Genomic DNA, 57353 nt, shown 5'->3' with positions numbered 1-57353 from the left:
CCCACGGCACGGTGTCCCTGGACGGCAGGCCGGCGGCGTCGATGACGGCCCGTGAGCTCAACGAGACGCGCAACACCGCGTTCGGCTTCGTGTTCCAGCAGTTCTACCTGACGCCGGACCAGACGGTCCTGGAGAACGTGGCCCTGCCGCTGCGGATCGCCGGGGTCCGTCCCGGGGTGCGCCGGCGCCGCGCCCTGGACGTGCTGGAGCGCCTGGACGTGGCGGAGAAGGCCTCCAGCCGCGCCGTCGACCTGTCGGGCGGGCAGAAGCAGCGGGTCGCGATCGCCCGCGCCCTGGTCAACGACCCCTCCGTCATCTTCGCCGACGAGCCCACGGGCAACCTCGACTCGGCCACCGGCGCGGTGGTCCAGGGCCTCTTGTTCGACCTCCACCGGGAGCGCGGCATCACCCTGGTCGTCGTCACCCACGACGAGGACCTCGCCCGGCGCTGCGGCCGCCAGGTGCACCTGCACGACGGTCTCGTCGTGGACGCCCCCGCGCCCGCCACCGTCCCCGCGCCCGCCGCCGGGGCGGGCGCCGACGGGGCGGCCGGCGAGGTCGTCGTCGGAGCGGTGGGGGGTGCCCGGTGAGGTGGCCCGATCTGCTCGGCTCCGCGGTCGCCAACACCCGGCGCGCCAGGATCCGCACTGCCCTGACCGTGCTCGCCGTCTTCATCGGGGCGTTCGCCCTGACCCTCACCTCCGGCATGGGCACCGGGGTGAACCGGTACATCGACGACACCGTGGCGGCGTTCGGCGACGCCGACGCGCTCTACGTCCAGAAGTCGCAGCCCCTCATCGAGCTGTCCTCGACCTCGGGCCCCCGGGAGTACGACCCGGACACCACCCGGATCCGGACGGGGTTCGGCGTGTCCTTCGAGGGGCTGACCACGGATGACATCGAGGTCATCGAGGGCATCGAGGGGGTGCGCTCCGTCAAGCCGATGTACTCCGTGGCCCCCACCTACCTGGAGGCCGCCGACGGCAGCCGGTTCCAGCTCTCCCCGGGGATCCCCGTCGACGCCGTGGGCCTGCAGATGGTGGCCGGCGGAGCCCCGGCCGCCGGGCGGGACGAGATCGCGGTCCCCGACAGCTGGGTCGCCGACCTGGGCTTCTCCTCCGCGCGGGAGGCCGTCGGAGGCCGCGTCGACGTGGTCATGACCAACATGGCGGAGCAGGACCGGGCGTTCCCGGCCACGATCTCCGGCGTGACGCAGGCCAGCCTCGTCGGGACCTCCCTGAACCCCATCCCGTCGGACTCCTTCAACGAGCGGCTCTACGACTACCAGGTCAGCGGCGCCCTGGAGGAGGTCCCGGAGAGCTTCGCGATGGCCACGGTCACGGTCGAGGACATGGACCGGGCCCCCGGGATCCAGGCGCGGCTGGAGGACCACGACATGCTCGGGCTCACCGTGGAGGACCAGCTCGGCATGTTCCGCGCCGTCATCAACGCCATCGTGTGGATCCTCAACGCCTGCGCCGTCATCGCGCTCGTGGCCGCCGGGCTCGGCATCGTCAACACCCTGCTGATGTCGGTCCAGGAGCGGACCCGCGAGATCGGCCTGATGAAGGCCATGGGCATGAGCGGGGGCAGGGTCTTCGGCCTGTTCTCCCTCGAGGCCGTCTTCATCGGGTTCCTCGGGGCGGTCGTCGGCGCGGTCACGGGCGTCGTCGGCGGTTCGACCCTGAGCGGCGTGCTGGCCGACGGGTTCCTGTCCGGGCTGCCCGGGCTGTCGCTGTTCGCGTTCGAGTCGTGGCGGGTGGCGCTGATCGTGCTCTCCGTGATGGGGATCGCGTTCCTGGCCGGGACGATCCCCGCCGTCCGGGCCGCGCGGAAGGATCCGATCGCCTCCCTGCGCCACGAGTGACCGGGCCGGCCCCGGCCGGGCGTGGGACCGGCGGGCGTCAGCCCTCGCACTCGATGCAGTAGCGGGCGCCGTCCTTCTCCCGGGCGAGCTGGCTGCGGTGGCGGACCAGGAAGCAGGACATGCAGGTGAACTCGTCGTCCTGCTCGGGCACCACCTGGATGAGCAGCTCCTCCTGGGACAGGTCGGCCCCGGGCAGGTCGATGCCCTCCGCCGTGTCCGAGTCGTCGATGTCGATCGCCGGGCTCTGCGCGGTGGCGCTGCGCTGCGCCTGGATCACCTCGAGGGACTCGTTGGCGGGCTCGTCCTCGGGCTTGACGCGGGGCTCGTCGTAATCGGTTGCCACGGATGTGCCTCCTTCTGGGCGTGCTTTCGGGGCGTGGTGCGGTCGCGTGCGTGTCCACGCCACAACCCGGCGGCGGATGGGCCTATTCCCGAGCTCCCGGGACGTCCCGGCGGCCCCCGTCCCGGCTCCGGGTCACAGACCCTCCACGGTGTCCTGGAGGTCCAGGCACTGGCGCTCGGCGGGGATCTGCTCCACCGCGGAGCCCAGCTCCACGAGCAGGGTGGAGGACGCCACGGCGGTGCTGTCGAAGACCACCTCGACCGCCGGGTCCCGGCCGTAGGTCGTGGCGGTCCACGTGCTCCCGTCCTCGTCCTGGCGGATCAGCCAGTCGACGTCGTTGACGGTGGAGCAGGCGTCCGTGGTGGGCCCGGGCGGTGCCACGCCGCACCGCACGACCGCCGCCGTGGGCTCGCCGTAGGCCGTGGTGGCCTGGCTCGTGGTCTCGCGCCGGGCGTGCTCGCCGACGGTCTCCGGCATGGCCAGCATCGCGGGGGCGCACCCCGGGTCGGCGGCGTTCTCGGCGGGGTCCACGGTGACGGCGGCGGAGCACCCCGCCAGGACCGCCACCAGGGCTCCCGCCCCCAGCACGGCACGGGCGGATCGGGACAGGGAGGGGGAGGGCATGCCCCCAGCGTAATCCTCGGGCCGCCCCGTTCCCCCGTCCGGGGCCGTCGTTAGGATGAGCGCCATGACCCGACCCCCAGCGGAGCTGTCCCCCGTGCCCGACGCCCCGCCCGGACCGGGACCCACCGTCGGGGAGCTCTCCGAGGCCGAGCTGCTCGAGCGCGTGCTCCCGCTGCTCCTGCGTCCCGCCGCCTCGCGTCCCGGAGCGGCGGACCACGTGCTGCTCGGCCCCGGTGACGACTGCGCCGTGGTCGCGGCCCCGGACGGGCGGTACGTGATCACCACGGACACCCAGGTGCAGGACCAGGACTTCCGGCTCGCCTGGGCCGGCGGCACGGTCACCACCGGCTACGACACCGGGGTGAAGTGCGCGGCGCAGAACCTCGCCGACGTCGCCGCGATGGGCGCCGTCCCGTCGGCCGTCGTCGTCTCGCTCACCCTGCCCCCGGGGACGCCCGTGTCCTGGCCCGAGGACTTCGCCCGCGGGCTCGTGGCCGGGTTCGGGGCCATGGGCGCGGACCGCTGCGCCGTGGTCGGCGGGGACCTGGGAGCCGGACGGGAGCTGTCGGTCACGGCCACGGTGACGGGCGACCTCGAGGGCCGGGACCCGGTGCGCCGGTCCGGGGCGGGGGCGGGCGGCACGGTGGCGCTCGCCGGGACGACCGGACGGGCGGCCGCGGGCGTGGCGCTGCTCGAGGACCGCCGCTACCGGGCCGGCCGGGACGAGCTCCTGGACGGGCTCGCCGCCGCGCAGCTGCGGCCGTGCGCTCCCGTGCCCGCCGGTCCCGCGGCCGCCCGCGCCGGGGCCACCGCCATGATCGACCTCTCCGACGGTCTGCTCCGCGACGCCGGGAGGGTCGCGGCCGCCAGCGGCGTCGTCGTCGACCTCGACGGCGCCGCCGTGGCCGACCTCGCCGAGCCCCTGTGCCCGGCCGCCCGGCTGCTCGGGGCGGACCCCCGCGACTGGGTGCTGACCGGCGGCGAGGACCACGGGCTGCTCGCCGTCTTCCCCCGGGGAGTGCCGCTGCCCGGCATGTTCCGTGCGATAGGCTCGTGTGCGCCCGCGCCCCCCGCGCACGACGACACCCTCCGCCGGGTGCTGCTCGACGGACGAGCGCCGCACCTCGCTCTCGGGCACCCGGTCGGCGAAGGATGGGATCACTTTGAACCATAGGATCGGATCGAACGCGGCCGTCATGCGGCGGTGGCTCGACCTGGCCCACCGTGATCTCGTGCGCCACAGCCCCGTCCTGAACGCCCTCAACGTCTTCCCCGTCGCGGACGCCGACACCGGGACCAACCTCTCGACCACCGTGCGCGCCGCGGCCGAGGCTGCGGCCGTGCTCGAGACCGGCGACGTCGGGGAGCTGCTCTCCCTCGCCGGCCAGGCCGCCCTCGAGGAGGCCCGCGGCAACTCGGGCACCCTGTTCTCCGTCTTCCTCACGGCCGTGGGCCGCTCCCTCGAGGGGAGCAGGAGGATGACCGCCGAGTCCGTGCGGCTGGCCCTCCACGCCGGTCACGTGCGCGCCTGGAGCGTCCTGACGGACCCCGTGGACGGGACCATGCTCTCCGTCCTGGAGGCGGCCGCCGCCGTCCCCGTGCCGCAGGGCGTGGAGGTCGGGTCCAACCAGCAGCTCAAGGAGTTCCTGGCCGGCGTCAGCACCGCCGCCCGCGCCGCGGTCCTCGTCACCCCGGACCAGCTCGAGATCCTGCGCGAGAGCGGCACGGTCGACGCCGGCGCCCTGGGCATGCTCGTGGTCTTCGACGCGCTGGCCCGCACCGTGGGCGGCGACGACGCCGGCGACGAGAACGCCCTCGACGCGCTGATCGACGCCGCCGCGGCCCGGGCAGCCGGCACCGGGGACGCCCCGCACGCCGTGCACGGCGGCGTCGAGGTGATGTGCACCCTGGAGCTGACCCCGCTCGACGCCGCGGAGCTGCGCCACGAGCTCAGCGAAGTGGGCACCAGCGTGATCATGAGCGCGGTGACCGAGACCGGGGACGGCTACCGGTGGCGCGTGCACGTGCACGTGCCGCGGCCCGAGGACGCCCTCACGGTGATCGGCGCCCGCGGCAAGGCCGTCAACGTCACGGTGACCTCCCTCTCGGAGGCGGACGGATGAGGCGTCCCTGAGATGACCCGATCCCACGGCGGCGGGGCGTTCCCCGACCCGGTCTCCGAGCTCGACCAGCCGCTGGCCCGGCTGCTGGGCCGCACCACGGCCGACCAGCTGGCCCGGCAGCTCTCGGTGTCCACGATCGGGCAGCTGCTCGACCACTTCCCCCGCCGGTACATGCCGCGGGGCGAGCTCACCCCGTTCTCGGAGCTGCGGATCGACCAGCAGGTGACCATCGTGGCCGAGGTCGTGCACGCCTCCACCCGGCAGATGCGCTCCCGCCGCGGGTCCATCACGGACGTGGTGATCACCGACCGTGCCTCCTCCGACCCGCAGCGGCTCTTCGCCGACGACGACCCCGGCCCGGGCCGGACGATGCGGCTGAGCTTCTTCAACGCCTGGACCGCCGCCCGGGACCTGCCCCCGGGCACGCACGCCCTGTTCTCCGGGAAGGTCGGGCTGTACAACGGCGCCGTGACCATGACGAACCCGCACTACGCGATCCTCGACCCGGACGCCCCGGAGGCGGGGGAGACCGCCGAGGAGCGCGCGGGCCGGCCCATCCCCATCTACCCGGCCACGGCCAAGCTGACCACGGACAAGATCGCCCGCGCCGTGCACTCGCTGCTGCCCGTCGTGGACTTCGGGGCGGTCCCTGACCCGCTGCCGGACGGGATCCGGGAGCGGGAGGGGCTCATGGGTCTCGAGGAGGCGTACTGGCAGGTCCACCGACCCCGGGACACCCGCGCCCACGGGCAGGCGCGCCGCCGGTTCCGCTACCAGGAGGCGTTCCTGCTCCAGTGCGCCCTGGCCCGCCGCCGCGCCGAGCTCGCCGCGCACCCCACCACGGCCCGCCCGGGCGTCCCCGACGGGATGCTCGCCCGGTTCGACGCCGGGCTGCCGTTCGAGCTCACCGCCGGGCAGCGCGCCGTGGGTGAGGAGCTCGCCGCCGAGCTCGCCGGCACCCGTCCCATGAACCGGCTGCTCCAGGGCGACGTCGGCTCGGGCAAGACGCTCGTGGCCCTGCGCGCGATGCTGCAGGTCGTGGACTCCGGCGCCCAGGCCGCGCTGCTGGCCCCCACCGAGGTGCTCGCCGCCCAGCACCACGGCTCCGTGGTCCGCTCCCTGGGCCCGCTCGCGCAGGCCGGCCTGCTCGGCGGGGACCCGGACGGCACGCAGGTGGTGCTGCTCACCGGGTCGATGGGCGCGGCTGCACGCAAGCGGGCCCTGCTGCGGATCGCGTCGGGGGAGGCCGGGATCGTCATCGGCACCCACGCCCTGCTCTCGGAGGTCGTCCAGTTCGCCGACCTCGGACTGGTGGTGGTGGACGAGCAGCACCGCTTCGGCGTCGAGCAGCGCGACCGGCTGCGCGACAAGGCCGGGCGGCCCCCGCACCTGCTGGTGATGACCGCCACCCCGATCCCGCGCACCGTGGCGATGACCGTCTTCGGGGACCTGGACGTCTCCGTCCTCGACGAGCTGCCGGCGGGCCGGCAGCCGATCGCCACCCACACCGTGGGGCTCGTCGAGCACCCGGGCTGGGAACGGCGCCTGTGGCGGCGTGCCCGGGAGGAGATCGACGCGGGCCGCCAGGTCTACGTCGTGGCCCCCAAGATCGGCGACGACGACGAGCCCCCGCCCCACGCCTCCCTCGCGGAGTCGGCCCTCGCCGAGGCCGCCGAGGACGAGGAGACCGAGGCGTCGATGGCGTCCGTCACCTGGCTCGCGGAGCTCGTCGCCGCCGAGCCCGTCCTGGCGGGCGTGCGCGCCGAGGTGCTGCACGGCCGGCTCGACACGGACCGCAAGTCCCGCCTCATGGAGGAGTTCGCGGCGGGGGACGTGCAGCTGCTCGTGTGCACCACCGTGGTCGAGGTCGGCGTGGACGTGCCCAACGCCACGCTGATGATCATCGTCGACGCCGACCGGTTCGGCATCTCCCAGCTGCACCAGCTGCGCGGCCGGATCGGGCGCGGTGGGCACGCCGGGACGTGCCTGCTCGTCACCCGGCGCCCCGCCGAGCACCCGTCGCGGCAGCGGATCGAGGTGGTGGCCGCCTCCACGGACGGCTTCGAGCTGGCCCGGGCGGACCTCGAACTGCGCCGCGAGGGCGACATCCTCGGCGCCGCCCAGTCCGGGGGCCGCTCCACCCTGCGCTTGCTGCGGGCCCTCGACGACGCCGAGCTCATCGAGCGCGCCCGCCGGGACGCCGTGACGATCCTGGGCGAGGACCCCCAGCTGCTTGAGCACCCCGAGCTGGCCGAGGCCATCGAGCGCTACCTCGACCCGGACGCCGAGGCGTTCCTGGACCGGGGCTGAGCCCCGTGCCGCCGCCGGCTGGGGCGCCGAGCACAGCAGAGGAGCACGCATGAGCAGGATCATCGCCGGGGCGGCCGGAGGGCTGCGCCTGCAGTCCGTCCCGGGCCGGGACACCCGGCCCACGACCGACCGGGTCAAGGAGTCGCTCTTCGCGCGGCTCGAGGCGTGGGGCATGCTCCGGGACGCCCGGGTCCTGGACCTGTTCGCGGGTTCCGGGGCCCTCGGCTGCGAGGCCGCGAGCCGCGGCGCGGCCGCCGTGACCCTCGTGGAGCGGCACGCGGGCGCGGCGCGGGTCTGCCGCGCCAACGCCGGGACGGTCCACCGGGCCCTCGGGCGCGACGACGTCGTCACGGTCCGGCACGGGGCGGTCGGCGCCTACCTCGCCGATCCCGCCGAGGGGCCGTGGGACCTGGTGCTGGCCGACCCGCCCTACCCCCTCCCGGAGGCGGAGCTCGCCGCGGTCCTCGCCCCGCTGGTGGGCCGGCTGCGGGAGGGCGGGGTGCTCGTGGTCGAGCGCTCCTCCCGGTCCCCGGAGCCCGACTGGCCGGCCGGCCTGCGCCGCTTCGAGCAGAAGCGGCACGGGGAGACCACCATGTGGTTCGCCGAGACGGACGTCACATCCCCCTCGTCGTCCGGCGCGCCGGACTGACACCTGCGCCGTTGCGCGCACCCGCTTTGACAAGATTCGACAGGCAGCATCGAGCCCGGGCCACCGCCCGGGAGGAACGGAGGACGTCCATGAGGATCACGGTTCTGGGAACGGGCTACCTGGGGGCCACGCACGCCGCGTCGATGGCGGAGATGGGCTTCGAGGTGCTGGGGCTGGACGTGGACCCGGAGAAGGTCGACGCCCTGTCCCGCGGTGAGCTGCCCTTCCACGAGCCGGGCCTGGGCGAGCTGCTGCGCAAGCACGTGGGCACCGGCCGGCTGCGCTTCACCACGAGCTACGAGGAGGCCGGCGCCTTCGGAGACGTCCACTTCGTCGGGGTCGGGACCCCGCAGCGGGCCGGGTCCTTCGCGGCCGACATGCGCTACGTCGACGCCGCCGTCGGCTCGATCGCCGCGGCCGCCACGAAGGACTGCGTGATCGCGGGCAAGTCCACGGTCCCCGTGGGCTCCGCCCGCCGTCTGGCCGATCTGGCGCGGGCCTCCGCCCGGCCCGGGGTGGACGTGTCCCTGGTGTGGAACCCCGAGTTCCTGCGCGAGGGCTACGCCGTGGAGGACACTCTGACCCCGGACCGGATGGTCCTGGGCTCCGAGGAGCCGGCCGCCGAAGCCGTGATGCGCCGGGTCTACGCCCGGCAGCTGGAGGCCGGCGTCCCGCTGATCGTCACCGACTACGAGACCGCCGAGCTCGTCAAGGTCGCGGCCAACGCCTTCCTGGCCACCAAGATCTCCTTCATCAACGCCCTGTCCGAGCTGACCGAGACGGTCGGCGGGGACATCCGCACCCTGGCCGACGCGATCGGCCTCGACGAGCGGATCGGGCGCAAGTTCCTCAACGCCGGCGTGGGCTTCGGCGGCGGCTGCCTGCCCAAGGACATCCGGGCGCTGCGGGCCCGGGCCGCCGAGCTCGGGGTGGAGCAGTCGGTGCGCTTCCTCGCCGAGGTCGACGACATCAACGTCCGCCGCCGGGGCCACACGGTCGAGACGGTCACCCAGATGCTGGGCGGCTCCGTGGTGGGCCGGCAGGTCGCCGTGCTCGGGGCGGCCTTCAAGCCGGACTCCGACGACGTGCGCGACTCCCCGGCCCTGGACATCGCCGCCCGGCTGCACTCGATCGGCGCGGAGGTGGCCGTCTACGACCCCAAGGCCAACGCCAACGCCGCCAAGCGCTATCCCCGCCTGGACTACGTGGACTCCCTCGAGGCCGCCGTCACCGGGGCCGAGGTCGTGGTGCTGCTGACCGAGTGGCCCGAGTTCAAGGCGATGACCCCGGAGCAGCTGGACCCGCTGGTGGCCGTCCCGCAGATCCTCGACGGCCGCAACGTGCTCGACCCCGACCGCTGGACCGCCGCCGGCTTCTGCTACCGGGCGCTGGGCCGCCGGGCGGCCTCGGTCTGAGCCCCGTCGGGTGGAACGCACCCGGAGCTCTGCGGGCCGGTGCCCGGCCGCCGCTGCCGTGGCAGCGGCGGCCGGGGGTCTGACGGACGGGAGACTCAGTCCCCGTACTTCTCGAAGATGAGGTCGTCCGTGTTCTTGTCCAGCTGCATCGAGCTGCTGTGCTGGATGAGCCGGGCCACCGTGCTCGCCTCGTCCTCCGGCACGACGAGCAGGTACTCCTCCACGCCGTCGTCGAGCGTCAGCTCGAACGTGTAGGACCCGGCGCTCCCCTCACCCTGCGTGCTGCGGATCACGTCGACGCTGGTGACGCGCCGGATGTTCTTGCCCTGTCCTGCTGGCATGGTTCCCCCTTCGGAAACATCCCTCCGGAAGGAAGCCGGCGACCGTGTGCGGGCGGATCCGGCGGGACGGACCGGCCTCCTGCTGACGGCGGTCGTCGTCCGACCGCCCGACCCGCGGTGCCCTCGCTGTCCGCGGGCGCCGCGCGTCAGCTCCACGCTAGCCATCCGCTCCCGCAGCGCCAAGGGTGCTGACCAGATGTGACGGGGCTGGGGCGGGGCGGGGGCGTCGCGGCTCAGCCCGCCAGACGCCGCCCGGCCTGCTCCAGCACGTCCAGGCGCTTGCCGAACGAGAAGCGCATCCAGGACGCGTAGAGCGCCCGGTGCTCCGCGGAGGCGAGGGCCGGCACGGGCACGCCCACCACGCCGGCCCGCTCCGCCAGCACCGGGGCGAGGTGCTCCGCGTCCTCGACCCCGTACCGGTCGCACAGCCCGCGGACGTCCGCCACGACGAAGAACGTGCCCCGGGGCTCGAACGGTTCCGCGCCCGCCGCGGCCAGCCCCCGGACGAGCACGTCCCGGCGGTGCCGGAAGTCCTCCGTGAGCCGCTCGTAGAAGGCGTCCGGCAGGCCCAGTGCGGTGGCCGCCCCGAGCTGCAGCGGCGTGGCGGCGCTGTGCGTGAGATAGGCCTTCGTGGCGCGCACGGGGCCCACGAGGTGCGCCGGCCCGCTGACCCACCCGACGCGCCAGCCGGTGGCCGAGAAGGACTTGCCCACGGAGGAGACGGTGAGGGTCCGGTCGAAGGCCTCCGGCAGCGCGGCGAGCGGCCGGTGCCGGCCGGTGTGGCGCAGGTGCTCGTAGACCTCGTCGGTCACCACGACGCAGTCGTGCTCGGCGGCGAGCGCTGCCACGCGGGCCAGGACGGCGGCGTCGAAGACGGTGCCGGTCGGGTTGTGCGGGTCGTTGAGGATCACCATGCGGGTGCGGGGCCCGAAGGCCGCGGCGAGACGGTCGAGGTCGGGGGAGAAGCACGGCGGCTCGAGCGGGACCGTGACCAGGCGTGCGCCCGCGAACTCCACGACGGCGCCGTAGAGGTCGTAGTGCGGCTCGAACGTGACGACCTCGTCCCCGGGCCGCAGGAACGCGAGCAGGCTCGCGGCCAGGCCCTCCGACGCGCCCACGGTCACGACCACGCCCGTGCCCGGGTCCAGGTCGATGCCGTAGAAGCGGTGCTGGTGCGCGGCGACGGCCTCCTGCAGCTGCGGCAGCCCCGCCACCGGGGAGTACTGGTTGCCGCCGCCGTGCAGCGCGGCCGCCGCGGCGTCGAGCATCTCCCGCGGCCCGTCGACGTCCGGGAAGCCCTGCCCCAGGTTGATGGCCCCCGTCCGGGCGGCCAGCCGCGACATCTCCTCGAAGACGGTCCCGGAGAGCTCCCCGGTGCCGGTCAGCAGACCGCCCCCGCGGGCCATGCGCTCCCACGGGGGGCCGGACGGGGACGTGGATGGGACGGCGGCGTCGGTGGCATCCATGGCCGCCAGTCTAGGGTCCCGCACCGGTGTCCGGGGGCGGCGGCCCGGCGCCGAGCCGCACGAGGACCGCGGCCAGGCCCTCGACGAACACCGGGAGGTCCGGCACCACGTCGGCGTCGGCCACCACGTCGATGCCCAGGGTCCCCGTGTAGGAGACCACTCCCACGGACAGGGCCAGGTTCCCCTGCACGGCTCCGAGCTGGAACAGCTCGTGCACCGGCGCCCCCGCGAAGAGCAGGGGCGCCGCGGGGCCGCGCACGTTGCTGAGCAGCAGGTTGACGAGCCGCTGTCGGTCCATGATCCGGACCATCCAGCGCTGGGCGAGACGCCCGCCCGGCCGGTACGGCGGGCGGGCCCGCTGGGCCGCGGTCGTCGCCGCGATCCTGCGCAGCCGCGCCACCGGGTCGGGGTCGTCCATGGGCACGGCCACCACCCGCACGCCGGTCCGGTTGCCCCCCCGCGGGGTCCCCCGGGCCGCGCACGGAGGCGGCCACCGACACCTTCAGCTCGGTCACGCCGGCCAGCTCGCCGCGCGTGGCCAGCAGCTGCCGGGCGCCGCCCGCCACGGCGGCGAGCACCACGTCATTGACCGTCCCGCCCTGCCGGTGGGCCAGCTCCCGGGCCGCCGCCAGGTCGGCGCGCACCAGCGCGGCGCGGCGCCGGGCTCCCACGGGGCGGTTGATCGACAGCGCCGGGGCGCGGCCCTCCGCGAGCGCGCCGCGGAGCTGGGCGGCCCGGCCGAGCAGGCGGGCTGCGGCGCGGGCCGGGGCGGGCCGCGGACCGCCGCCCGCCCCTGGACGTCCCGGTGCGCCGCCGGGCGCGGGATCGAACAGGGGCGCGAGCAGGGTCAGCGCCGCCAGGCCGTCGGCGAGCACGTGGTGCCACCGGATCAGCAGGCCGACCCGGCCGCCGGCGAGCCCGGGAAGCAGCCACAGCTCCCACAGGGGCCGGTCCCGGGGCAACGGGGCCGCGTCGATCCCGGCGCACACCCGGAGCAGGCTCTCCTCGTCCCCGGGCGGCGGCACCGGGTGGCAGCGCACGTGCCGGGAGACGTCGAAGACCGGGTCGTCGAGCCACACGGGACGCCCGCCCCCGGGCCGGGCGAGCACCTGGCGGAGCCGCCGGACGCCCCGGGTGCGCCGCTCGACGTGCTCCCGGACGTCCCCGAGCCGCACGTGCCCGCCGGCGTCGAGGAGGGGACCGGCCTCCAGGAGCGCCAGGGCCGCGACGTGCATGGGCACCCCGCGCCGCTCCACGCGCAGGTTGGCCTCGTCCAGGGCGCTGATCCGCTGCCCGGCCCGCGCCCGGCGGCACGGCATGCTCATGGCGGTGCTCCGCTCTCGCCGCAGGAGTCCCTCGCCCACCACGGTACGCCGCCGGGGGACGGGGCGCCCATAGGATGGCACCCATGCACCGAGCGATCTGCCCCGGCTCCTTCGACCCCCTGCACAACGGCCACGTGGAGGTCGTCGTGCGCGCCGCGGCGCTCTTCGAGGAGGTCGTCGTCGCGGTCTCCACCAACCCGCACAAGCGCTACCGCTTCGACGCGGACCGGCGGCTGGCCCTGGTGGAGGAGAGCCTCGCGGGCGTCGCCGGCGTCGTCGTCGAGCCCATGGGCGCAGGCCTGCTCGCGGAGTACGCGGCGCAGCGCGGGGCGGTGGCCCTCGTCAAGGGGCTGCGCTCGGGGGAGGACTACGCGTACGAGGTGCCGATGGCCACCATGAACCGCCACCTCACGGGCGTGGAGACGGTCTTCCTGCCTGGCGACCCCCGGTTCCTGCACCTGTCCTCGACCCTCGTGAAGGAGGTCCAGGGCCTCGGCGGCGACGTCTCCGGGTACGTGCCGGCGCCCGTGCTGCGGGCCCTGCAGGGCTGAGCGGGCCCGCCCCGTCCCGGCGCGCCCGGACCCCGCCCGTTTGAGAACGCGCGGCACAGCACGCTAACATGGTCTGTCGGTCAGAATTTCACCAGGAGTCAGTCATCAGTCGCGAGAACAGTTCGCCCCTCACCATCGGTGTCCGGGACCTCGAGCACCGCCCGGGGACGATGCGACGCCTGGAAGAAGTTGTGCCCGCGCCGGAGAACTTCGGCAACGCACTCATCGGCGCCCCGGAGGGCTCGGACATCGACCTGGACCTCCGGCTGGAATCCGTCCACGACGGGATCCTGGTGTCCGGCACGGCCGCCGTGGCCATCCACGGCGAGTGCAGCCGGTGCCTCGACCCGATCGACTACGATCTGGACGTCGACGTGCAGGAGCTCTACGTCTTCGACCCCGCCGCCGACGGCGGGGAGGAGTCCGAGGACGACCAGATGTATGAAGTTCAGGACGAGACCATCGACCTCGAGCCCATGCTTCGGGACGCAGTGATCACGCAGCTGCCGTTCCAACCGGTGTGCCGGGAGGACTGCCAGGGGTTGTGCGCCCAGTGCGGCGCGCGCCTGGAGGACGACCCGGGTCACCACCACGAGGTGCTCGATCCTCGCTGGAGCGCCCTGTCGGGGCTGCTCGAGCAGGACACCTCGACCCAGACGACCGAACCGAGAGAAGAGAGATAGCCGTGGCTGTTCCGAAGCGGAAAATGTCCCGTGCCAACACCCGTGCACGCCGTTCGCAGTGGAAGGCGACCGCGCCCAAGCTGGTCAAGACTGTCGAGAACGGCAAGGTCACCTACAGCCTGCCGCACCAGGCCAAGGTCGTGACCGACTCCGCCGGGACCGCGTTGTTCCTGGAGTACAAGGGCCGCAAGGTGGCCGACGCCTGACCACGGTGACCTCCACCGCGACACCTCAGGACCTGCTGGAGCGTCTCGGCGTCGACATCGACGCCGGGACGCTTCGTCTTGCCCTGACCCACCGGTCCTACGCGTACGAGCACGAAGGCCAGGGCCACAACGAGCGGCTCGAGTTCCTGGGGGACTCCGTGCTGGGCCTCGCGGTCACCGACGAGATCTTCCACCGCTACCCCGACGACTCCGAGGGCAACCTCGCGAAGATCCGCTCGGCCGTGGTGAGCACCCGCACGCTCGCCGACCTCGCCCGGGCCCTGGACGTGGGTCCCCACATCCGCCTGGGCAAGGGGGAGGTGCGCACCAACGGGCACGAGAAGGCCTCGATCCTCGCCGACACCATGGAAGCCCTGATCGGCGCCGTGTACGTGAGCTCCGGGCTCGAGGCGGCCCGAGCCTTCGTGCTGCGGCTCGTGGTGCCCCTCCTGGAGGACGGCTTCGTGATGAGCGAGGGCCGGGACTGGAAGACCGAGATCCAGGAGCTCGCGGCGGCCCGCGGCCTGGGCTCCGTCCGCTACGCCGTGGAGGGCACGGGCCCCGACCACGACCGCCGCTACGAGGCGCACCTGCTCGTCGGGGGCCAGGACCACGGCACGGGGACCGGCACCACCAAGAAGGAGGCCGAGCGCTCCGCCGCGGCGCAGGCCTACGCCACCCTGGTGGCCCGCCGCGGTGGCTGAGCGCGCGCCCCGGGGCGCCCGTGCCTGAGCTGCCCGAGGTCGAGGTCGTCCGCCGCGGCGTGGAGCGCTGGGTGGTCGGCCGCCGGGTCGAGTCGGTGCGGGTCCTGGACCCGCGCTCGGTGCGCCGCCACGACGCCGGCCCCGTCTCCTTCGGGCACGAGCTCGACGGCGCGGTGGTCGCGGACGCGGTGCGCCGCGGCAAGTTCCTGTGGCTGCCGCTGACCGGCACGGACGGCGCCCCGCCGCAGGAGGCGCTGCTGGTGCACCTCGGGATGAGCGGGCAGCTGCTGGTCAAGGACGCCTCCCTGCCCGACGAGAAGCACCTGAAGGTCCGGATCGGCCTGTCCGAGCGCCCCGGCACCCCCGGGCAGCTGCGTTTCGTGGACCAGCGGATCTTCGGCGGCATGCTCCTCGACCGGCTCGTGCCCACCGGCGACGGCGCCCCGGGCGGCCGCTCGGCCACGGGCGCCCCGCTGGTGCCCGCCCGGGCCGCCCACATCGGCCGGGACCCGCTGGACCCCGCGTTCGACGCGGAGCGCTTCCACGACCGGCTGCGCCGGCGTCGCACCGGGCTCAAGCGCGCGCTGCTGGACCAGTCGCTCGTCTCCGGGATCGGCAACATCTACGCGGACGAGGCCCTGTGGCAGGCGCGCCTGCACTGGGCCCGGCCCACCGACACGCTCCGGCGGCCCGAGACGATGCGCGTCCTCGCGGCCGTCCGCGAGGTCATGGACCGCGCCCTGGCGGCGGGCGGGACCAGCTTCGACTCCCTCTACGTCAACGTCAACGGCGAGTCCGGGTACTTCGCCCGCTCCCTCTCCGCCTACGGCCGGGCCGCGCTGCCCTGCCCGCGCTGCGCGGAGGAGGGGCGGAGCGCCCTGATCGTGCGGGAGCATTTCATGAACCGCTCCTCCTACCGCTGCCCGGTCTGCCAGCGCACGCCCCGCAACGCCCGGTTCTGACCGGGCGCCCGGGCGGCGCGGGTGCGGGGACCGGGCATCACCGTGCGGAGGCCCACGGCAGCGGCCCCTGACGGCCCGAGAACCATCAGCTTCCTTTTCAACTTCTCGCGCGTGTAGGCTCTTTCGGGGACGTGCGGCACGCCAGGACCCCGCCAGAGGAGACCCTGCGCCCGCCCGCGCCGCTCCCCGTGTCGGCCGCCTCCGCGGCCGCGTCCCCCGGCCGTCGTCGGTGTCAGGACCGGCACCCCGGTCCGGCGTCCGCCGCGCGCCCGGGCGACCACCCCGATTCTCCCCTTCAGCTGTCCCCATATCCTCCGAGGAGTACCTCTTGCTCACTGTCAACGCCTACGCCGCGCCCTCCGCCGGTGCACCGCTGGTCCCGACCACTCTCGAGCGCCGGGACCTCGGCGCCCACGACGTGCTCATCGACATCAAGTACGCCGGGATCTGCCACTCCGACCTGCACACCGTCCAGGGGGACTGGGGCCCCCAGCAGTACCCGCTGACCCCCGGGCACGAGATCGCCGGGATCGTCGCCGAGGTCGGCCCGGACGTCACCCGCCACGCGGTCGGCGACCGGGTCGGGGTGGGCTGCATGGTCAACTCCTGCGGCGAGTGCGCCAACTGCCGGGCCGGTGACGAGCAGTACTGCCTCGACGGCGCGGTCATGACCTACGGCGCCGAGGACCGCGACGGCACCGTCACCCAGGGCGGGTACTCCACGCACGTGGTGGTCACCGAGGACTTCGTGCTGCGCATCCCGGAGGGCATCGACCTCGACGTCGCCGCGCCGCTGCTGTGCGCGGGCATCACCACCTTCTCCCCGCTGAACCACTGGAAGGCGGGCCCCGGCAAGAAGGTGGCCGTCGTGGGCCTGGGCGGCCTCGGCCACCTCGGCGTCAAGATCGCCCACGCGATGGGGGCCGAGGTGACGGTGCTGTCCCAGTCGCTGCGCAAGAAGGAGGCCGGGCTGGCGCTGGGCGCCGACGCCTACTACGCCACGAGCGACCCGGCGACGTTCGAGGAGCTGACCGGCACCTTCGACCTGGTCCTCAACACGGTCAGCGCGAAGATCGACCTCGACGCCCACCTGTCGCTGCTGAACGTCAACGGGGCCATGGTCAACGTGGGCGCCCCGGCGGAGCCGCTGGACGTCAACGTGTTCTCGCTGCTGGCCAACCGCCGCACGTTCGCCGGCTCCATGATCGGCGGCATCGACGAGACCCAGGAGATGCTCGACTTCTGCGCCGAGCACGGGGTGGGCGCCGAGATCGAGGTCATTCCCGCCGAGCGGATCAACGAGGCCTACGAGCGGGTGCAGAACTCGGACGTGCGCTACCGGTTCGTGATCGACACCGCCACGCTGGCCTGATCCCGGGTCCCTCTCGACCCCCGGGGCGACCGCCCGCCCCGGGGGTCCACCGCCTCCGGGGGAGCACCGTGCGGGGACCGACCGTCAGGCGGCCGCCACGGGGGCTCAGCCGGCGGCCGTGGACCCGGTGGCGGGCATCGGGGCGTCGTCGGCGCCCAGCGGATGGGTCCGGTAGTACTCGGCCAGCCGCGCCATGCCCTCCTCGACCGTCACGGACGGCGTCCAGTCGAGCACCTCTCGGGTGGTCTGCTGCTCGAACCAGTGGGCCGTGGACATCTGCTCGGCCAGGAAGGCCGTCATCGGCGGCTCGTCCGCCCCCGGCCGCAGCGCCCACACCTTCTCGATGACCGTGCCGGCCAGCCGGGCCAGCGCGCCCGGGACCCGGCGCGCCGGCGGCTCCACCCCGGCGGCCCGGCAGAAGCCCGCGACGAGCTCGCCCACGGTGCGGGGTTGGCCGTTCGTGACCACCAGCGCCCGCCCGTGGGCCCACTCGATCCGCTCCAGCGCCCGCACGACCGCCTCGGCCGCGTTGTCGACGTAGGTGGTGTCGATCAGCGCCGCCCCGTGGTCGATCAGCGGCAGCCGCCCCCTCGCCGCACGACCGACGATCCGCTCGACGAGCTGGGTGTCCCCGGGGCCCCACACGATGTGCGGGCGCACGGCCGTGACGCGCAGCCCGTGGCCGTCCGCCTCGAGCGCGAGCAGCTCGGCCGCGGCCTTGGACCGGGCGTAGTTGCCGCGGGCGTGCACGGGGTCGGCCGCGCGGGCGGGCTCACCGACGATGGAGTCGCCCGTGTGGGCGACCGAGGGCGAGGAGACGAACACGACGTTGTCCACGCCGGCCCGCCGGGCGGTCTCCAGGACCACGCGGGTGCCGGTGACGTTGGTCAGCACGAACTCGTCCCAGTCCCCGGCGAAGGAGACCTTGGCGGCGAGGTGGACGACGTCGTCGACGCCCTCCATGGCCCGCGCGACGGCGTCCGGGTCCGCGACGGAGCCCAGGACCTCTTCGACGTTCGGCTGGTCGGCCAGCGGCGCGTGACCGCGCTGGAGCAGCCGGACCGTCCAGTGGCGGGCCGCGAGCAGCCGCGCCACGTGCTCCCCGAGCATCCCGGAGGCGCCGGTGACGAGCACCGTCCGCCCCTCACCCGTCAGCTCCTGCCGCCCGCGCTCCACCTCGTGGCTGCCGGTGCCGGCCGGCGGGGCGCCCTCCGTCACGGAGGCGTCGTAGGCGGGGACCTTGTCGTCGTGCGTGCCGTCCTGGCGGTGCTTGCCGTTCACGGGTTCCTGATCCTTCCTCCGGCCAGGGCGTTCTCCGCCCATCCGGCCAGCAGGGCTCGGTCGATCTTGGAGTTGTGCCGGATGTCGGTGGGGTGCTCGGGGACCGCGAGCACGGCCGCGAGGTCCAGGCCCGTGGCCTCGCGCACGGCGGCGCGCACGGCTCCGGAGAGCAGCGGGTCGGCAGGGCCCGGGCGCGGGGCCGGGGGAACGGTCTCCACGACGGCCACGGGCACCTGCGTGCCCGCCGGGCCGACCCCGACGACGGCGGCGCGGCCGACCCCGGGCACAGTCTGCGCCGCGTGCTCCGCGGCGACCGGCGTCAGCACACCGCCGGCGGAGACGATGACGTGGGCGAGGCGGCCCTCGACCCACAGCCGCCCGGCGGCGTCGACGTGCCCGACGTCCCCGGTGCGGTGCCAGCCGGGCAGCTGGGTGCTGAGGTGCTCCGTGTGCCACAGCCGGTCGTAGCGGTCCTTGACGTGCGGGGCGCGGGCGACGATCTCGCCGGTGACCCCGGGCTCCGTCGTGATCTCGTCCTCGGGGGCGCCGTCCGGGCGCAGGGCCGTGACCCCGAGCTCGGCGCCGTGCACGGCGGTGCCCACGCACACGCCGTTGCCGGCGCCGGCCACGGCGGATCCCGCGCTGTCCCGGCCGGCCTGCCGGATGGTCCCGAGGGTCACGTCCGTGAGGGGCAGCCCCTCGGTCATGCCGTAGGGGGTGTGCAGCGTCGCCGCGGGCACGAGCTCCTGCAGCTGCTCCAGCAGCGACTCCGGAAGAGGCGCCCCGGCCGAGAGCACGAGCTCCACGAGCTCGAGGGCCCGCCGCTGCCCCTCGTCCAGCTCGTGCCGGGTGGCCAGGACGTTCGCGATCGCCGCGGGGGAGAGGAACACCGCCGTGGCCTGGACGGCCGAGGCGGCGTCGGCCAGGGCACGGGCGGTGAGGGTCTTCGGGGCTGTCACGTCCATGTCCGGGGTCACCGAGGTGGTCCCCATGGCGGGCCCGAGCAGCGCGAACGGCGCGAAGCCCGCCACGAGCCCCGTGCCGGCGGTCAGACCGTACGTGTCGCGGACGGCGTCCCGCATGGCGGAGAGCTGGCGGTGGGTGTAGACGACGCCCTTGGCCGGGCCCGTGGACCCGGAGGTGAACAGCACCGCGGCGTCCGCGTCCGGGTCCGGCGCGGGCAGGTCCGGTCGCGGGGCGGACTTCAGCAGCCCCGGGACGTCGTGCGCGACGCCGAGGGCCCGGCGGGAGACGGGGTCGAGGGCCTCCAGGGAGACCCGGGCGCCCGGCCAGCCGAGGGCCCGGCCGGCGACGAGCGCCCTGCGGATGCCCACGAGCCAGGCCGGGGCGGCCCCTCGCAGCGCGCGGGTGAGGCCCTTGGGGCCGAGGCCGGAGTCCGCCACGACGACGACGGCGCCCAGGCGCAGGCACGCGTAGAGCAGCGCGGTGAGGTCGGAGCCCGGCGGCACCATGAGGCTCACCCTGTCCCCGGGGCGCACGCCGATGTCGGCGAGACCGGCCGCGAGGCGGTCCACGCGGTCGGCGAGCTCCGCCCAGCTCAGGCTCGCCCGCACCGGGGGCACACGGGCCCCGGCGTGCGGGTCGCCGGGGGCAGGCGCCATGTCCACGACGGCGAGGCCGAGGTCGGCGCGCCGCGCGTCGAGCTCGGCGGGGAACGGGACGTGCTCGCCGCGGGAGGTGGCACGGCGCTGCAGGTGCAGCTCGCGGCGCCCGGGGCCGGGGCCGAAGCGGTCGGCGAGCCAGGCCATCACCGGCGTCGCGACGTCCCGGTCCTCGGGCAGCAGGTGCAGGGCGCCCTCGTAGCGGTGGACGTCGGCGTGCGGCATCCGGCGCAGGAGGTCCTGCAGGTAGCGCTCCTGGAACACCGGGTCGCCGATGCCCCAGAGCAGCAGGGCGGGGACGTCGCGGGCGGCCACGCCGGCGGCGATCTGCTCGTAGCGGGCGTGGGAGGGGTGGTCCGGGGCGACCGGGATGTCGGCCACGAAGTTGCGGATCGCCTCGCGCCGGGCGCGGGTCGCGTACGGCGCCCGGTAGGCCGCCCGCACCTCGCGGGACAGGGACGGGTCCGCGAGGGCAAGAGCCACGTCGAGGAAGCTCGTGGTCCGCTCGGTGAGCAGTTCGTGCGCGGCCGGCGCCAGCGCCAGCCGCAGGGAGGCGGGAATCTGCTCGGCGTTGTCGTGGTGGACGGCGGTGTTGGTGAGGATCGTGGCGCGGTGGACGTCCGGGTGCTCCAGGGCCCACCCGGAGGACACGAGCCCGCCCCAGTCGTGGGCGAGGGTCACCACGGGGCCGGCGCCCGCGTCCAGGCCGAGCTCGGCCGTGAGGTCGCCCAGGTCGCGGACCCGGTCGTCGAGGCGGCGGAAGAGCCCGGTCCGCTCGGAGAAGCCCATGTCGAGCTGGTCCACGGCCACGACCCGCCACGGGTTCTCGGGGTCCGTCCCGGCGGCCAGCACGTCGCGCCACAGGTAGGACCACGTGGGGTTGCCGTGCACGGCGAGGACCGTGCCCCGCGGCGTGAGCCCGGCGGCCTCCAGGGAGGCCGCGTTGTCGAGGACGTGCCAGCGTCGCCGCCGGCCGGGAACGGGCTCCACGGGGGCGGTCGAGGCCACCGTGACCGTGCGGGACCACGCCGGGTCCACCCCGGGCAGTGGCACCTCCGTCATGGGCAGCCGCGCCGCCTCCGGCCCTCCGGGCTGCTGGGTCGTGGACGGTCGTGTGCGTGCCATGGTCGTGGGGCTCCTCGAGGGTGCGTCTCGTGCGGGGGCGTCTCGTGCGGGCGCGGCGTCAGCGCCGGCGGTTCACCAGTCGATCTCCATGTAGGTCGCGTTGAGCCCGGAGCCCACCCCGAGCAGCAGCACGCGCTCGTCGGGCTGGAGCCGCTCGGCCTCCAGGGCGAGGGTCATCGGCAGCGCGGCGGCCGCGACGTTGCCCCAGAACGGGAAGGTCAGCGGGAACTTCTCCGGGTCGATCCCGACGTCCTGGAACAGCTTGTTGGTGTGGGACATGGAGACCTGGTGGCCGATGTAGCGGTCCATGTGCACCCAGTCCCAGCCGTCCTCGTGCGCGTCGCGCCACGCGTCCGCGAGCAGCCCCACGCCGTGCTTGAGCAGCCCCGTGGCGTCGGTGTACATGCCGTCGAAGCCGCCGATGCACAGCCCGTGGTGCTCGGTCGCGGAGCGGGTCACGGACCCCGCGATGCGGTGGCCCTCCGGGTGCCGTTCGGCCGGGCCGACCACGGCGGCGGCCGCGCCGGAGCCGAGGGTCAGGGTGGCGAACTCGCGCACCACGTCCGCCCGGGTCACGTCCGGGCCCTGCAGCCGCTCGTACGTCTCGCGGTGCCAGGGGGTCGGGTCCTCGCCGGCGACGACGACGGCGTAGTCGATGGCGCCGGCGTCGATCATCGTGGAGGCGATCGTGAGCCCGTTGACGAAGCCCAGGCACGCGTTGGTGACGTCGAAGTTCAGGGCGGAGGGGGCCAGCCCGAGCCGGTGGTGCACGGACACCGAGACTGCGGGCTCGTAGCCGTCGCGGGTCACGGAGGCGTTGATCAGGAGCCCCACCTGGTCCGGGCGCACGCCCGCCCGGGCCAGGGCCGCCTCGCCCGCCTCCACGGCGCCGTCGGTGAAGTGGCGCCCCGGAGCCCAGACGCGCCGCTCGTTGACGCCCGCGAGCCGCTCGAGCAGGCCCTTCGGCATCTTCAGCCGGGCGAACGTGTCTGCCAGGACCTCGTCGGCGTGGGACGAGGGCACGGCCTCGTCGGCCTCGACCTTGGTGATGGCCAGGAGGGCGGCGTTGCGGTGACGGATCGAGGAATTACCGGTCAAGGTCTCTGGCTTTCGTTAGGGTCTCGCCGACGCCCCGGTCCGCCCACGGAGGGCACGGTCGCGGGGAGGGCAGGTCGTGCTGGTCGCGGTCAGTCTACCGGCCGGCTCCGCGGTGGCGGCCCGGGCCCGGCCGTTTCTCTGTAGGCTGATCATCTTCTCCGCCGCTCCGCTCCGCGGGCGGCTCACCGCGCCCCACCAGGAGCGCTGTCCGGGCGCGCGAGTACAGTGGGGGCGACCCCCGCCCGCCACGCCCACCCCAGGAGACCGGACCCCCGTGCACCTGAAGACCCTGACCGTGCGGGGGTTCAAGTCCTTCGCCTCGGCCACCACCTTCGAGTTCGAGCCCGGGGTCACCGCCGTCGTCGGCCCGAACGGCTCGGGCAAGTCCAACGTGGTGGACGCCCTGGCGTGGGTGATGGGGGAGCAGGGCGCGAAGTCGCTGCGCGGCGGGAAGATGGAGGACGTCATCTTCGCGGGCACCGCCGGCCGGCCCCCGCTCGGGCGGGCGCACGTGTCGCTGACCATCGACAACGCCGACGGCGCGCTGCCCATCGAGTACTCCGAGGTCACGATCTCGCGCACGCTCTTCCGCACCGGCGGCTCCGAGTACGCGATCAACGGCCGCCCGTGCCGGCTGCTCGACATCCAGGAGCTGCTCTCCGACTCCGGGCTCGGCCGGGAGATGCACGTCATCGTGGGCCAGGGCCAGCTCGACCGCATCCTGCACGCCACCCCGGAGGAGCGCCGCGGCTTCGTGGAGGAGGCGTCGGGGATCCTCAAGCACCGCCGCCGCAAGGAGCGGACGCTGCGCAAGCTCGAGGCCATGCAGGCCAACCTCGACCGGCTCGAGGACCTCACCGCCGAGATCCGGCGCCAGCTCACCCCGCTGGGCCGGCAGGCCAGGACGGCCCGCCGCGCCCAGCGGATCCAGCACGACGTCCGCGACGCCCGCGCCCGGCTGCTGGCCGACGACCTCGTGCAGGCCCGCACGAGCCTCGCCGTCGACGAGGACGTCGAGCGCCGGCTGCGCGCCGAGCGCGCCGAGGCCGAGCAGGCCCTCGACGCCCGCCGGGCCCGCCAGGCCGACGTCGAGGCCCGCGCCGCCCAGGCGACCCCCGCCCTGAACGCCGCGCGGGACACGTGGTACCAGCTCACCGCCGTGCAGGAGCGCTACCGGTCCCTCGCCTCGCTCGCCGCCGAACGGCGCCGGCTGCTCGGCTCCGCGGCCGAGCCCGCGGAGCCGGGACGGGACCCGGACCGGCTCGACGCCCAGGCGGCCCGCACCCGCGAGGGGCACCACCAGCTCCTCGAGCAGGTCGAGGACGCCGTCGACGCCCTCGCCGAGGCCATCCAGGAGCGCGAGGACGCGGAGGCCGCCGCCCGGGACCAGGACGGCGTGGTCACCGGTCTGCTCCGGGCGGCCGCCGACCGCCGGGAGGGCACGGCCCGGCTCACCGGCGCGGTCGCGGCGGCCCGCTCGCGGGTGGAGGCGGCCGAGAACGAGCTCTCCCGCCTGCACACCACCCACGCGGACGCCGGGCGGCGCCGGGCGCAGGCCGGCACCGAGGCCGACAGCCTGGCGCTCGCGGCCCGGGACGCGGCCGGCGCCGCCGAACGGGCCCGCGCCCGGCACGAGGAGGACACCGAGGCCGCTGCCGCGGCCCACGCCGCCGCGCGGGAGGCCGAGGCCGCGGCCCAGGAGCTGCTGCGCGCCCACGACGCCCAGCGCGCCCGCGCCGAGACCCTGCGCGCCGCCCTGCACCAGCCCGACGGCTCCGCGGCGGTGCTCGACCGGCACGCCGGCGCCGTGCTCGGCGCCGTCGTCGACCTCGTGGACGTCGAGCCCGGCTGGGAGCGTGCCCTGACCGCCGCCATGGGCCCCTTCGCGGAGGCCCTCGCCGTGCGCTCCCACGGCGCGGCCGTCTCCGTCTTCGAGTCCCTGCGCGCCGACGGCGTGGGCCGGGTGCACCTGCTGGTGGCGGCGGACGCCCCGGATCCGTCCGGCCCGCCCCCGACGGTCCCCGACCGGCCCTGGGTCCGGCCCGCCGCGGCCGTGCTGCGGGCCGGCGCCGACGAGGGCGACGACGCCCGGCGCGGAGCGGCCGCCGTCCGCGCCCTGCTCGCCGGGACCGTGCTCACGGAGGACGCCGCCACGGCGGCCCGGATCGTGGCCGACCGGCCCGAGCTGACGGCCGTCACCCGGGGCGGCGACGTGTTCACGGGCACCAGCGCCTGGGGCGGGGCCGGGGAGGCGGCCGGCACGCTCGAGACCCGCGCCGCTGCCGAGGCCGCCGAGGCGGAGCAGGCCGAGCTCGCCACGGCCCTCGACCGGGCGCGCGCCGCGTCCCGCGCGGCGGCCGGGACCCGGGACGACGCCCGCCGGGCGGCCGAGGAGACCGCGGCGGCCCGGCGCGCCGCCGAGCGCGCGGCGGACCGTGCCGCGTCCGAGCTGTCCCGGGTCCGGGCCGTGCTGGACTCCGCCGAGGCGGAGACCCGGCGCTTCGACGAGCAGGTGGCGGTCGCCCGGCAGCACCTGGCCCGGGAGCAGGAGCGGCTGCGCGAGACCGCCGAGCGGCTCGAGGCAGCCGAGGAGCACGGCGAGGAGGACACCGAGACCGTACAGCTCGAGGCCGCCGCCCGCCGCGACGAGCTGCACCGGGCCGCCACGACGGCCCGCACCGCGGAGACGGAGGCCCGGCTGGCCCTGCGCTCGCTGGAGGAGCAGGCCCGGGCCCTCGGCAACCGGGCCGCGTCGCAGGAGCGGGCCGCCGCGGCCGAGCGCCGGGCGCGGGAGGAGGCGGAGCGCCGGGCGCGGCGCCGCCGGCTCCAGGCCCGCAACGCCGAGGCGGTGCTCTCCGGCGCCGGACAGCTGCTCGAGCTCGTGACCGCGTCCGCGGCGGTCGCCGCCGCGGAGCGGGACCGGGCCGAGGCGGTCCGCGCCGGGCTGGACGCGGAGCTGACGGACCTGCGCGCCGCCAACGACCGGCTCGCCGCACGGCTCGCCGAGCTCACCGACTCCGTGCACCGTGACGAGCTGGCCCGCACCCAGGAGCGCGCCCGGATCCAGGCCCTGGAGGACCGCTCCCTCGAGGAGCTGGGGCTCACCCCCGACTCGCTCGTGGAGCACTACGGGCCGCACCTGCTGATCCCCGAACCCGGTCCCGAGCACGGGGCGCCGGAGGACGCCGAGCGCGCGGCCACCGCGCCGTCGGCCGCCGACGACGGCCAGGACGCCCTGTTCGGCGCCGCGACCGGCGCCCTGGCCGAGACCGCGGCGGGGGCCCCCTACGTGCGCGCCGAGCAGGAGGTGCGGCTGCGCCGGGCCGAGAAGGAGCTCGCCTCCCTGGGGCGGGTGAACCCGCTGGCGCTGGAGGAGTTCGCGGCCCTCGAGGAGCGCCACCGCTTCCTGGCCGAGCAGCTCGAGGACCTCAAGCGCTCCCGGCAGGACCTGCGCAGCATCATCCGCGACGTCGACGAGCACGTGGAGCGCGTCTTCGCGGAGGCCTACGCCGACACCGCCCGGCAGTTCGAGGGCGTCTTCGCCACCCTGTTCCCGGGCGGGGAGGGCCGGCTGCGCCTCACCGACCCCACGGACATGCTCACCACCGGGATCGACGTCGAGGCGCGCCCGGCCGGCAAGAAGATCAAGCGCCTGTCCCTGCTCTCCGGCGGGGAGCGCTCGCTGACGGCGATCGCGCTGCTCGTGGCGATCTTCAAGGCCCGTCCCTCGCCCTTCTACGTCATGGACGAGGTCGAGGCGGCCCTCGACGACCGCAACCTCGGGCGGCTGCTGAGCATCTTCCGGCAGCTGCAGGAGACCTCGCAGCTGATCATCATCACCCACCAGAAGCGGACCATGGAGATCGCCGACGCCCTCTACGGGGTGGCGATGCGCGGGGACGGCGTGACCACCGTCATCGGGCAGCGGCTCGCCGAGCTGCGCTGAACCCGCCGAGCCCGGCGACGGCGCTACTGTCCGGCGCCGCGCACGGGCGGCGTGTCGGGCCGCTCCATCGTGTCCCGCACCGGCAGCCAGGCCCCGGCCGCCAGCAGCATGATCGCCCCGGAGACCCCGAAGGCCCAGCCGAAGCCCGCGGCGTCGGCCAGCGCACCGGCCACCACAGGGCCGAGGATCTGACCGGCGTCGGCGCTCATCTGGAAACGGGCCAGCACCGGCCCGCCGGCCCGGTCCGGTCCGATGACGTCGGCCACGGTCGCCTGCTGACCCGGGTTCAGGGTCCCGGAGCCCATCCCGGCCACGAGCGAGAGGACCACGAACCACGGGACGTCCTGGACCAGGCCCAGCCCCATGGTCGCGACCCCGTTGAGCACCAGGCCGCTGAGCACGAGCGGCCTGCGCCCGAACCGGTCCGTGAGCCGGCCCGTGACCGGCAGGGTCATCGCGTTGCCCGCGGCGTAGACCGCCAGGGCCAGGCCGGCCACGGCCGGACCCGCCCCGAGCACGGCGACCGCGAACAGCGGCACGAGGGCCACCCGGATCCCGTGGGCGGTCCACCCGTTGGCGAAGCTGGAGACCAGGGCGGAGCGGTAGGCCCCCACCCGGCGCGCCTCGGCCACGGTCATGACCGGCTGGTTCCGGCGGTCCTTGCCGGCGCCGAGGACCTCGTCCTTGAGCCGGAAGTGCACCACGGCCACGGCCACCAGCAGCGACACCGCGTAGATCAGGAACGGCGCCTGCATGCCGAAGCCGGCCAGCAGCCCCCCGAGCACGGGGCCGAGCACCCCGCCCACCAGGAACGCGGAGGCGTAGTAGCCCGAGACCCGCCCCCGCATCCGCGGCGGGGCCAGCCGCACGATCAGCCCCATCGCCGAGATCGTGAACATCACCGAGCCGATCCCGCCGAGGCCCCGGAACAGCAGCAGCTGCCAGTAGGTCTGGGCGAACGCGGTGGCCGCCGAGGACAGCGCGACGATGAGCACGCCGGTCACGTAGGTCGGGCGCTCGCCGATCCGGTTCAGGATCCGCCCGCCCGCCGGGGCGAAGAGGAGGCGGGCCACGGCGAAGACGCTGACCACGGCCGAGGCGGCGGCCACGCCGACCCCGAAGGTCGTGGCGAACTGGGGGAGCACCGGGGCCACGATGCCGTAGCCGATCGCGATGACGAAGGCGGCGGCGATGAGCACCGTGATCTGCTGGGGAACGCGCTCGCGCTCGGGCGCGGCGGCGGGCTGAACAGGCACCCGTCGAGTCTAGGACTCCCGGGCGGGCGCCCGGGCCCGCCCCCGTCGGCCCCGGAACCGGGCGGTGTGAGAAGCTGGGCGACGTGGATTCGATACCCGTTCTCGCATACGTGCTCATCGCCGTCGTGGTCCTCGGTCTGCTCGGGCTGGTCCTGCTGCGGGGGCCCAAGGCGCCCCGCGGCGGCTACCCCTCCACCCGGGACCCCGACGACCTCGAGGGCGGTCCGGTCGCGGCCCCCGGGGACCTGGAGCCCGGCACCGCCCCGGCTCCGCCCGCCGACACCCGGCGGGCCCTCGACCGCCCCGAGTCCGCCGCGTCCCGGATGGCGCGGCTGCGCGGGCGGCTGGCCAAGTCCAACAACGTCTTCGGCAAGGGCCTGCTGGCCCTGCTCTCGCGCGACCGCATCGACCAGGACGTGTGGGACGAGATCGAGGAGACGCTGCTGCTCGCCGATCTCGGCACGGACTCGTCCATGGCCCTCGTCGAGGCCCTCCAGCGCCGGGTCAAGGTCGAGGGCACCGACGACCCCGCCCATGTGAAGGCCATGCTCCGGGAGGAGCTCCTCGCGCTGGTCGACCCGTCGATGGACCGGTCCCTGGCCGTGCAGCGCAAGGGGCCGATCCCCGCCGTCGTCCTCGTGGTGGGCGTCAACGGCGTGGGCAAGACCACCACCGTGGGCAAGCTCGCGCGCGTGCTCGTCGCCGAGGAGAAGGACGTGGTGCTCGGCGCCGCGGACACCTTCCGCGCCGCGGCCGCCGACCAGCTCTCCACCTGGGGCGCCCGCGTGGGCGTGCCCACCGTGCGCTCGCACGTCGAGGGCGCCGACCCCGCCTCGGTGGCCTACGACGCCGTGACCGCCGGCATCGAGCACGAGGTGGACGTCGTGATGATCGACACCGCCGGCCGGCTCCAGAACAAGGCGGGCTTGATGGACCAGCTCGGGAAGATCAAGCGGGTCGTCGAGAAGGCCGCCACCGTCGACGAGGTGCTGCTCGTCATCGACGCGACCACCGGGCAGAACGGCATGACCCAGGCGCGGGTCTTCGCGGAGGTCGTCGACGTCACCGGCATCGTCCTCACCAAGCTGGACGGCACCGCCAAGGGCGGCATCGTGGTCGCCATCCAGAAGAGCCTCGGAGTGCCGGTCAAGCTCATCGGTCTCGGCGAGGGGCCGGACGACCTCGCGCCCTTCGAGCCCGAGAGCTTCGTGGACGCCCTGCTCGACTGATCCGTCCCCCCAACGCCCCACACGCCCGCCGCAGTTTACGTACTCGTAACCCTTGCGGCGGGCGTGAAACATGTCGGCAACCCGGCACGCCGACGGACGAAACATCTCTCTCGGACACTCGATAAGGAACGGTGAGCACCGGACGGCCCCGCGGGGAACGGGCCAGTGGCACCGGTGACCGAACCAACCTTCAGAGAGAGGTGCACATCGTGGAAATCACTGCTGGACACGTGTGGACGATCGTCGCGGCAGCCCTGGTCTTCTTCATGACCCCGGGGCTGGCCCTGTTCTACGGCGGGATGACCCGGGCCAAGGGCGTCCTGAACATGATGATGATGAGCTTCATCTCCATCGCCTTCGTCTCCGTGGTGTGGGTCCTGTGGGGCTACTCCATGAGCGGCGGGGACCCGCTGCTGGGCGGGCTCACCGGCAGCCCGGTGCCCTCCTTCGCCCTGGCCGACATCATGGGCACCGAGGACCTCCTCGGCGCCGCCTACGGCGGGACCTTCGCCATCATCACCGTCGCCCTGATCTCCGGGGCGATCGCCGACCGGGCCCGCTTCGGCGCCTGGGCCGTGTTCGTGCCCGTCTGGGCCACGCTCGTCTACGCCCCCCTGGCCTACATGGTCTGGGGCGGCGGGCTGCTCACCGAGGACGGCGCCATCGGCTCCGTGCTCGGTGAGGCCATCGACTTCGCCGGCGGTCTCGTGGTGCACATCAACGCCGGCGTGGCCGCGCTGATCCTCATCATGATCGTCGGCGCCCGCCAGGGCTTCGGCAAGGACCCGAGCCAGCGCCCCCACAACCTGCCGCTGGTGATGCTCGGCGCCGCGATCCTGTGGTTCGGCTGGTTCGGCTTCAACGCCGGTGCCGCCGGCACCGCCGAGCAGGCCGGGCTCATCTGGATCAACACGCTCGTGGCCCCCTCCGCCGCGATGCTGGGCTGGCTGCTCACCGAGCGCATCCGCGACAAGCACGCCACCTCCCTGGGGGCCGCCTCCGGCGCCGTGGCCGGGCTCGTGGCCATCACCCCGGCCTGCGCCAACGTCTCCCCGGTCTGGGCGATCGGGATCGGCTTCGTGGCCGGCATCTGCTCGGCGCTCGCCGTGGGCCTCAAGTACCGGCTGCGCATGGACGACTCCCTGGACGTCATCGGCGTGCACCTGGTCTCCGGCATCGTCGGCACCGTGGCACTGGGCTTCGTGGCGCTGCCCTCCGAGGGCACGGCGGGCCTGTTCTACGGCGGCGGCTTCGGTCTGCTGCTCACCCAGGTCGTGGCGGTGCTCGTCTCGGTGGTCTACTGCGCGGTGCTGACCTTCGTCATCGCCTTCGTGATCGACAGGACCATCGGCTTCCGGATCACCGAGCGGGACGAGATCGACGGCATCGACATCACCCAGCACGCCGAGTCCGGCTACGCGCTGGCCGGCGACGCCACGGGCTCCTTCACCCCGGGCCGGCACAGTGCCGGGCAGGACGCCACGTCCTTCGAGCCCGGCCGCTCCGAGCCGGTGCACAGCTGAGCCGTGCGGCGACCACCGGCGCAACCCACCCTCACGAAAGGCACCCCTCCCATGAAACTCGTCACCGCGATCGTGCGCCCCGAGAAGTTCAAGGACATCAAGTCGGCCCTCGAGTCCTACGGCGTCCAGGGCATGACGGTCCAGAACGTGCACGGCTACGGGCAGCAGCGCGGGCACACCGAGGTCTACCGCGGCGCGGAGTACACGGTGGACCTGCTCGAGAAGGTCCGGGTCGAGATCCTCGTCGACAACCACCAGGCCACGGACATCGTCGACGTCATCGTCTCCTCCGCCAACACCGGCCGCGCCGGCGACGGGAAGGTGTGGGTCACCGACGTGCACCAGGCCGTGCGCGTGCGCACGGGCGAGCGCGACGAGACGGCGCTCTGACCCCCACCGGTCCCGACGGCCGGTCCCCTCCACCGGGAGGGGACCGGCCGTCGTCGTCCCGGTGCGTCGGCGGGGGAGGGCCCCGCACCGCCCGGAGTTGCTAACCTTGGACACTGACCCGCCACACCGGGCCGGGCCGCGGCCCGCGGTGCAGACCGCGGCGCACCGGCCGCCTCCCTCGACGAAAGCAGCTTTCGACCCGTGTTCAATTCACTGTCCGACCGGTTGACCGCCACCTTCAAGAACCTCAAAGGCAAGGGCCGCCTGACCGAGGCGGACGTCGACGCCACCGTGCGGGAGATCCGCCGCGCCCTGCTCGACGCCGACGTCGCCGTGCCGGTCGTGCGCGAGTTCACCGCCGCGGTCAAGGAGCGCGCCCTCGGGCTCGAGGTCTCCGAGGCGCTGAACCCCGGCCAGCAGGTCGTGAAGATCGTCAACGAGGAGCTGCAGAACATCCTCGGCGGCCAGACCCGCCGGATCAGGATGGCCAAGACCGGGCCCACGATCATCATGCTCGCCGGCCTCCAGGGCGCCGGCAAGACCACCCTGGCCGGCAAGCTCGGCAAGTGGCTCAAGGGCCAGGGGCACCGCCCCCTGCTCGTGGCCTCCGACCTCCAGCGGCCCAACGCGGTCACCCAGCTCCAGGTCGTGGGCGAGCGCGCCGGGGTGCCGGTCTTCGCCCCGCACCCGGGCACCACCTCGGAGTTCGACGACCCCACGGGCGATCCCGTGCAGGTCGCCCGGGACGGCGTGGCCCAGGCCCGCGCGCGGCTGCACGACGTGGTCATCGTGGACACCGCCGGCCGTCTCGGCATCGACGAGGCCCTCATGGAGCAGGCCCGCGACATCCGCGACGCCGTGCGGCCCGACGAGGTCCTCTTCGTCATCGACGCGATGATCGGCCAGGACGCCGTGAACACGGCCCAGGCCTTCAACGAGGGCGTCGACTTCACGGGCGTGGTCCTGTCCAAGCTCGACGGCGACGCCCGCGGCGGCGCCGCGCTGTCCGTGGCCTCCGTGACCGGCAAGCCCATCATGTTCGCCTCCACCGGGGAGAACGTCGACGACTTCGAGCAGTTCCACCCGGACCGCATGGCGTCCCGCATCCTCGACATGGGCGACGTCCTCACGCTGATCGAGCAGGCCGAGAAGCAGTGGGACCGCGACGAGGCCGAGAAGATGGCCCGGAAGTTCACCGACCAGGAGGACTTCACCTTCGAGGACTTCCTCGCCCAGATGCAGCAGCTGCGCAAGATGGGGTCGATGAAGAAGATGCTCATGATGATGCCGGGCGCCGCCGGCATGCGCGAGCAGCTCGAGAACTTCGACGAGCGCGAGATCGACCGCGTCGAGGCCATCGTCCGGTCCATGACCCCGCACGAGCGGGTGGCGCCCAAGATCATCAACGGCTCCCGCCGCGCCCGCATCGCCAAGGGCTCGGGCGTCACCGTCTCCGAGGTGAACCAGCTCATGGAGCGCTTCGCCCAGGCGCAGAAGATGATGAAGCGCCTGGCCCAGGGCAAGGGCGTGCCCGGCATGCCGGCCGGCATCCCCGGCATGCCCGGTGCCGGCGGCGGTCCGAAGAAGGGCAAGGGCAAGGGCTCCGCGAAGAAGGGGGGCTCCCGCTCGGGCAACCCCGCCAAGCGGGCGCAGGAGAACGCGGCCCTCGAGCAGCAGCGGAAGCAGAAGGCGCCCGCCGGATCGGCGTTCGGCGCCGCCCCGGGGCAGCCGGACCCCGCGGACCTGAACCTGCCCAAGGGCTTCGAGAAGTTCCTGGGACAGTGATCGCGCCGTGAGCTCCTACCTGTCCGAGACCGAGCTGAAGCAGTTCGTGGACTCCCTGCCGACCCGCCGCCTCGCCGCGGAGGCCCTCATCCGCGACCCCGAGGGCCGCGTGCTGCTCGTGGAGCCCAACTACAAGTCCGACTGGACGGTGCCCGGAGGCACCGTCGAGGCGGGGGAGGACCCCCGCACCGGGTGCTTCCGCGAGGTCGTCGAGGAGGTCGGCCTGCACCTGCCCGAGGGCCGGCTCCTCGTCGTCCACCACGGCGTGGCCATGGGCCTGTGGGGGGACTCGGTCTCCTTCGTCTACGACGGCGGCGTCATCGGTGCCGACACGCCCATCGCGATCCAGGAGGAGGAGCTGCTCAGCCACCGCTGGACGGCCCCCGCGGACCTGGACCGGTACCTGCGGCCCGCGCTGGCCCGCCGCCTGCGGGCGGGCCTGGCCGCCCTCCAGGACGGCACCACGGCCGAGCTCGTCGACGGGCCCCGCTGAGCGGACCGGCCCCGCCGGGAACGCTCCGCGAGCCCCCCGGGCGGCGGCGGCGACGGCGTAGCATGGACGGCATGACCTCACTCCCCGCCGACGACATCGCGTCCCCCACCTCCGCGTGGGACCTGGTCCCCGCCACGGTGCTGTGCGTGACGGAGGCCACCGCGTCCGACGGCTCCGGGCTGCGCCCCACCTGCGAGGGGATGCGCAAGGTCATCGCCCACCACCGCCTGATCAGCGCCTACGCCGAGGGCCCCCGCGCCACTCAGCTGATGTTCCTCGCCGACGCCGGGGGCCGTCTGGCGCAGGCCTCCGAGGACGGCTCCGTGCGGCCCGGGTGCACCCTCGACGAGCTCTCCGCGACCCTCGTGCGGATGACCGGCCAGCAGCTCCGGCCCGAGCACCCCGGGCTGCGCCGCGTGCTGCTCGTGCGCCTGGACGCCCCCGAGCTGCCCGTGCTGGCGGCCCTGTCCGGCACCGGGTTCACCGCCGTGTCCCGGCACGGCTGGTCCGTGGTGGTCTTCGACGCCGAGGTCGACTTCTGGGCCGTGCGCACCGGTCTCGCCGAGACCGCCGTGGCGCTGTCCTCGGACGGCGCCACCCGCTCCTTCGAGGTCCTGCTCGCCGGGGAGGACCCCGCGTCCGTCACCGACCTCGAGGCGGCCGACGCCGTGTGCGCCCTCGAGTGGGGCCCCGACTGGCTCCCCGCGGGCGGCGTGTCCGTCGAGGCCGAGGAGACGCCGGCCGCCCGGTTCGAGCGCGACCTCGTCCGGCTGTGCTCCGGCGGCACCTCGGACCTGCAGACCGAGTCCGTGGCCTCCGTCTTCGACCTCGACCCGGCCGAGACCAACCGGCTGCGCAACTACGTGCTGGGGGAGTCCACCGACCTGGTCCTGGAGTCCGTCCTGCAGCTGCTGGGGCTGCCCGTGCTCGCCGCCAAGGTCGTCGAGGGCCGCCGGGAGCTCACGGAGACGGAGGGCGCCGAGCACTACGAGCCGACGGGCGTGGCCTCGGCCGTGCTGCGGGGGATGACCATCGAGCCGACCGGCGACGGGCTGTTCGCGCGCTACCAGCGGGCCCTCGTCCGCCGGCCGGAGCTGCTGCTGGCCGTCGCCGGCACCGAGACCGCCCTCGGGGTCGGGCTCGCCGGGGCGGCCCGGCGCGGCGGGGCCGGGGCGCGCGTGCTCGGCACCCTGTCCGCGGCGCTGCTCGCGGACGCCGCCGCGGAGAGCGCCTACTACGCCGCCCTGCGCGGCGCGCGCCGCCGGCGGAACGAGGAGCGGCCCCCGTCCGCCGGACCGGCCTCCCCGCTTCCGGAGACGCCCGCCGCCCCGGGCTCGCGAGCGCGCCTGCGCCGCTTCTTCGGCCTGCACCGCGGCTGAGCTCCCCGCAGGATCCCCCGCGGGGCGGAGTTCCGCGCCGTCCGCCGCGGGCTACCGTGGGGGCGTGCACACCCGACCCACCACTGACCCGGACGCCGGGGCGGGCACCGGCCGGGGCGCTCCGCTCGCGGCGCGCGTCACCGCCTGGCTGAACGACCCCGAGGACCCGTACTGGTCCCGGCCCGCGCCCACGGCGGCCCAGCGGCGCAACGACGTGCTGGCCGCCCTCGGCTTCCTCCTGGTCGCGCTCCTGGCGTCCGTGCTGGTGCACAGCTACGCGGGGCTCGCAGAGGGGGACGAGCCCTGGCGCCTCTACCTCAGCACCGTGCTCATCGTGGTGCCGCTCGCCCTGCGCCGACGCTACCCGCTGCCCGTCGTGGTCGCGTCCTCCGCGCTGTTCCTGGGCCTGACCTACGCGAGCCCCACGGCCGCCATGACGCTGCCCTTCCAGGGCGCCTACTTCGCGGCCCTCTACGCCGCCGTCGCCTGGTCGCGCGACCGCCAGGCCCTGTGGGTCGCGATGTCGGTGGTCGTGGGGACCATGGGCCTGTGGCTGCTCGGCGCCTTCACCGTCACCAACGCCTACGCGGACTTCCTCACCGGACTGGGCGAGGTCGACGGGCCGCTGCCCCAGCTGCCGTCCTACGCAGTGTTCACCCTGCTCGTGAACGCCGTGTACTTCGGCGGGGCCGTGCTCGCCGGGCGCGCGTCCTGGCGGGCCGCGCTGCAGCAGCACCGCCTCGCGGCCCAGGCGCAGCGGATCCGGGAGCAGTCCGCGGAGATCGCCCGCCGCGCCGTCGTCGACGAGCGGATGCGCATCGCCCGGGAGCTGCACGACGTCGTCGCCCACCACGTGTCCGTGATCGGCATCCAGGCCGGTGCCGCGCGCAAGGTCCTGGACCGTGACCCCGCCGCCGCCGCCACCGCCCTGCGCACCATCGAGGCGTCCAGCCGGACCGCCGTGGGGGAGATGCGCCAGCTGCTCGGCGTGCTGCGCGCCGAGGGCGAGGAGGGCGTCCCGGGCCCCGGCGGGGGCACCTCGGCCGCCGCGCGCCGGCCGGACCCCGGTCTCGCCGACATCGCCGCCCTCGCCCGCCGGCACGCCGACAACGGGCTCGCGGTGGACGTCCGCACGGTCGAGGCCGTCCCGGGTGACCTGGACAGGATCCCCCCGGCGCTCGGCCTGTCCGCCTTCCGGTGCGCCCAGGAGTCCCTGTCCAACGTGATCCGCCACTCCACGGCCACCGCCGCGTCCGTCACGCTGCGCACGGGCCGCGGTCCCGACGGGCCGTGGTTCGAGCTCGAGGTGCTCGACGACGGCTCGCCCCGGCGCGGCACCGCCGGCACCGGGTTCGGCCTCCAGGGGCTGCGCGAGCGCGTCCGCCTGCACGGCGGGGAGGCGGAGATCGGGCCGCGCTCGGGCCGGCCCGGCTGGCGGGTCCGCACCCGCTGCCCCCTGCCCCCCGGCGGCTCCGGGGGGGACGCCCCGGGCACCGCCGTCGACGTCACGTCCGGCACCACGGACAGGATTCTGCGAGGATCGGAGGCATGATCCGCGTCCTGCTCGCCGACGACCACGCCCTCGTGCGCTCCGGCTTCGCCATGGTCCTGTCCGTGGAGGACGACATCGAGGTCGTGGCCCAGGCCTCCGACGGCGCGGAGGCCGTCGCCGCCGCCCGCGACGGCGTGGTGGACGTCGCCCTGCTCGACGTGCAGATGCCCGTCATGGACGGCATCGAGGCCACCCGCCGGATCGTCGGGACCGGGTGCGCCAAGGTCGTGATCGTCACCACGTTCGACCGGGAGGACTACCTCTTCGACGCGCTCGCCGCCGGGGCCAGCGGGTTCCTGCTGAAGAACGCGGACCCGGACGACCTCGTGGAGGCCGTGCGCGCCGTGGCCGGCGGCCACGCGCTGCTCGCCCCCGAGGCCACGCTGCGCGTCATCCGGGCCCTGACCACGGACCCCCCGGCCCCCGCCCCCGCGCCGGCCGACCCGGCGCCGCCCGACCCCGCGCGGCGCCGGGTCCTCGACTCCCTCACCGAGCGGGAGCACGAGGTGCTGCTGCTGGTCTCGGACGGGCTGTCCAACGCGGAGATCGCCCAGCGGCTGTTCCTCGGGTCCGCCACCGTCAAGACCCACGTGTCCAACATCCTCGCGAAGACGGGCTCCCGGGATCGGGTGCAGGCCGTCGTCTTCGCCCACCGGGCGGGCCTGGTCGACTGAGCCGGCTCCGCCCCGGGGCGGAGGCCACCGGGCGGAGTGCGGGCGCCGTGGCGCCGGCACTCCGCCCGGGTGGGGATACCTCCGGGCCGCCGCGTTCGTAGGCTGGGGAACGAGCCGCCCGGCACCCACCGGGAGGACGCACCCCGAGAGGATCCCGGGCCCATGAGCACCAGCACCACTCCCGCGGCGACCACCACCCGCTTCCGCCGCCGCCCCGACGGGCACGTCCTCGAGGCGCGGGGCCTGAGCCGGACCTTCGGGGGCAGCACCGTGGTCGAGGACGTCTCCTTCCGGGTCGAGCCCGGCCGGATGACCGGCTTCGTCGGCGCCAACGGCTCGGGCAAGACCACGACCATGCGGATGCTCATGGGCGTGCTGCGCGTCTCCTCAGGGGAGGTCCTGTGGGACGGCCGGCCCGCCACCGCGGCGGACCGCGCCGGCTTCGGGTACATGCCCGAGGAACGGGGGCTCTACCCCAAGCAGCCGGTGCTCGAGCAGCTCGGCTACCTCGGCCGGCTCCACGGCATGGACCGGCGCGACGCCCTCGCGGAGGCCGGGCGGCTGCTCGAGCGCTTCGGCCTGGCCGACCGCGGGAAGGACAGGCTGGAGTCCCTCTCCCTCGGCAACCAGCAGCGGGTGCAGGTCGCCGCCGCGCTCCTGCACGGGCCCGCCGCCCTGGTGCTGGACGAGCCGTTCTCCGGCCTGGACCCCGTGGCGGTGGACTCCATGGTCGGGCTGCTGCGCGAGCACACGGCCCAGGGCGTGCCCGTGCTCTTCTCGAGCCACCAGCTCGACCTCGTCGACCGGCTCTGCGACTCCCTGGTGGTGCTCTCCGGCGGCAGGGTCCTGGCCGCCGGCGCGGCCGACGACCTGCGCCGCACGGGTCCCCGCCGGCACCGGCTGCGCTGCGAGCAGGACGCCGGCTGGGTGCGGGACCTGCGGGGCGTGCGCGTCGTCGACGTCGACGGGCCGGCCGCGGTGCTCGAGCTCGACGACGACGACGCCCGCCGCCGCCTGCTCGAGGCCGCCGTTCCCCGCGGGCTCCTGGAGTTCACCGAGATCGTGCCCGCCCTGTCCGACGTCTACCGCGAGGTCACCCGATGAGCCCCCGCCCGCCCGCCGCCCGTCCCTGGTGGATCGTCACGGCCCGCGAGATCTCGGTCAAGCTGCGCGACCGGTCCTTCCTGCTCTCCACCGTGGTCACGGTGCTCCTCGTGGCCGGCTCGATCGCCGCCTCCGCCCTGTTCGGCGGCCGGGCCGCGGACCACGTCCTGGCGACCGCGGCGCCCGAGGCCGCGCCCGTCGCGGCGCGGGCCGCGCAGGCGCTGGCCGAGAGCGGCGACGACACCCTCACCGTGCACTCCGCCCACTCCCCGGACGCGGCCCGCCGGGCGGTGGCCGACGAGACCGCCGACGCCGCGCTGCTGCGGGGCCTCGACGGCTGGACGGTGGTCGGCCAGGACGACGTCGAGCCCGCGCTCGCCCGGGCCCTCGAGCAGGCGGTGGCCGAGGAGACCCTCGCGGCGGGCGCCCGGGCGGCCGGGACGACCGCCGAGGAGCTGACCGCGGGCTCCGAGGTCCGCACCGAGCTGCTGTCCGGCGGGCAGGACCGCGGCCCCGCGCGGCTCGTCGTGGGCTTCGTCTTCGCGTTCCTGTTCTACCTGGCCGCCATCCTCTTCGGCATGGCCATCGCCAACTCCGTGCTCGAGGAGAAGCAGAACCGGGTGGTGGAGATCCTGGCCACCGCCGTCCCGGTCCGGCAGCTGCTCTACGGCAAGGTGCTCGGCAACTGCCTGCTCGCGTTCGCGCAGATCGGCCTCTACGCCGCGGTCGGCCTCGTCGGCGTCAACGTCACGGGCGCCGCCGCGGACGTCGGCTGGATCCTCGCCGCCTCCGGCTGGTTCGTGGCCTTCTTCGTGGCGGGCTTCGCCGCGCAGGCCTCCGTCTGGGCGGTCCTCGGCTCCCTGGCCTCCCGCTCCGAGGACCTCCAGACGAGCACCGGACCGATCATGACGGTGCTCGTCGGCGCCCTCTTCGTGGGCCTCTACGCCGAAGGCGCGTGGCTGACGGCCGCGTCCTTCGTGCCGGTCGTCTCCTCGGTGGCCATGCCCATCCGGATGCTGGACGGCGGCGTGGCCTGGTGGCAGCCCGTGCTGTCCCTCACGACCGCCCTGGCCGCGGCCTGGGTGCTGCTGCGCCTCGGGGAACGGATCTACCAGCGCGCCGTGTTCCAGGGCGGACGCTCCCTCACGTGGCGGGAGGCGGCGCGTCTCGAGCAGTGAGGGGGCCGTGGGCCGGCGGACTTGACGACGTCTGGCATACTGGACGGGTACTCGATGCGTGCGGTCCCTCTCGCCGCACGTTTCTCGTGTCCGAAGAACCCCTGTGACCGGCCCGCCCCACGGGAGCGAGACCAGGGCGTTCACCTCATCCCAGAACCAGGAGAGTCCACACCAGTGGCTGTTAAGATCCGTCTCAAGCGCATGGGCAAGATGCGCGATCCCCGTTACCGCGTCGTCGTCGTCGACTCCCGCAAGAAGCGCGACGGCCGCGTCATCGAGGAGATCGGCAAGTACCACCCGACCGAGCACCCCTCCTACATCGAGGTCGTCTCGGACCGGGCCCAGTACTGGCTCGGCGTCGGCGCCCAGCCGTCCGAGGCCGTCGCCGCCATCTTGAAGGTGACCGGCGACTGGCAGCGGTTCAAGGGCGAGGAGGGCGCCGAGGGCACTCTCCGGACGCGTGAGCCCAAGGCCGAGTTCGTCGCTCCCGACAAGGGCTCCGTGATCGTCCCCGAGGCGATCACCCCCAAGGGCGAGAAGGCCGCCGAGCCGGCCGCTGCCGAGTCCGACGACGCCCCCGCGGCTGACGCCGAGAAGGCCGAGTAGTCATGCTCGCCGACGCGTTGGAGCACCTGGTCCGCGGGATCGTGGACAGCCCCGATGACGTCGACGTCCGTGTCAAGAGCGGGCGCCGGTCGGAGACCCTCGAGGTCCGGGTGCACCCCGACGACCTCGGGCGGGTCATCGGCCGCCAGGGCCGCACGGCCAAGGCGCTGCGCACCGTCGTGGGCGCGCTCGCCGAGGACGGCCCGGTCCGGATCGACGTCGTCGACACCGACCGCACCCGCTGAGGCGCCCACCGGCGCCCCGGCGTCCGGTTCCGCCGCCCGCACGGTCCCCGCATCCGCACCGGATGCGGGGACCGTCGGCTTTCCGCCCCCTGCCACCGCACCCCGTCCCGCGGCCACCCGGCCGCCGACTCCCAGGAGTTCCATGAAGGTCCAGGTCGCCCGCGTCGGCAAACCCCACGGCATCCGGGGGGAGATCACCGTGCAGCTGTTCACCGACGCCCCGGAGGAGCGCTTCGCCCCCGGCGCCCGGCTGCTGATCGAACCGTCCGTCCCCCTCGCCCCCGAGGGCGTGGTCACCGTGCGCCGGGCGCGCTGGAACAAAGCCGTGCTCGTGGTGGCCCTCGAGGAGGTCCCCGACCGCAACGGCGCCGAGACCCTGCGCGGTGCCCGCCTCTACGCCGAGGCGCTCGAGGAGGACCCCGAGGCCGACGAGTGGTACGAGCACGAGCTGGTCGACCTCGAGGTGCGCACCGGCCCCGAGGACGGTACGGGACCGCGGATCGGCGTGGTCACCGGTCTGCGCACGCTGCCGGTCCAGGACCTGCTGGAGATCGAGCTCGACGAGGGCCGCCGCGAGGCCGTGCTCCCCTTCGTCGAGGAGATCGTGCCGGTCGTCGACCCCGAGGGGGGCTTCGTCGTGGTGACCCCGCCTCCGGGGCTGCTCGAGCTCGGCCTCGACGGCGGCAATTCCGACAGCGACAATCCCGACGGCGGGACGACTGACGCCGGGGAGCCCGAGGACGGGGCGCCGGAGGACGGGCGCTGATGCGCATCGACGTCGTCAGCATCTTCCCCGAGTACCTCTCGGCCCTGGACCTCTCGCTCATCGGCAAGGCCCGGCAGCAGGGCCTCCTCGAGCTGACCGTGACGGACCTGCGCGAGTTCACGACCGACCGGCACCGCACCGTGGACGACACCCCCTACGGCGGCGGGGCCGGCATGGTCATGAAGCCGGAGCCGTGGGCCGCGGCGCTCGGCGCCGTCCTCGGAGGCGGACCCGCGGCCGGTCCCGGGGGCGCGGGGGAGCGGCCGGTGCTGGTCGTGCCCTCCCCGGCCGGTGAGGTCTTCACCCAGGCCACGGCCCGCGACCTGGCCCTGCGCGAGCACCTCGTCTTCGCGTGCGGGCGCTACGAGGGAATCGACGAGCGCGTCGTCGACTGGTCCCGCGAGCACTTCGAGGTCCGCCCCATGAGCCTCGGGGACTACGTCCTCAACGGCGGGGAGGTCGCCGTGCTGGCCATGGTCGAGGCCATCGGGCGGCTCGTGCCCGGCGTGGTCGGCAACCCCGAGTCCCTCGTGGAGGAGTCCCACGCGGACGGGCTGCTGGAGTACCCCGTCTACACCAAGCCGGCGCTGTGGCGGGACCGGCCGGTCCCCGAGGTCCTGCTCTCGGGCCACCACGGCCGGATCGCGCGCTGGCGGCGCGACCGGCAGCTGCAGCGCACCGCCGCCCGCCGCCCCGACCTCGTCGCGTCCCTCGACCCCACCGGCCTGGACCGCGCGGACCGCGCCGCCCTCGCCGAGGCGGGCTGGGTCGTCTCGGGCGGACGCGTGGTGCGCGCCGCGGACGGCGCCGCCGGGGAACCTGTGGCATAATGTTCAGCTGTGTGTCTGCTGGGCACGCCCCTGCCGCAGGGGGATGAGCGACCAACAGCCGGACACCCGGGCACCCCGCACGGGGCTCCCGTCACCACGTCTTGCGGATTCCGCACCCGGACCGGGCACCGCCCCGCCGCCACGGAACCGTGCCGACCCACGTGAGCGACCTGCGGCGTTCACCAGGAGAGTCACCATGAACATTCTCGACCAGCTCGACGCCAAGTCGCTGCGCAGCGACGTCCCCGACTTCCGCCCGGGCGACACCCTCAACGTGCACGTCAACATCGTCGAGGGCAGCCGCTCCCGTGTCCAGGTCTTCAAGGGCTTCGTCCTCGGCCGCCAGGGCGCCGGCGTGCACGAGACCTTCACCGTCCGCAAGGTCTCCTTCGGCGTGGGCGTGGAGCGCACCTTCCCGGTGCACTCCCCGGTCATCGAGAAGATCGAGGTCGTCACCCGCGGTGACGTCCGCCGCGCGAAGCTCTACTACATGCGCGACCGCCACGGCAAGGCCGCCCGCATCCGCGAGAAGCGCGACAACACCACGGCCAAGTCCTCGAAGTCCGGCAAGGCCGTCAGGTCCGGCAAGTCCGGCAAGTAGGACGGCGCGCGCTTCGGTGCCCACCGGAACCCGCGCACGGGACCCCCGCACCACCGGGTCCCACGCCGTTCGGCGAGAACGCCAGCCCCGAGCACGGGGCTGGCGTTCCGTCGTCCTCGCCCTCCTGCTGGCCGTGCTGGTCACCGGTCTGCTGCGCGCCTTCGTGGTGGACGTCTACTGGATCGGGTCGGACTCGATGCAGCCCACGGTCGAACCGGGGGACCGGGTGCTCGTCGGCAAGCTGGTCGACGAGACCGGCCTCGAACGGGGCGACCTCGTGGTCTTCGACGGGCGGGGCAGCTTCGCCCCGCTGCGCGGCGACGACCCGTGGCCCGCGCAGGTCCTGCAGAGCCTCGGCCGGTGGAGCGGGCTCACCGGCTCGGACAGCGTGTACCTCAAGCGGGTCGTGGGCACCCCCGGGGACACCGTCGCCTGCTGCGGTCCCTCCGGGCGCCTCGAGGTCGACGGCGAGGAGATCACCGAGGACTACGTCCTCGACGGAGACCGCCCCAGCGAGGTCGAGTTCACCGCGGTGGTCCCCGAGGGCCGGCTCTGGCTGATGGGCGATCACCGGTCGGTGTCGGTGGACTCGCGCAGTCTGCTCGGCGCGCCCGGTGGCGGACTGGTCCGAGCGGATAAGGTCATCGGAGAACCGATTGCTGTTCTGTGGCCCCGGGACCGGGCCGGGCAGCTCTGACGCGATCCGCACGGATCCGGATCCGGACGCCCACCGGCGTCCGCCCAGGAAGGACGAGAGCAGTGGCCGACAGGACCCAGCCCGCCGGCGACGGCGTGCCCCCGGAGAACCACGGCGTCCCCGGCGACGCCGCCGTTCCCGTCCCGGCAGCACCCACCGCCGACGCCGAGCGCGCCACCGCACCCCTCGACGGCGCCGAGGACGGGCAGGACCCTGCGTCCTCGCGCCGCGCCGGCCGGGGCCCGCGGGGCGGGCGCTCCCGCAAGCAGCGTCCTGACACGCTCTGGGGCTCGGTCCGGGAGATCCTCCTCGTGCTGGTCTGGGCCGTGCTCATCGCCTTCGTCGTGAAGACCCTCCTCGTGCGGGGGTTCTACATCCCGTCCGGCTCGATGGAAAACACCCTCCAGCTCAACGACCGCATCTTCGTCAACGTGCTCGAGCCCACCTTCGGTCCCCTCGAGCGCGGCGACATCCTGGTCTTCGAGGACGCCAAGGGCTGGCTGCCCGCGCAGCCCGACAGCGAGGGCGGGCCCAGGGACGCCGTCTACGACGCCCTGGCCTTCGTCGGCGTGCTGCCCGACCGGACGGACCAGCACCTCATCAAGCGCGTCATCGGGGTCGGGGGCGACACGGTGGTGTGCTGCGACGCCTCGGGGCGGGTCACGGTCAACGGCGAGGCCCTCGAGGAGCAGGACGCCTACCTCCACCCCGGGTCCGCGCCCTCGGAGCTCGAGTTCGAGGTCGAGGTCCCCGAGAACCACTACTTCGTGCTGGGCGACCACCGGGACGCGTCCGCCGACGCCCGGGTGCACCTGGCCGAGATCGCGGACAACGGCACGTTCATCAGCCACGACGACGTCGTGGGCACCGCGTTCGTCATCGCCTGGCCGCTCGACCGGTTCCAGCTGCTGCAGAACCCGAGCGAGGTCTTCGCGGACGTCCCCGACCGGTCCACCGGTGGCCCCTGAGCCCCGGCGGGGCCGGCGCCCGGCGCCACCCCGGGGCCGGGCCCCGGGGCTCGACGTCGAGCGGTCACTGCAGGAGCCGGACGGGCGCCTCGTCGGCGGGATGGACGAAGTGGGCCGCGGGGCCCTCGCCGGACCGGTCACCGCCGGACTGGTCGTCCTGCGTCCCGGCACCGAGCGCGGCGTTCCCGGCCTGCGGGACAGCAAGATGCTCAGCCCCGCCCGGCGCGAAGCGCTCGTCCCGCGCATCCTCGCGTGGTGCGCGGCCGCCGGCGTCGGCCATGCCTCGCCGCAGGAGATCGACGGACTGGGACTGACGGCCGCGCTGCGCCTCGCCGGACGCCGGGCCGTCGCGGCCGCGGCGCAGCAGGGCGCGCCGCCCGACGTCGTGCTCCTCGACGGCGGCCACGACTGGCTCTCGCTCCCGCAGGACTCCTCCCCGGCCGGAGCCGCCGGGCCGGTTCCCGCTCCCGGCCCCGACTGGTCCGGGACGGTGGTGGCCCGGGTCCGCGCGGACCTGACGTGCGCGTCCGTCGCCGCGGCCAGTGTGCTCGCGAAGGTGGAGCGGGACCGGATCATGGGCGAGCTCGCGTGCGGGTGGCCGCAGTACGGTTGGGACAGCAACAAGGGCTACGGTGCCGTCCGGCACCGCCGCGCCCTGGAGGAGCACGGGACCACGCCGCACCACCGGCTCAGCTGGCGGCTCACGCAGGCGCCGCCCGCGGCCGGGCCGAGCACGATCGGAGACGGGACGACATGAGCGCCGAAGAACTCGAGAACTTCGAGACGGACCTCGAGCTGCAGCTGTACCGCGAGTACCGGGACGTCGCCGGGCTCTTCCAGTTCGTGGTGGAGACGGACCGGCGCTTCTACCTGGCCAACTCGGTCCGGATCGAGCCGGTCGAGACGAAGAACGGACTGTACTTCGACGTGGAGCTCAAGGACGCGTGGGTGTGGGACGTCTACCGCTCCGCCCGGTTCGTCAAGCACGTGCACGTCATGAGCTTCAAGGACGTCAACGTGGAGGAGCTCGCCCACACGGACCCCTTCTCGGTGCCGGGCGCCGCCGGGCCCGTGCCGGAGGGCCCCGTGGCACCCTGATCCGCCCTGCACACGGCGCCGCAGACCCCGCGGCGGGCGGCCGTGACGGCGCACGATGGGACACCCGCCCGGCTGCCGCCGGGACGGCCGCCGAGCAGGGAGGTGTCCTGTGTCCGAGGAGCTCGGCGCGCGCGGCGAGCAGCTGGCGGCCGCCCACCTCGAGGCTCGGGGGTACCGCGTGCTGGAGCGCAACTGGCGCGCACGGCCCTCCCGGGACGGTCTCCGGGGAGAGGCCGACCTCGTCGCGGAGCACGAGGGATGGGTGGTCGTCGTCGAGGTCAAGACCCGTTCGAGCCTGCGGTACGGGCATCCGCTCGAATCCATTACGCGGCAGAAGATCGTCCGTCTGCACCGCCTGGCGGCCGCCTGGGCGCGGGCCCACGACCGCGACCCCCGGGTGGTCAGGGTCGATGCCGTTGCAATTACTTTCGCACACGACGGAGTGCCCGGGATCGAGGTCCTGCGGCAGATCCAATGAGACGCGGCGCGCCCGCGGCCCGCGTGACATGCCTCGTCGGACGTGCCAATGTTGAACCGTCGAAGATCGGGAGAACGACGGAGGTGTGCTGTGGTCGTTGCGGGACCGTTCGCCGCTCCCCGACGCGCCGCGGCTCTCGCGGCGGCTGTCGCCCTGACCGCCAGCGGATGCGGGGTGCTGAAGGCCTCGGAGCCCGACGCGATCGCGCAGCCGGGCACTGTGACGACCGCTCCCAGCGGTCTCCGCCCGGGCCCCTACGCACTCACCACCGACGAGGGCGCGGTCATCACCTTCGACCTGCCCACCGTGCCGGCCCCGGACGACGAGGTCGAGCAGCTGCGGCGGGACCTGAACGTGGAGCCGGTGACCTACGTCGAGCTGCACATCGACAACACCGAGGGCACCCGCACCGTGCAGATCGACGACCTCAAGGTGATCAGTCACGAAGGCGGGCAGTTCCCGTTCGAGCCGGCCGCCGAGGTCCTGTCGGACTGGGACCCCAACCTCTCCGGGGAGGGCGGTTTCTGGGGCGCCGACGGCTCGCCCCTGGAGCCGCTGGAGGGGGCGCGGCTCGACACCCGCACGCACGAGCTGATCGACCGGTACACCGGCGCCGTCCCGGTCGGTGCCACGGGCCAAGAGCTCATGATCGGCGACTTCGAGAACCTGCCGCGGAGCTTCGACGACGTCGAGCTGTCCCCGTACCCGAACGACCGGGCCCAGGACCCGGCCCCGGTGGGGCACGGACCGGAGCAGCGCCAGTACCGGGCCGGGGCACCGAGCCCGGCGCCCCGGGAGCGGCTCGAGGCGGAACCGGCACCGGCACCGGAGCCCGCCCGCCCCGCCGCGGAACCGCCGCGAGTGCCGGCCGCGCCGGCCACGGCCGAGCCCGCACCGGCCCCCGAGCCCGTGTACTCGCCGGACTGTGCGGACCCCGCCCAGCCGTCCGGCCCGGTGCAGCAGGCGGCCTGGAACGCGGCCTGCGCCCCGGTCGTCGAACCGCCGCCCGCGCCAGCACCGCCGCCCACCCTGCCGCCCACCACCGGCCCGCCCGTGGAGCCCACGCCCACCCCCACACCCGTCCCCACCCAGCCGCCGGCCGGCACCGCGGGGAACGACGGCGAGGGCCCGGATCGGGGCGGCGCGACGGCCTCCCCGAGCCCCAGCTGGCGCTGGAACTGGCCTCCGCGCCCGGAACCCACCCCGACGCCGACGCCGTCGGCCTCCACCGACGCGCCCACGCCGACGCCTGCCACCGGCACTCCCACGCCCACGGTGTCGCCCACGCCGACGCCGACGCCCACCGTGACGCCAGGACCTTCGTCCTCCCTCCCCAGCGGGGCCGAGCTGGCCTGAGCGGGCGGCTTCTCCACCACCGGGCGCGCAGGGCCGCGGACCGGGGTGAGGGTGGCCCAGCATGAGGGACCAGGAGGTCCCCATGCGCCGTCGTCATCCCCTTCCGTGCTCTGCCCCCGGGCACCACCCACGGGTTTCGCCCGCTCGCTCCGCGGAGGTGCGCTGATGGGCTTCGCGCGCACGTGGGCGGTGGCTCTGGTCGGGCTGGACGGGTCGATGGTGGAGGTCGAGGCGGACATCGGGCAGACCCTCCCCGCGTTCTCCATCGTGGGCCTGCCGGACGCGGCGCTCAACGAGGCCAGGGAGCGGCTGCGGGCGGCCGCGCGCAACAGCGGGATGCCGTTGAGCCCGCGCAAGCTCACCGTCAACCTGACCCCGGCGACCCTGCCCAAGCGCGGATCGCTGTTCGACCTCGCCATCGTGATGAGTGCCCTCCAGGCCGCCGGTGACGTGCCCGGGACCGGGCGGACCGTCTTCCTGGCCGAGCTGGGCCTGGACGGGGCGCTGCGGCCGGTGCGGGGCATCCTGCCGGCGGTCATGGCGGCCGTGCGCGCCGGTCACGAGCGCATCGTCGTGTCCGTGGCCAACGCGGCGGAGGCGGCCCTGGTCCCCGGCGCACGGGTGCAGGGCTTCACCTGCCTCGCGGAGGTTCTCGCCGCCGCAGGAGCCGGTCCCGGGGGTCTGCGCCGGCCGGCACCTGCCGGGTCCGTCCCCGGCGGGGCCGCGCCGGAGGGCGCCGGGACGGGCGGGGTCGTGACGCACCCCGCGCCGCGTGCCGCACCCGATCTCGCCGACGTCGCAGGGCAGGCCGACGGCCGCCTGGCCCTGGAGATCGCCGCCGCGGGCGGGCACCACCTGCTCATGGTCGGCCCGCCGGGATCCGGCAAGACGATGCTCGCCGAGCGGCTCCCCGGCCTGCTGCCGGACCTCGAGGACGACGCCGCGATGGAGGTCACGGCCATCCACTCGCTCAACGGGGCCGCCGGGCGGTGCACCGCCCTCATCCGGCGGCCTCCGTTCGAGGCACCGCACCACACCGCCTCCACGGCCGCCCTGTTCGGGGGCGGGGCCGGCATCCCGCGGCCCGGCGCCGCCTCCCGGGCGCACCGCGGCGTCCTGTTCCTGGACGAGGCCCCCGAGTTCGACCGCGGGGTGATCGACGCGCTGCGCCAGCCGCTCGAGAACGGCCGGGTCGTGATCGACCGGTCCGCGGCCTCGGCCGTCTATCCGGCCCGCTTTCAGCTCGTGCTCGCGGCGAACCCCTGCCCGTGCGGTCAGGCCGGGGGGCGCGGAGCCGACTGCACGTGCACTCCACGGGTGCGCCGCAGCTACTTCGGCAAGCTGAGCGGTCCGCTGCTGGACCGGGTCGACCTGCAGATCACCGTGCCGAAGGTCTCCTACGGGGAGCTCGCCGCCGGGGCCGGACAGGGGGAGAGCACGGCGCAGATCGCCGTGCGCGTAGCCCGCGCGCGGGCGGCGCAGGCGGAGCGTCTCCACGGCCTGGGACTGCGCACCAACGCCGAGCTCGGGGGCAGCCTCCTGCACGGAGCCCTGCGTCCCCCGCGCCCGGTCACCGCCCCGCTGGAACGGGCCATGGACCGGGGCTCGCTGACCGCCCGCGGGCACCAGCGCGTGCTCCGGGTCGCCTGGACGCTGGCCGACCTCGAGGGCCGGGGCGCCCCGGTCGCCGACGACGTCGACACCGCGCTGTACTTCCGCTCCCTCGTCCCGGCCTGAGCGCCGCGTCCACCCGTCCGCGACAGGAAGGCCCCGCCATGCACCCCGCCCCGCCCGCTCCGCGCTCCCCCCACGACCCGCTGCTCCTGTCCCGGGCCGGGATGTCCCGGCTCGTGGAGCCCACGGACGCCACCGCGATGCTGCTGCTCGCGGCGCTCGGACCGGTCGCCGCGCTCGAGATCGCCACGGGGACGCGCCCATCGGCGCCGCGGAGCACCCGGCGTTCGTCCGGGCCGCGGCCGAGGCCGGATACGGTCCCCGGCAGGCCGACCTCCGGCGCGCCCTGGCCCGCTGGGCCCCACGGGCGACCGACCTCGACCCCTCCGAGGACCTGCAGGTGGCCGCCCGGGCGGGAGCGTGGTTCGCGATCCCCGAGGACCCCGACTGGCCCGAGGCGCTCGCCGACCTGGAGCTGTTCCAGCCAGTGGGCCTGTGGGGCCGCGGCGACCGGCGGCTCCTGGGCTTCCCCGCCGCCCGCTCCGTCGCCGTCGTCGGATCCCGGGACTGCTCGACCTACGGCCGGCAGGTCGCCCTGGACCTCGCCGGAGCCCTGGCCGCCCGCGGCTGGACGGTCGTCTCCGGCGGCGCCTACGGCATCGACCAGGCCGCGCACTCGGCCGCGCTGGCCACCGGCACCGCGCGCCCGGCGACGGTGTCGGTCATGGCGTGCGGGATCGACCGCCTCTATCCGCCGGGCAACCAGAAGCTGCTCCGCGAGGTCGAGGCCACCGGGCTGCTGCTGGCCGAGGTCGCGCCCGGATGCACGCCCAGCCGCTACCGCTTCCTCCAGCGCAACCGGATCATCGCCGCCCTCTCGGCCGGCACGGTGGTGGTCGAGGCCCGGTGGCGGTCGGGGGCGCAGAACACCGCCCACCACGCGGACGGGCTCAGCCGTCCGGTGGGCGCGGTGCCCGGCAGCGTCCACGCCGGCACCTCCGCCGGGTGCCACCGGCTGGTGCGGGAGGGCACCGCCGTCCTGGTCACGGACGTCGACGAGGTGCTTGAGCTCGTCCAGCCGCTCGGGGCGTCGCCGGCGCCCGAGCGGCCCGCCCCGGTCTCCGTCGTCGACGGACTCTCGGAGCGGGACCGCGTGCTCCTCGACGCGCTGCCCCTGACGGTGCGCAGCCGCCCGGACCACCTCTCCCGCGTCGCGGGACTGTCCGCCCGCGAGGTGCTGGGCGGGCTGCGCCGGCTCGAGGAGCGCGGCCTGGCCGAGGGAGCGGGGGAGGGCTGGCGCCGCCGTCGCTAGAATCGCCCCATGACTGCCGACGCCGCCCCGCTGCCCACGGCCGTGGTCCGGGCCCTGGAGCGGTACACGGACCACCTGGTGCACGAGCTGGCCCGCAGTCCCCGCACCGTGGACGCCTACACCGGCGACCTCCGCGCCCTCTTCGCCTGGCTGCACGCCCGGTACGGGGTCGCCGCGCCGGCCGCCGTGGACCTGGACATGCTCCGGGCGTGGCTGGCCGCCCGGCACGCCGAGGGGGCGGGCCGCTCGTCCATGGCCCGCTGGACGGCATCGGTCCGCGGGTTCTTCAGCTGGGCCGCCGCCACGGGACTCGTGGGCGCCGATCCCAGCCTCCGGCTCGTCGCACCCCGGCGCCGGCGCCACCTCCCGGACGTCGTGCCCGCCGACGGGATGCGGGAGCTGCTCGACCGTCTCGCCGCGCGGTCCACCGCGCCCGGGACCGGTGGGGCGGGCGCCGCGCTCGTCGCCCGGGACCGCGCCCTGCTCGAGCTGCTCTACGCCACCGGCGCGCGGGTGGGCGAGCTCACGGGCGCCGACGTCGACGACGTCGACCGCTCCCGCCGCGTCCTCACGGTGGTCGGCAAGGGCGACAAGCAGCGCACGGTGCCCTTCGGCCGCCCCGCCGACGAGGCACTGCAGCTCTGGCTGGCCCGTCGGCCCGTCCTCGCGGCCGCGGCCAGCGGGCCGGCGCTCTTCCTCGGCTCGCGGGGCGGCCGGATCGACGCCCGACAGGTCCGGCGGGTCGTGGAGCGCGAGCTGGGCACCGTCCCGGACACCGCCGCGAGGGGTCCGCACGCCCTGCGCCACTCGGCGGCCACGCACCTCGTGGACGGCGGCGCCGACCTGCGCACGGTGCAGGAGCTGCTCGGGCATGCCTCCGTGGCGACCACCCAGATCTACACGCACGTCTCCGTGGACCGCCTGGGGGCGGTCTACCGTCAGGCCCACCCGCGGGCCTGACGTGCGATCGGGGCCGGGATCGCAGGGCAGCGCGGGGTCCCGGGTTGACGCCCGTGGAATGTTTGCAGTTGAATGAGTGGCGTATTGTACTCGACGTCCCGGACACGGCAACGAGCTCGGAACCGGCCGGCGCGACGGGTGCGGCACCCGGGCGACCGGACGCCGCGCGGGCCTCGAATCCCGGCGGCGGGACGCGAGCCCGGACAACAGCATCGTCCGGGTGCGGCACGCCCGCCGCGACCCGACGGGTGGGACCGCTTCCGTGCAGGGCGTCGGGGAAGACGTACCTACACGACGGAGGAACAGGTCATGTCTTCACCCACCACGCGCGGAGTGCTCTACGTGCACTCGGCTCCGCGAGCCCTGTGCCCGCACATCCAGTGGGCGCTGGAGTCGGTCGCGCGCCAGCGCACGGAGCTCGAGTGGACCCAGCAGAACGCCGAGCCCGGTTCCGTGCGCGCCGAGCTGGAGTGGTCGGGGCCCGCAGGCACCGGAGCCCTCCTCGCCTCGGCGCTGCGCACGATGGGCCGTCTCCGGTTCGAGGTCACCGAGAACCCGTGCCGCGGCCACGACGGTGCCCGATGGTCCTTCACCCCCGACCTCGGGATCTTCCACGCGACCACCGACGCCGCCGGCAACATCATGGTCTCCGAGGACCGGATCCGCTACGCCTACGAGACGGCGGCCGGCAACCCCCTGCTCGTCATCAATGAGCTCTCCCTCGCCCTCGGCGAGGCCTGGGACGAGGAGCTCGAGCCGTTCCGGCACGCGGCGGAGGGCGCCCCGGTGCGCTGGCTGCACCGCGTCGGCTGAGAGCACCCACGGCCCGCCCCGCCTCCGGGGGAACGGCGCCCGCAGCATGAGAGAGGGCCGTCCCGCGAGCAGCGGGACGGCCCTCTCTCGTGCGTCCGACGGCGTGCGTCCGACGGCGTGCGCTCAGACGGTGCGGAACGCGGCGACCGCGTTGTGGCCGCCGAAGCCGAAGGAGTTGGACACGGCCACGAACTCGCCGGACGGGAGGTCGCGGGCATCCGTGACGACGTCGAGGGTGATCTCCGGGTCCTGGTTCTCCAGGTTGATGGTGCACGGCGCGGTGCGGTGGTGGACGGCGAGCACGGTGAGGACGGCCTCCACGGCGCCCGAGCCGCCCAGGATGTGACCCGTCATCGACTTGGTCGCCGAGACGCACATGTCGTCGACGGCCGAGCCGAACGCACGGCGCAGGGCGCCGGCCTCGGGGGCGTCGCCCCTGGGCGTGGAGGTCGCGTGGGCGTTGACGTGCTTGACGTCGGCCGGCCCGAAATCCCCGGTCTCCATGGCCTCGGCGAGGGCGCGGGCCGCCCCGCGGCCCTCCTCGTCGGGGGCGGTGATGTGGTAGGCGTCCGAGGTGAGGCCGGCACCGGCGAGCTCGGCGTAGATCCGCGCGCCGCGGGCCTTCGCGTGCTCCTCGGACTCGAGCACCACGGCGCCGGCGCCCTCGCCCATCACGAACCCGTCCCGGGCGGTGTCGTAGGGGCGGGAGGCGCGCTCGGGCTCGTCGTTGCGCTTCGACAGCGCCTGCATCGAGGCGAAGGCCGCGATGGTCACGGGGTGGATCGCGGACTCGGCGCCGCCCACCACCACGAGGTCGGCCTTGCCGGAACGGATGAGGTTCATGCCCTGGTAGAAGGCCTCCGTGCCCGAGGCGCACGCCGAGACGGGCGTGATGGACGCGGCACGGGCCTTGAGGTCCATGCCGACGGCCGCCGCGTTGCCGTTGGGCATGAGCATCGGCACCGTGAGGGGCATGACACGCCGGGCGCCGCGCTTCTGGAGGGTGTCGTAGGCGTCCAGCAGGGTCCAGACCCCGCCGATGCCGGTGCCGAAGGCCACGGCGAAGCGGTCGGGATCGACCTCCTCGGAGGCCTCCGCGTTGTTGCCGGAGAATCCGGCGTCGGCCCACGCCTCACGGGCGGCGATGACGGACAGCTGCCCGGAGGGGTCCAGACGCTTGGCCTCGACCCGGGTCAGCACCTCGCTGGCGGGGGTCGAGACGGGCGCGGCGATCCGCACGCCCAGATCGTAGGTGTCCACCCAGTCGTGCTCGATGGCTCTGACACCGGAGACGCCCGTGGTGGCGCTGCGCCACAGCTCGGGGACGGTGCCACCGATCGGGGTGGTGGCACCGAGACCGGTGACGACTACTTTGCGGGTCATGACTGCACTTCCTCGTGTCCTGGGGTGATGCGGCGGGCGGCCCGCCCGGTCGCGGGTCGGTGCGGGGCGCGGCGGATCCTGCGGTCCGCCGCGCCCCGCACCGACCGGCCGGATCAGGCCTGGGCGTTGTCGATGAAGTTGACGGCGTCCTCGACGGTCTTGAGGTTCTTGACCTCTTCGTCGGGGATGGTGACGTCGAACTTCTCCTCGGCGTTGACCACGATGGTCATCATCGAGATGGAGTCGATGTCGAGGTCCTCGGTGAAGGACTTGTCCAGCTGGACGGCCTCGGTCTCGAGGCCGGTCTCCTCGTTGACGATGTCGGCCAGGCCGGTCAGGATCTCTTCTTTGCTCGCCATGGTGGCTTCCTTTCTCTGCGGCTGCCGGAGCAGCCGGTGGTGACGTGCGCCCCGGGCAGGTGCCGGGTGCATCTGTCCCGGTCAGGCCGTGGGGCCGGACCGGGGGACATCGGGTGTGCGGTTCAACCCTACGACGACTCGCGGGGCCCCGCGGCGGCACCGACACGTGGGCAGGAGCCGGGGCCCGGCCCGCGTGCCGGTGGAGGTCAGGGGAGGACGACGACCTGCGCCCCGTAGACGAGGCCGGCGCCGAAGCCGATCTGCAGGGCCAGCTTCCCGGACAGCTCCGGGTGCTCGGTGAGCAGGCGGTGCGTGGCGAGGGGCACGGACGCGGCGGACGTGTTGCCGGAGTCGGCGATGTCCCGGGCGATGACCACGGACTCGGGGAGCTTGAGCGTCTTGGCCATCTGATCGATGATCCGCATGTTCGCCTGGTGGGGGATGAAGGCGCTCAGGTCCTCGGGGTGCACCCCGGCCACGTCCATGGCCTCCTGCGCGCGCTTGGCGACCTCCCACGAGGCCCAGCGGAAGACCGTCTGGCCGTCCTGGCGCAGGGTCGGCCAGAGGGTGGCGTCCTCGCGGACCTCGCCGGTCTCCGGGTCGAGGAGATCGGGGGACTGGGCGCGCTCGCGCCCCTGCTCCACCGCCCGGACGTCGGTGAGCGGGTGGGTCATCCGGATGGCGTCCCACTTGGAGCCGTCGGAGCCCCACACGGTCGGACCGATGCCCGGGGTGTCGGAGGGGCCGATGACCACGGCGCCCGCGCCGTCGCCGAGCAGGAAGGAGATGGAGCGCTCGCTGTTGTCGATGACGTCGGAGAGCTTCTCCACCCCGATGACCAGCACGTAGTCGGCCGCTCCCGAGCGGACGAGGGCGTCGGCCTGGGCGACGCCGTAGCAGTAGCCGGCGCACGCTGCCGAGATGTCGAAGGCCGGTGCCGGGGTGGCACCCAGGCGGTCGGCCAGGGCCGCGGCGGCGGACGGGGTGAGGTAGGGGAAGGAGATCGTGGAGACGATGACGGCCCCGAGCTGCGAGGCCTCGATGCCGGCGGCGGCCAGCGCCTCGCGGGCGGCGTGCTCGGACATGTCGAGGACGCTCACGTTCTCGGCGGCGCGGTGCCGGGTCTTGATGCCGGTGCGCTGCTGGATCCACTCGTCCGAGGACTCGATCCACTGGCAGACGTCGTCGTTGGTCACGACCACGTCCGGACGGTAGACGCCGAGGCCGAGGATCCGGGAGTGCGCGTTGGTCTGTTGCTGCTTCAGGGTCACCACAGGGGTCGTTGCTCCTTCGTGCGGCCGTGCGGGGCGGACGGGCCGGCTGGGCGGGGCGGGGCGGCTGCTCCGGCCTCGGGACGGGCGGCGCACACGGTGCGCGCGCGGACGTCAGTCAAGAATACTCCTGGCCTGCTCCAGCTCCGCCGCGGAGTTCACGGCGAGGGCCGGGACGCCCTTCATGCCGCGCTTGGCCAGGCCGGCGAGGGTGCCCGCCGGGGGCAGCTCGATCAGCTGCTCGACGCCGCGCTCCAGGAGCGTGCGCGTGCACAGGTCCCAGCGCACGGGCCGGCAGACCTGGGCCACGAGCGCCTCGAGGTTCGCGGCGCCGCCGGCCACCGGTCCGCCGTCGGCGTTGGAGAGCAGGGGGTGCACGGGGTCCGCCGGTGAGAGCCGGGGGACCAGCTCGCGCAGGGGCTCGACGGCGGGGGCCATGTGCTCGGTGTGGAAGGCGCCGGCCACCTTGAGGGGGATGACCCGGGCGCGGGCCGGCGGGTTCTCGGCGAGGGCGGCCAGCTGCTCGAGGGTGCCGGCGGCCACGGTCTGCCCGCCCCCGTTGGCGTTGGCGGGCGTCAGACCCGCGGCCTCGATGGCGGCGAGGACCTCGTCCTCCTTGCCGCCGAGCACCGCGCTCATGCCGGTGGGGACGGCGGCGGCCGCCCGGGCCATGGCGTTGGCCCGCGTGCGCACGAAGGCCATGGCGTCGGCCTCCGTGAGAGCGCCGGCCAGGGCGGAGGCGGTGATCTCACCGACCGAGTGCCCCGCGAAGAGGAGGTCGTTTCGGCCCGGACCGATCCGGTCGCCGAGCAGCCGGCCCGCCACGAGGCCCGCGGCCACGATGAGGGGCTGTGCCACCGCGGTGTCCTTGATGGTGTCCTCGTCGGCCTCGGTGCCGTAGTGCACGAGGTCGAGCCCCGCCGCCTCGCCCAGCTCCTCGAGGTGGGCGCGGACGCCGTCGAGGGCGAGCCATTCGGTGAGGAAGCCGGGTTTCTGGGAGCCCTGTCCGGGGCAGACGATCGCGATCACCGCTACAGCTTCGCAAGGATGCGGCTCCAGGCGGTGGCCCGGAGGCCACCAAGCCCGGCGGCGCTGTTTGTAGGGATGCTACAAGACCGGCCCCACGACGGGGGCGGACGTGTCGATGGGGGCGCACGAGTCCGCGAGCCGGCCCGCCACGAGGGCGCAGTGCAGCACGAACGCGTCGCGGGGGACCAGGGGGTCCCAGCCGGTGAGGTCGCTGATCCGGCGCAGCCGGTAGCGCACCGTGTTGGCGTGCACGAACAGCTCCCGGGCGGTCGCCTCGAGGGAGTGGCCGACGGAGACGTAGGCGGACAGGGTCTCCACGAGCCCGGTCGCGGAGCGCGTCAGCGGGCGGTACACCGCCTCGACCATCGCCGTGCGCGCGCTCTCGTCCCCGGCCATGGCCCGCTCCGGCCACAGGTCCTCGGAGTGCACGGGACGGGGCGCCGCGGGCCAGGCCGGCGCCACGGACAGGGCGGCGTGGGCGAGCCGGGCGGAGCGTCCCGCCGAGAAGACCGTGGGGGACTCCGGGCCGTAGGCCACCGGTCCCGGCCCGAAGGCGGCGGTCAGCTTCTCGAGGGCGAGGTCCCGGTCGGACAGCCCCCCGAGGATGAGCACGAGCCGGTCGCCCTGGATGGAGACGAGGGAGTCCTGCGCGTGGCGGCCGGCGAGCCGCCGCAGCCGGGCCACGGTGGACGGACCGGCGGCCTCGGGCGCGGAGCCCGTGAGCACGGTGACCGGGCCCGTCGACGCCCAGCCCAGGGCCGCCACGCGGGAGCGCAGCGAGTCGGAGTGCTCCCCCCGGAGGATTCCGTCGACCACGAGGGACTCCAGCCGGGCGTCCCACGACCCGCGGTTCTCGGCGGCGCGGGCGTAGACGTCGGCGGCGGCGAAGGCGATCTCCCGCGAGTAGCGCAGCACGGCCTCCCGCAGCGCGGCCTCGTCGTGGTGCTTGGCGAGCTCCGGGACCTTCTCCTCGACGACGTCGACGACGATCCGCAGCAGCTGCAGGGCGTGCTGGAGGGAGATGGAGCGGGTCAGGTCCGTGGGGGCGCCCCGGAAGACCTGGGTGAGCACCCACAGGGGCTCCTCCGGGTCCTCGTACCAGCGCACGAACGAGGAGATGCCCCGCTGGGCCACGAGACCCAGCTCGGAGCGCTCGTCGGCGCGCAGCTCCTCGAACCAGCCGAGGTCCGTCTCGAGGCGGCGGGTCGCGACCGTGGAGATCGCGCCCAGGTTCGCCTTCAGGTTCTCGAGCGTCCTGGGGTGGGGCGGGGCGACGGGACGGGGCCGGTCGGTGGAGCGTCTGCGCGAGGGGCGCAGCCAGCGCGTCGTGGTGTTCCCGTCCTGTCCGGCCATGCCTCAGAGCTTAGAGCACCGGATCGCCGCCCCCGGACCCGGGGACGACGACGGCGCCCCGCCCACCCGGACGCGGGTGGACGGGGCGCCGTGCTGCACGGAGGACTCGGCTCAGGCGTCGCCGCCCGCGTTGCCGGAGGTGCCGGCGGTGACGTCCTTCAGCGCGTACTTCTCGATCGCCTCGCCGGGAGCGCGCCAGTCGACCTCGCCTCGCTTGGCGAGCATCTCCAGGGCACGGACCACCATGGAGTGGGAGTCGATCTTGAAGTGCCGGCGGGCGCCGGCGCGGGTGTCCGAGAAGCCGAAGCTGTCGGCGCCCAGGGACGCGAACTCGTTCGGGACGAACTGGCGGATCTTGTCCGGCAGGTCCGCGCTGAAGTCCGAGACCGCCACGACCGGGCCCGTGGCCCCGGCCAGCTGCTGGGCCACGAACGGGGTCCGCGTCCCGTCGCCGGGATTGAGGAACGCCTCCTTCTCGGCGGCCAGGCCGTCGCGGCGCAGCTCCACCCACGAGGTCACCGACCACACGTCGGCGGAGACGCCCCAGTCCGCGGCGAGCAGCTTCTGCGCCTCGAGCGCCCACGGCACGGCCACGCCGGAGGCGAGCAGCTGGGCCCGGGGACCCTCGTTCTCGGCGGGCTTGAGCAGGTAGATGCCCTTGAGGATGCCCTCGACGTCCACGCCCTCCGGCTCGGCCGGCTGCTGGTAAGGCTCGTTGTAGACCGTCACGTAGTACATGACGTTGTGGTCCTCGTCGCCCGTGCCGTACATGTGCTCGAGGCCGCGGCGCACGATGTGGGCGATCTCGTACCCGTAGGCCGGGTCGTAGTGGATGACCGCGGGGTTGGTCGCGGCCAGCAGCGGCGAGTGGCCGTCGGCGTGCTGCAGGCCCTCGCCGGTGAGCGTCGTGCGCCCGGCGGTGGCCCCGATGATGAACCCGCGGGTCATCTGGTCGGCGGCGGCCCAGAAGGAGTCGCC

Annotated in this window: 54 protein-coding genes and 2 pseudogenes (1 of these 56 running past the window's edge); 39 read left to right on the top strand and 17 right to left on the bottom strand. The window is 74.7% G+C overall.

Annotation, left to right across the window (positions count from 1 at the left end; translation table 11 throughout):
• A protein-coding gene (locus ACFYE3_RS15725) for an ABC transporter ATP-binding protein (RefSeq protein WP_387610656.1) crosses the window boundary here: on the top strand, positions 1-590 show its 3' portion. Its footprint begins 184 nt before the window's first position; only the last 590 of its 774 coding nucleotides appear in the window; its start codon lies off the left edge, out of view; the stop codon is at positions 588-590.
• Complete coding sequence (locus ACFYE3_RS15720; protein ID WP_387610654.1) at positions 587-1867, top strand: ABC transporter permease; 1281 nt, start codon at positions 587-589, stop codon at positions 1865-1867. The genes ACFYE3_RS15725 and ACFYE3_RS15720 overlap by 4 nt, the downstream gene beginning before the upstream one ends.
• Before the next feature lie 37 nt (positions 1868-1904).
• Here the strand turns inward: ACFYE3_RS15720 and ACFYE3_RS15715 are convergent, their stop codons facing one another.
• Positions 1905-2210, bottom strand: coding sequence for a DUF4193 domain-containing protein (locus tag ACFYE3_RS15715; protein ID WP_387610653.1), 306 nt, complete (start codon positions 2208-2210; stop codon positions 1905-1907).
• A 132-nt stretch (positions 2211-2342) separates the two neighbouring features.
• The gene (locus ACFYE3_RS15710) at positions 2343-2834 is read right to left on the bottom strand and encodes a DUF3515 family protein (protein WP_387610651.1); all 492 of its coding nucleotides are present in this window, start codon (positions 2832-2834) and stop codon (positions 2343-2345) included.
• 64 nt (positions 2835-2898) lie between these two features.
• Between ACFYE3_RS15710 and thiL the strand changes: the two genes are divergently transcribed.
• The 5 genes from thiL to ACFYE3_RS15685 all read left to right on the top strand — a co-directional run bounded on the left by thiL (position 2899) and on the right by ACFYE3_RS15685 (position 9331).
• Entirely contained in the window at positions 2899-4008 is a 1110-nt protein-coding gene (gene thiL, locus ACFYE3_RS15705) for a thiamine-phosphate kinase (protein ID WP_387610649.1), read from the top strand.
• Positions 3998-4957, top strand: coding sequence for a DAK2 domain-containing protein (locus ACFYE3_RS15700; protein ID WP_387610647.1), 960 nt, complete (start codon positions 3998-4000; stop codon positions 4955-4957). The genes thiL and ACFYE3_RS15700 overlap by 11 nt, the downstream gene beginning before the upstream one ends.
• A 12-nt stretch (positions 4958-4969) precedes the next feature.
• Positions 4970-7267, top strand: coding sequence for an ATP-dependent DNA helicase RecG (locus ACFYE3_RS15695; RefSeq protein WP_387610646.1), 2298 nt, complete (start codon positions 4970-4972; stop codon positions 7265-7267).
• A 49-nt stretch (positions 7268-7316) separates the two neighbouring features.
• Positions 7317-7916 (top strand): 16S rRNA (guanine(966)-N(2))-methyltransferase RsmD, encoded by a 600-nt coding sequence (rsmD, locus tag ACFYE3_RS15690; RefSeq protein WP_387610644.1) that lies wholly within the window; start codon positions 7317-7319, stop codon positions 7914-7916.
• A gap of 89 nt (positions 7917-8005) precedes the next feature.
• A complete protein-coding gene (locus ACFYE3_RS15685; protein ID WP_387610642.1) occupies positions 8006-9331 on the top strand; it encodes a UDP-glucose dehydrogenase family protein in 1326 nt (441 codons plus the stop codon).
• Positions 9332-9426: 95 nt separating this feature from the next.
• Here ACFYE3_RS15685 and ACFYE3_RS15680 read toward each other — a convergent pair whose 3' ends face one another.
• From ACFYE3_RS15680 to ACFYE3_RS15665, 4 genes and pseudogenes are all read right to left on the bottom strand, one after another.
• Positions 9427-9672 (bottom strand): hypothetical protein, encoded by a 246-nt coding sequence (locus ACFYE3_RS15680; protein ID WP_344123277.1) that lies wholly within the window; start codon positions 9670-9672, stop codon positions 9427-9429.
• A 233-nt stretch (positions 9673-9905) separates the two neighbouring features.
• On the bottom strand, positions 9906-11138 hold the full coding sequence (locus ACFYE3_RS15675; RefSeq protein ID WP_387610640.1) for an aminotransferase class I/II-fold pyridoxal phosphate-dependent enzyme: 1233 nt from the start codon (positions 11136-11138) through the stop codon (positions 9906-9908).
• Between the two features lie 10 nt (positions 11139-11148).
• Positions 11149-11580 (bottom strand): annotated as a pseudogene (locus ACFYE3_RS15670) (WS/DGAT domain-containing protein); the annotation flags it as partial.
• Positions 11581-11725: 145 nt separating this feature from the next.
• Positions 11726-12457, bottom strand: a pseudogene (locus tag ACFYE3_RS15665) (wax ester/triacylglycerol synthase domain-containing protein); the annotation flags it as partial.
• 89 nt (positions 12458-12546) lie between these two features.
• Between ACFYE3_RS15665 and coaD the strand changes: the two are divergent.
• The 6 genes from coaD to ACFYE3_RS15635 all read left to right on the top strand — a co-directional run bounded on the left by coaD (position 12547) and on the right by ACFYE3_RS15635 (position 16941).
• On the top strand, positions 12547-13014 hold the full coding sequence (gene coaD, locus ACFYE3_RS15660; RefSeq protein WP_387610638.1) for a pantetheine-phosphate adenylyltransferase: 468 nt from the start codon (positions 12547-12549) through the stop codon (positions 13012-13014).
• A 170-nt stretch (positions 13015-13184) separates the two neighbouring features.
• Complete coding sequence (locus ACFYE3_RS15655; protein ID WP_387610637.1) at positions 13185-13697, top strand: YceD family protein; 513 nt, start codon at positions 13185-13187, stop codon at positions 13695-13697.
• Between the two features lie 2 nt (positions 13698-13699).
• On the top strand, positions 13700-13903 hold the full coding sequence (rpmF, locus tag ACFYE3_RS15650) for a 50S ribosomal protein L32 (protein ID WP_031282896.1): 204 nt from the start codon (positions 13700-13702) through the stop codon (positions 13901-13903).
• A 5-nt stretch (positions 13904-13908) separates the two neighbouring features.
• Positions 13909-14607 carry a ribonuclease III gene (gene rnc, locus ACFYE3_RS15645; protein ID WP_387610635.1) on the top strand — a complete coding sequence of 233 codons (699 nt, stop codon included), beginning with the start codon at positions 13909-13911 and terminating at the stop codon, positions 14605-14607.
• Positions 14608-14627: 20 nt separating this feature from the next.
• A complete protein-coding gene (gene mutM / locus ACFYE3_RS15640; protein ID WP_387610633.1) occupies positions 14628-15569 on the top strand; it encodes a bifunctional DNA-formamidopyrimidine glycosylase/DNA-(apurinic or apyrimidinic site) lyase in 942 nt (313 codons plus the stop codon).
• 328 nt (positions 15570-15897) lie between these two features.
• A complete protein-coding gene (locus ACFYE3_RS15635; protein WP_387610632.1) occupies positions 15898-16941 on the top strand; it encodes an NAD(P)-dependent alcohol dehydrogenase in 1044 nt (347 codons plus the stop codon).
• A 105-nt stretch (positions 16942-17046) separates the two neighbouring features.
• Here ACFYE3_RS15635 and ACFYE3_RS15630 read toward each other — a convergent pair whose 3' ends face one another.
• The 3 genes from ACFYE3_RS15630 to ACFYE3_RS15620 form a co-directional block, all read right to left on the bottom strand.
• The gene (locus ACFYE3_RS15630; RefSeq protein ID WP_387610630.1) at positions 17047-18222 is read right to left on the bottom strand and encodes an NAD-dependent epimerase/dehydratase family protein; all 1176 of its coding nucleotides are present in this window, start codon (positions 18220-18222) and stop codon (positions 17047-17049) included.
• Positions 18219-20906 carry an alpha/beta fold hydrolase gene (locus tag ACFYE3_RS15625; RefSeq protein ID WP_387610730.1) on the bottom strand — a complete coding sequence of 896 codons (2688 nt, stop codon included), beginning with the start codon at positions 20904-20906 and terminating at the stop codon, positions 18219-18221. The genes ACFYE3_RS15630 and ACFYE3_RS15625 overlap by 4 nt, the downstream gene beginning before the upstream one ends.
• Positions 20907-21041: 135 nt before the next feature.
• Entirely contained in the window at positions 21042-22067 is a 1026-nt protein-coding gene (locus ACFYE3_RS15620) for a 3-oxoacyl-ACP synthase III (RefSeq protein WP_387610628.1), read from the bottom strand.
• A 274-nt stretch (positions 22068-22341) separates the two neighbouring features.
• Between ACFYE3_RS15620 and smc the strand changes: the two genes are divergently transcribed.
• Positions 22342-26013, top strand: a complete 3672-nt coding sequence (gene smc / locus ACFYE3_RS15615) for a chromosome segregation protein SMC (protein ID WP_387610626.1) — start codon at positions 22342-22344, stop codon at positions 26011-26013.
• A gap of 23 nt (positions 26014-26036) precedes the next feature.
• Here smc and ACFYE3_RS15610 read toward each other — a convergent pair whose 3' ends face one another.
• A complete protein-coding gene (locus ACFYE3_RS15610) occupies positions 26037-27269 on the bottom strand; it encodes an MFS transporter (RefSeq protein WP_387610624.1) in 1233 nt (410 codons plus the stop codon).
• A gap of 83 nt (positions 27270-27352) precedes the next feature.
• Here ACFYE3_RS15610 and ftsY point away from each other — a divergent pair, with 83 nt between their 5' ends.
• From ftsY to ACFYE3_RS15485, 25 genes are all read left to right on the top strand, one after another.
• Positions 27353-28498 (top strand): signal recognition particle-docking protein FtsY, encoded by a 1146-nt coding sequence (gene ftsY / locus ACFYE3_RS15605; protein ID WP_368832731.1) that lies wholly within the window; start codon positions 27353-27355, stop codon positions 28496-28498.
• A gap of 209 nt (positions 28499-28707) precedes the next feature.
• Positions 28708-30021, top strand: a complete 1314-nt coding sequence (locus ACFYE3_RS15600; RefSeq protein ID WP_387610622.1) for an ammonium transporter — start codon at positions 28708-28710, stop codon at positions 30019-30021.
• 51 nt (positions 30022-30072) lie between these two features.
• Positions 30073-30411 (top strand): P-II family nitrogen regulator, encoded by a 339-nt coding sequence (locus ACFYE3_RS15595; protein ID WP_017833766.1) that lies wholly within the window; start codon positions 30073-30075, stop codon positions 30409-30411.
• A 201-nt stretch (positions 30412-30612) separates the two neighbouring features.
• Positions 30613-32196 carry a signal recognition particle protein gene (gene ffh, locus ACFYE3_RS15590; protein ID WP_368822172.1) on the top strand — a complete coding sequence of 528 codons (1584 nt, stop codon included), beginning with the start codon at positions 30613-30615 and terminating at the stop codon, positions 32194-32196.
• A gap of 7 nt (positions 32197-32203) precedes the next feature.
• Positions 32204-32689, top strand: coding sequence for an NUDIX domain-containing protein (locus ACFYE3_RS15585; RefSeq protein ID WP_368832727.1), 486 nt, complete (start codon positions 32204-32206; stop codon positions 32687-32689).
• A gap of 71 nt (positions 32690-32760) precedes the next feature.
• Complete coding sequence (locus ACFYE3_RS15580) at positions 32761-34068, top strand: hypothetical protein (RefSeq protein ID WP_387610619.1); 1308 nt, start codon at positions 32761-32763, stop codon at positions 34066-34068.
• Between the two features lie 64 nt (positions 34069-34132).
• Positions 34133-35620, top strand: a complete 1488-nt coding sequence (locus ACFYE3_RS15575; RefSeq protein WP_387610617.1) for a sensor histidine kinase — start codon at positions 34133-34135, stop codon at positions 35618-35620.
• On the top strand, positions 35617-36294 hold the full coding sequence (locus tag ACFYE3_RS15570; RefSeq protein ID WP_387610615.1) for a response regulator: 678 nt from the start codon (positions 35617-35619) through the stop codon (positions 36292-36294). Before ACFYE3_RS15575 ends, ACFYE3_RS15570 begins: the two co-directional genes overlap by 4 nt.
• 162 nt (positions 36295-36456) lie before the next feature.
• Positions 36457-37398 (top strand): ABC transporter ATP-binding protein, encoded by a 942-nt coding sequence (locus ACFYE3_RS15565; protein WP_387610613.1) that lies wholly within the window; start codon positions 36457-36459, stop codon positions 37396-37398.
• On the top strand, positions 37395-38576 hold the full coding sequence (locus tag ACFYE3_RS15560) for an ABC transporter permease (protein WP_387610612.1): 1182 nt from the start codon (positions 37395-37397) through the stop codon (positions 38574-38576). The genes ACFYE3_RS15565 and ACFYE3_RS15560 overlap by 4 nt, the downstream gene beginning before the upstream one ends.
• A 174-nt stretch (positions 38577-38750) precedes the next feature.
• Positions 38751-39182 (top strand): 30S ribosomal protein S16, encoded by a 432-nt coding sequence (gene rpsP / locus ACFYE3_RS15555; RefSeq protein WP_368832721.1) that lies wholly within the window; start codon positions 38751-38753, stop codon positions 39180-39182.
• A 2-nt stretch (positions 39183-39184) separates the two neighbouring features.
• Positions 39185-39427, top strand: a complete 243-nt coding sequence (locus ACFYE3_RS15550) for an RNA-binding protein (protein ID WP_017833757.1) — start codon at positions 39185-39187, stop codon at positions 39425-39427.
• A 142-nt stretch (positions 39428-39569) separates the two neighbouring features.
• Positions 39570-40193 carry a ribosome maturation factor RimM gene (gene rimM, locus ACFYE3_RS15545; RefSeq protein WP_387610610.1) on the top strand — a complete coding sequence of 208 codons (624 nt, stop codon included), beginning with the start codon at positions 39570-39572 and terminating at the stop codon, positions 40191-40193.
• Positions 40193-41023 carry a tRNA (guanosine(37)-N1)-methyltransferase TrmD gene (gene trmD, locus ACFYE3_RS15540; RefSeq protein ID WP_387610608.1) on the top strand — a complete coding sequence of 277 codons (831 nt, stop codon included), beginning with the start codon at positions 40193-40195 and terminating at the stop codon, positions 41021-41023. Before rimM ends, trmD begins: the two co-directional genes overlap by 1 nt.
• A 196-nt stretch (positions 41024-41219) precedes the next feature.
• The gene (gene rplS / locus ACFYE3_RS15535) at positions 41220-41624 is read left to right on the top strand and encodes a 50S ribosomal protein L19 (protein WP_387610606.1); all 405 of its coding nucleotides are present in this window, start codon (positions 41220-41222) and stop codon (positions 41622-41624) included.
• Positions 41625-41640: 16 nt separating this feature from the next.
• Positions 41641-42321, top strand: coding sequence for a signal peptidase I (gene lepB, locus ACFYE3_RS15530; RefSeq protein WP_387610604.1), 681 nt, complete (start codon positions 41641-41643; stop codon positions 42319-42321).
• Positions 42322-42383: 62 nt separating this feature from the next.
• Complete coding sequence (gene lepB, locus ACFYE3_RS15525; protein ID WP_387610603.1) at positions 42384-43289, top strand: signal peptidase I; 906 nt, start codon at positions 42384-42386, stop codon at positions 43287-43289.
• Complete coding sequence (locus tag ACFYE3_RS15520) at positions 43279-44046, top strand: ribonuclease HII (protein ID WP_387610601.1); 768 nt, start codon at positions 43279-43281, stop codon at positions 44044-44046. The genes lepB (ACFYE3_RS15525) and ACFYE3_RS15520 overlap by 11 nt, the downstream gene beginning before the upstream one ends.
• Positions 44043-44387: a DUF2469 domain-containing protein gene (locus tag ACFYE3_RS15515; protein WP_387610600.1), complete on the top strand. Its 345-nt coding sequence runs from the start codon at positions 44043-44045 to the stop codon at positions 44385-44387. The genes ACFYE3_RS15520 and ACFYE3_RS15515 overlap by 4 nt, the downstream gene beginning before the upstream one ends.
• Positions 44388-44496: 109 nt before the next feature.
• Positions 44497-44865, top strand: coding sequence for a YraN family protein (locus ACFYE3_RS15510; protein WP_387610598.1), 369 nt, complete (start codon positions 44497-44499; stop codon positions 44863-44865).
• A gap of 90 nt (positions 44866-44955) precedes the next feature.
• Complete coding sequence (locus tag ACFYE3_RS15505; protein WP_387610596.1) at positions 44956-46221, top strand: hypothetical protein; 1266 nt, start codon at positions 44956-44958, stop codon at positions 46219-46221.
• A gap of 165 nt (positions 46222-46386) precedes the next feature.
• Positions 46387-47958 (top strand): YifB family Mg chelatase-like AAA ATPase, encoded by a 1572-nt coding sequence (locus ACFYE3_RS15500; RefSeq protein ID WP_387610594.1) that lies wholly within the window; start codon positions 46387-46389, stop codon positions 47956-47958.
• A gap of 337 nt (positions 47959-48295) precedes the next feature.
• Positions 48296-49207 carry a DNA-processing protein DprA gene (gene dprA / locus ACFYE3_RS15495; protein WP_387610592.1) on the top strand — a complete coding sequence of 304 codons (912 nt, stop codon included), beginning with the start codon at positions 48296-48298 and terminating at the stop codon, positions 49205-49207.
• Between the two features lie 9 nt (positions 49208-49216).
• Positions 49217-50167: a tyrosine recombinase XerC gene (locus ACFYE3_RS15490; protein WP_387610590.1), complete on the top strand. Its 951-nt coding sequence runs from the start codon at positions 49217-49219 to the stop codon at positions 50165-50167.
• A 309-nt stretch (positions 50168-50476) separates the two neighbouring features.
• The gene (locus tag ACFYE3_RS15485; protein WP_344123215.1) at positions 50477-50980 is read left to right on the top strand and encodes a DUF3145 domain-containing protein; all 504 of its coding nucleotides are present in this window, start codon (positions 50477-50479) and stop codon (positions 50978-50980) included.
• Between the two features lie 123 nt (positions 50981-51103).
• Here the strand turns inward: ACFYE3_RS15485 and ACFYE3_RS15480 are convergent, their stop codons facing one another.
• The 7 genes from ACFYE3_RS15480 to ACFYE3_RS15450 form a co-directional block, all read right to left on the bottom strand.
• Positions 51104-52363: a beta-ketoacyl-[acyl-carrier-protein] synthase family protein gene (locus tag ACFYE3_RS15480; protein WP_387610588.1), complete on the bottom strand. Its 1260-nt coding sequence runs from the start codon at positions 52361-52363 to the stop codon at positions 51104-51106.
• A 113-nt stretch (positions 52364-52476) separates the two neighbouring features.
• A complete protein-coding gene (locus ACFYE3_RS15475) occupies positions 52477-52722 on the bottom strand; it encodes an acyl carrier protein (protein WP_387610587.1) in 246 nt (81 codons plus the stop codon).
• 206 nt (positions 52723-52928) lie between these two features.
• Complete coding sequence (locus tag ACFYE3_RS15470; protein ID WP_387610585.1) at positions 52929-53996, bottom strand: beta-ketoacyl-ACP synthase III; 1068 nt, start codon at positions 53994-53996, stop codon at positions 52929-52931.
• Positions 53990-54115 (bottom strand): hypothetical protein, encoded by a 126-nt coding sequence (locus ACFYE3_RS15465; RefSeq protein WP_387610584.1) that lies wholly within the window; start codon positions 54113-54115, stop codon positions 53990-53992. The genes ACFYE3_RS15470 and ACFYE3_RS15465 overlap by 7 nt, the downstream gene beginning before the upstream one ends.
• The gene (locus tag ACFYE3_RS15460; protein WP_387610582.1) at positions 54108-55022 is read right to left on the bottom strand and encodes an ACP S-malonyltransferase; all 915 of its coding nucleotides are present in this window, start codon (positions 55020-55022) and stop codon (positions 54108-54110) included. Before ACFYE3_RS15460 ends, ACFYE3_RS15465 begins: the two co-directional genes overlap by 8 nt.
• A gap of 78 nt (positions 55023-55100) precedes the next feature.
• The gene (locus ACFYE3_RS15455; RefSeq protein WP_387610580.1) at positions 55101-56375 is read right to left on the bottom strand and encodes a PucR family transcriptional regulator; all 1275 of its coding nucleotides are present in this window, start codon (positions 56373-56375) and stop codon (positions 55101-55103) included.
• Positions 56376-56486: 111 nt separating this feature from the next.
• A partial coding sequence (locus ACFYE3_RS15450; RefSeq protein ID WP_449274658.1) for a transketolase-like TK C-terminal-containing protein occupies positions 56487-57353 on the bottom strand: 867 nt, incomplete at its 5' end.

This window comes from Kocuria arenosa (assembly GCF_042879215.1).
GTDB classification, from domain to species: domain Bacteria; phylum Actinomycetota; class Actinomycetes; order Actinomycetales; family Micrococcaceae; genus Kocuria; species Kocuria arenosa.
The sequence above is the reverse complement of the archived record's forward strand: the minus strand, read 5'-3'. Positions and strand labels throughout refer to the sequence as shown.

Coding starts and splice junctions, on each gene's coding strand:
- ACFYE3_RS15560 (WP_387610612.1), top strand. CDS start 37,395: ATGAGCCCCCGCCCGCCCGCCGCCCGTCCCTGGTGGATCGTCACGGCC.
- ACFYE3_RS15550 (WP_017833757.1), top strand. CDS start 39,185: ATGCTCGCCGACGCGTTGGAGCACCTGGTCCGCGGGATCGTGGACAGC.
- ACFYE3_RS15595 (WP_017833766.1), top strand. CDS start 30,073: ATGAAACTCGTCACCGCGATCGTGCGCCCCGAGAAGTTCAAGGACATC.
- ACFYE3_RS15655 (WP_387610637.1), top strand. CDS start 13,185: ATGCGACGCCTGGAAGAAGTTGTGCCCGCGCCGGAGAACTTCGGCAAC.
- ACFYE3_RS15490 (WP_387610590.1), top strand. CDS start 49,217: ATGACTGCCGACGCCGCCCCGCTGCCCACGGCCGTGGTCCGGGCCCTG.
- ACFYE3_RS15580 (WP_387610619.1), top strand. CDS start 32,761: ATGACCTCACTCCCCGCCGACGACATCGCGTCCCCCACCTCCGCGTGG.
- ACFYE3_RS15625 (WP_387610730.1), bottom strand. CDS start 20,906: ATGACGGAGGTGCCACTGCCCGGGGTGGACCCGGCGTGGTCCCGCACG.
- thiL (WP_387610649.1), top strand. CDS start 2,899: ATGACCCGACCCCCAGCGGAGCTGTCCCCCGTGCCCGACGCCCCGCCC.
- ACFYE3_RS15570 (WP_387610615.1), top strand. CDS start 35,617: ATGATCCGCGTCCTGCTCGCCGACGACCACGCCCTCGTGCGCTCCGGC.
- ACFYE3_RS15515 (WP_387610600.1), top strand. CDS start 44,043: ATGAGCGCCGAAGAACTCGAGAACTTCGAGACGGACCTCGAGCTGCAG.
- ACFYE3_RS15475 (WP_387610587.1), bottom strand. CDS start 52,722: ATGGCGAGCAAAGAAGAGATCCTGACCGGCCTGGCCGACATCGTCAAC.
- ACFYE3_RS15485 (WP_344123215.1), top strand. CDS start 50,477: ATGTCTTCACCCACCACGCGCGGAGTGCTCTACGTGCACTCGGCTCCG.
- ACFYE3_RS15710 (WP_387610651.1), bottom strand. CDS start 2,834: ATGCCCTCCCCCTCCCTGTCCCGATCCGCCCGTGCCGTGCTGGGGGCG.
- ACFYE3_RS15685 (WP_387610642.1), top strand. CDS start 8,006: ATGAGGATCACGGTTCTGGGAACGGGCTACCTGGGGGCCACGCACGCC.
- ACFYE3_RS15675 (WP_387610640.1), bottom strand. CDS start 11,138: ATGGATGCCACCGACGCCGCCGTCCCATCCACGTCCCCGTCCGGCCCC.
- ACFYE3_RS15455 (WP_387610580.1), bottom strand. CDS start 56,375: ATGGCCGGACAGGACGGGAACACCACGACGCGCTGGCTGCGCCCCTCG.
- trmD (WP_387610608.1), top strand. CDS start 40,193: ATGCGCATCGACGTCGTCAGCATCTTCCCCGAGTACCTCTCGGCCCTG.
- rplS (WP_387610606.1), top strand. CDS start 41,220: ATGAACATTCTCGACCAGCTCGACGCCAAGTCGCTGCGCAGCGACGTC.
- rsmD (WP_387610644.1), top strand. CDS start 7,317: ATGAGCAGGATCATCGCCGGGGCGGCCGGAGGGCTGCGCCTGCAGTCC.
- rimM (WP_387610610.1), top strand. CDS start 39,570: ATGAAGGTCCAGGTCGCCCGCGTCGGCAAACCCCACGGCATCCGGGGG.
- coaD (WP_387610638.1), top strand. CDS start 12,547: ATGCACCGAGCGATCTGCCCCGGCTCCTTCGACCCCCTGCACAACGGC.
- ACFYE3_RS15695 (WP_387610646.1), top strand. CDS start 4,970: ATGACCCGATCCCACGGCGGCGGGGCGTTCCCCGACCCGGTCTCCGAG.
- ACFYE3_RS15565 (WP_387610613.1), top strand. CDS start 36,457: ATGAGCACCAGCACCACTCCCGCGGCGACCACCACCCGCTTCCGCCGC.
- ACFYE3_RS15480 (WP_387610588.1), bottom strand. CDS start 52,363: ATGACCCGCAAAGTAGTCGTCACCGGTCTCGGTGCCACCACCCCGATC.
- ACFYE3_RS15680 (WP_344123277.1), bottom strand. CDS start 9,672: ATGCCAGCAGGACAGGGCAAGAACATCCGGCGCGTCACCAGCGTCGAC.
- ACFYE3_RS15500 (WP_387610594.1), top strand. CDS start 46,387: ATGGGCTTCGCGCGCACGTGGGCGGTGGCTCTGGTCGGGCTGGACGGG.